56 protein-coding genes (1 of these 56 running past the window's edge) are annotated in these 56,335 nt (G+C 69.5%); 43 read left to right on the forward strand and 13 right to left on the reverse strand.

From position 1 onward, the window contains the following. From rpsM to EV141_RS09675, 5 genes are all read left to right on the forward strand, one after another. On the forward strand, positions 1-88 hold the final stretch of the coding sequence (gene rpsM, locus EV141_RS09655) for a 30S ribosomal protein S13 (RefSeq protein ID WP_130485726.1). The gene continues 287 nt to the left of window position 1, outside the view; only the last 88 of its 375 coding nucleotides appear in the window; its start codon lies off the left edge, out of view; the stop codon is at positions 86-88. A gap of 51 nt (positions 89-139) precedes the next feature. Then, positions 140-538, forward strand: coding sequence for a 30S ribosomal protein S11 (rpsK, locus tag EV141_RS09660; protein WP_096420569.1), 399 nt, complete (start codon positions 140-142; stop codon positions 536-538). A gap of 171 nt (positions 539-709) precedes the next feature. Then, positions 710-1,696 carry a DNA-directed RNA polymerase subunit alpha gene (locus EV141_RS09665; RefSeq protein WP_130485727.1) on the forward strand — a complete coding sequence of 329 codons (987 nt, stop codon included), beginning with the start codon at positions 710-712 and terminating at the stop codon, positions 1,694-1,696. A gap of 67 nt (positions 1,697-1,763) precedes the next feature. Continuing rightward, positions 1,764-2,312: a 50S ribosomal protein L17 gene (gene rplQ, locus EV141_RS09670; RefSeq protein WP_130485728.1), complete on the forward strand. Its 549-nt coding sequence runs from the start codon at positions 1,764-1,766 to the stop codon at positions 2,310-2,312. 68 nt (positions 2,313-2,380) lie between these two features. Beyond that, positions 2,381-3,448 (forward strand): GNAT family N-acetyltransferase, encoded by a 1,068-nt coding sequence (locus EV141_RS09675; RefSeq protein ID WP_185740100.1) that lies wholly within the window; start codon positions 2,381-2,383, stop codon positions 3,446-3,448. A gap of 39 nt (positions 3,449-3,487) precedes the next feature. Here EV141_RS09675 and EV141_RS09680 read toward each other — a convergent pair whose 3' ends face one another. Further along, positions 3,488-5,485, reverse strand: coding sequence for an acyltransferase family protein (locus EV141_RS09680; protein ID WP_130485730.1), 1,998 nt, complete (start codon positions 5,483-5,485; stop codon positions 3,488-3,490). Positions 5,486-5,551: 66 nt separating this feature from the next. Between EV141_RS09680 and EV141_RS09685 the strand changes: the two genes are divergently transcribed. From EV141_RS09685 to glmM, 4 genes are all read left to right on the forward strand, one after another. Then, a complete protein-coding gene (locus EV141_RS09685; protein WP_130485731.1) occupies positions 5,552-6,493 on the forward strand; it encodes a tRNA pseudouridine synthase A in 942 nt (313 codons plus the stop codon). Positions 6,494-6,623: 130 nt separating this feature from the next. After that, the gene (gene rplM, locus EV141_RS09690) at positions 6,624-7,070 is read left to right on the forward strand and encodes a 50S ribosomal protein L13 (protein ID WP_130485732.1); all 447 of its coding nucleotides are present in this window, start codon (positions 6,624-6,626) and stop codon (positions 7,068-7,070) included. A 35-nt stretch (positions 7,071-7,105) separates the two neighbouring features. Then, positions 7,106-7,588, forward strand: coding sequence for a 30S ribosomal protein S9 (gene rpsI, locus EV141_RS09695; protein ID WP_130485733.1), 483 nt, complete (start codon positions 7,106-7,108; stop codon positions 7,586-7,588). A 21-nt stretch (positions 7,589-7,609) separates the two neighbouring features. Beyond that, positions 7,610-8,971, forward strand: a complete 1,362-nt coding sequence (gene glmM, locus EV141_RS09700) for a phosphoglucosamine mutase (RefSeq protein ID WP_130485734.1) — start codon at positions 7,610-7,612, stop codon at positions 8,969-8,971. Here the strand turns inward: glmM and EV141_RS09705 are convergent. Both EV141_RS09705 and coaA read right to left on the reverse strand, forming a co-directional pair. After that, positions 8,968-9,780, reverse strand: coding sequence for a class I SAM-dependent methyltransferase (locus EV141_RS09705; protein ID WP_130485735.1), 813 nt, complete (start codon positions 9,778-9,780; stop codon positions 8,968-8,970). The two genes, glmM and EV141_RS09705, sit on opposite strands and share 4 nt — an antisense overlap. Next, on the reverse strand, positions 9,780-10,757 hold the full coding sequence (gene coaA / locus EV141_RS09710; RefSeq protein ID WP_130485736.1) for a type I pantothenate kinase: 978 nt from the start codon (positions 10,755-10,757) through the stop codon (positions 9,780-9,782). Before coaA ends, EV141_RS09705 begins: the two co-directional genes overlap by 1 nt. A gap of 55 nt (positions 10,758-10,812) precedes the next feature. Here coaA and glmS point away from each other — a divergent pair, with 55 nt between their 5' ends. The 9 genes from glmS to EV141_RS09755 are packed head-to-tail and all read left to right on the forward strand — an operon-like array spanning position 10,813 to position 17,481. Further along, entirely contained in the window at positions 10,813-12,663 is a 1,851-nt protein-coding gene (glmS, locus tag EV141_RS09715; RefSeq protein ID WP_130485737.1) for a glutamine--fructose-6-phosphate transaminase (isomerizing), read from the forward strand. Between the two features lie 27 nt (positions 12,664-12,690). Then, the gene (locus tag EV141_RS09720) at positions 12,691-13,047 is read left to right on the forward strand and encodes a holo-ACP synthase (protein WP_130485738.1); all 357 of its coding nucleotides are present in this window, start codon (positions 12,691-12,693) and stop codon (positions 13,045-13,047) included. Further along, positions 13,047-14,141 carry an alanine racemase gene (gene alr, locus EV141_RS09725; RefSeq protein ID WP_130485739.1) on the forward strand — a complete coding sequence of 365 codons (1,095 nt, stop codon included), beginning with the start codon at positions 13,047-13,049 and terminating at the stop codon, positions 14,139-14,141. The genes EV141_RS09720 and alr overlap by 1 nt, the downstream gene beginning before the upstream one ends. Next, positions 14,138-14,656, forward strand: a complete 519-nt coding sequence (gene tsaE / locus EV141_RS09730) for a tRNA (adenosine(37)-N6)-threonylcarbamoyltransferase complex ATPase subunit type 1 TsaE (RefSeq protein ID WP_198675530.1) — start codon at positions 14,138-14,140, stop codon at positions 14,654-14,656. Before alr ends, tsaE begins: the two co-directional genes overlap by 4 nt. A gap of 9 nt (positions 14,657-14,665) precedes the next feature. Continuing rightward, positions 14,666-15,292: a tRNA (adenosine(37)-N6)-threonylcarbamoyltransferase complex dimerization subunit type 1 TsaB gene (gene tsaB / locus EV141_RS09735; RefSeq protein WP_130485740.1), complete on the forward strand. Its 627-nt coding sequence runs from the start codon at positions 14,666-14,668 to the stop codon at positions 15,290-15,292. Next, the gene (gene rimI / locus EV141_RS09740; RefSeq protein ID WP_241969200.1) at positions 15,289-15,771 is read left to right on the forward strand and encodes a ribosomal protein S18-alanine N-acetyltransferase; all 483 of its coding nucleotides are present in this window, start codon (positions 15,289-15,291) and stop codon (positions 15,769-15,771) included. Before tsaB ends, rimI begins: the two co-directional genes overlap by 4 nt. Next, positions 15,768-16,823 (forward strand): tRNA (adenosine(37)-N6)-threonylcarbamoyltransferase complex transferase subunit TsaD, encoded by a 1,056-nt coding sequence (tsaD, locus tag EV141_RS09745; protein ID WP_130485741.1) that lies wholly within the window; start codon positions 15,768-15,770, stop codon positions 16,821-16,823. Before rimI ends, tsaD begins: the two co-directional genes overlap by 4 nt. Positions 16,824-16,837: 14 nt before the next feature. Continuing rightward, a complete protein-coding gene (locus tag EV141_RS09750) occupies positions 16,838-17,188 on the forward strand; it encodes a DUF4190 domain-containing protein (RefSeq protein WP_185740116.1) in 351 nt (116 codons plus the stop codon). 2 nt (positions 17,189-17,190) lie between these two features. Beyond that, a complete protein-coding gene (locus EV141_RS09755; protein WP_130485743.1) occupies positions 17,191-17,481 on the forward strand; it encodes a hypothetical protein in 291 nt (96 codons plus the stop codon). Here EV141_RS09755 and EV141_RS09760 read toward each other — a convergent pair. After that, positions 17,416-18,594, reverse strand: a complete 1,179-nt coding sequence (locus EV141_RS09760) for a class I SAM-dependent methyltransferase (RefSeq protein WP_130485744.1) — start codon at positions 18,592-18,594, stop codon at positions 17,416-17,418. The two genes, EV141_RS09755 and EV141_RS09760, sit on opposite strands and share 66 nt — an antisense overlap. A gap of 159 nt (positions 18,595-18,753) precedes the next feature. On the opposite strand from EV141_RS09760, the gene groES reads away from it, so the two are divergent. Continuing rightward, positions 18,754-19,050 carry a co-chaperone GroES gene (gene groES / locus EV141_RS09765; RefSeq protein WP_130485745.1) on the forward strand — a complete coding sequence of 99 codons (297 nt, stop codon included), beginning with the start codon at positions 18,754-18,756 and terminating at the stop codon, positions 19,048-19,050. A gap of 77 nt (positions 19,051-19,127) precedes the next feature. After that, on the forward strand, positions 19,128-20,078 hold the full coding sequence (rarD, locus tag EV141_RS09770) for an EamA family transporter RarD (RefSeq protein ID WP_130485746.1): 951 nt from the start codon (positions 19,128-19,130) through the stop codon (positions 20,076-20,078). 50 nt (positions 20,079-20,128) lie between these two features. On the opposite strand, the gene EV141_RS09775 is transcribed toward rarD, so the two are convergent. Both EV141_RS09775 and EV141_RS09780 read right to left on the reverse strand, forming a co-directional pair. Beyond that, the gene (locus EV141_RS09775) at positions 20,129-21,439 is read right to left on the reverse strand and encodes an aspartate aminotransferase family protein (protein WP_241969201.1); all 1,311 of its coding nucleotides are present in this window, start codon (positions 21,437-21,439) and stop codon (positions 20,129-20,131) included. After that, positions 21,436-22,536, reverse strand: a complete 1,101-nt coding sequence (locus EV141_RS09780) for a phosphotransferase (protein ID WP_157985541.1) — start codon at positions 22,534-22,536, stop codon at positions 21,436-21,438. The genes EV141_RS09775 and EV141_RS09780 overlap by 4 nt, the downstream gene beginning before the upstream one ends. A gap of 129 nt (positions 22,537-22,665) precedes the next feature. On the opposite strand from EV141_RS09780, the gene EV141_RS09785 reads away from it, so the two are divergent. Then, the gene (locus tag EV141_RS09785; protein WP_130485748.1) at positions 22,666-23,970 is read left to right on the forward strand and encodes an ABC transporter substrate-binding protein; all 1,305 of its coding nucleotides are present in this window, start codon (positions 22,666-22,668) and stop codon (positions 23,968-23,970) included. 234 nt (positions 23,971-24,204) lie between these two features. Next, positions 24,205-25,479, forward strand: coding sequence for an ABC transporter substrate-binding protein (locus tag EV141_RS09790; protein ID WP_130485749.1), 1,275 nt, complete (start codon positions 24,205-24,207; stop codon positions 25,477-25,479). A gap of 207 nt (positions 25,480-25,686) precedes the next feature. Here the strand turns inward: EV141_RS09790 and EV141_RS09795 are convergent, their stop codons facing one another. The 4 genes from EV141_RS09795 to EV141_RS09810 are packed head-to-tail and all read right to left on the reverse strand — an operon-like array spanning position 25,687 to position 29,612. Next, positions 25,687-26,463: an ABC transporter ATP-binding protein gene (locus tag EV141_RS09795; protein WP_130485750.1), complete on the reverse strand. Its 777-nt coding sequence runs from the start codon at positions 26,461-26,463 to the stop codon at positions 25,687-25,689. Next, a complete protein-coding gene (locus EV141_RS09800) occupies positions 26,435-27,349 on the reverse strand; it encodes an ABC transporter ATP-binding protein (protein ID WP_130485751.1) in 915 nt (304 codons plus the stop codon). Before EV141_RS09800 ends, EV141_RS09795 begins: the two co-directional genes overlap by 29 nt. 7 nt (positions 27,350-27,356) lie before the next feature. Continuing rightward, complete coding sequence (locus EV141_RS09805) at positions 27,357-28,337, reverse strand: branched-chain amino acid ABC transporter permease (protein WP_130485824.1); 981 nt, start codon at positions 28,335-28,337, stop codon at positions 27,357-27,359. 12 nt (positions 28,338-28,349) lie between these two features. Continuing rightward, positions 28,350-29,612: a branched-chain amino acid ABC transporter permease gene (locus EV141_RS09810; RefSeq protein ID WP_241969202.1), complete on the reverse strand. Its 1,263-nt coding sequence runs from the start codon at positions 29,610-29,612 to the stop codon at positions 28,350-28,352. 291 nt (positions 29,613-29,903) lie between these two features. Here EV141_RS09810 and guaB point away from each other — a divergent pair, with 291 nt between their 5' ends. The 8 genes from guaB to EV141_RS09850 all read left to right on the forward strand — a co-directional run bounded on the left by guaB (position 29,904) and on the right by EV141_RS09850 (position 38,104). Next, positions 29,904-31,406: an IMP dehydrogenase gene (gene guaB / locus EV141_RS09815; RefSeq protein ID WP_130485753.1), complete on the forward strand. Its 1,503-nt coding sequence runs from the start codon at positions 29,904-29,906 to the stop codon at positions 31,404-31,406. Between the two features lie 717 nt (positions 31,407-32,123). Then, positions 32,124-32,678 (forward strand): hypothetical protein, encoded by a 555-nt coding sequence (locus EV141_RS09820; RefSeq protein WP_130485754.1) that lies wholly within the window; start codon positions 32,124-32,126, stop codon positions 32,676-32,678. 209 nt (positions 32,679-32,887) lie between these two features. Further along, a complete protein-coding gene (locus EV141_RS09825) occupies positions 32,888-33,493 on the forward strand; it encodes a GNAT family N-acetyltransferase (protein WP_130485755.1) in 606 nt (201 codons plus the stop codon). A 51-nt stretch (positions 33,494-33,544) separates the two neighbouring features. Continuing rightward, positions 33,545-34,663: a GuaB3 family IMP dehydrogenase-related protein gene (locus EV141_RS09830; protein ID WP_130485756.1), complete on the forward strand. Its 1,119-nt coding sequence runs from the start codon at positions 33,545-33,547 to the stop codon at positions 34,661-34,663. Between the two features lie 88 nt (positions 34,664-34,751). Next, entirely contained in the window at positions 34,752-35,579 is an 828-nt protein-coding gene (locus EV141_RS09835) for an SURF1 family protein (protein WP_198675531.1), read from the forward strand. A gap of 4 nt (positions 35,580-35,583) precedes the next feature. Next, positions 35,584-36,054, forward strand: coding sequence for a DUF3817 domain-containing protein (locus EV141_RS09840; RefSeq protein ID WP_130485758.1), 471 nt, complete (start codon positions 35,584-35,586; stop codon positions 36,052-36,054). Then, a complete protein-coding gene (guaA, locus tag EV141_RS09845; protein WP_130485759.1) occupies positions 36,051-37,628 on the forward strand; it encodes a glutamine-hydrolyzing GMP synthase in 1,578 nt (525 codons plus the stop codon). The genes EV141_RS09840 and guaA overlap by 4 nt, the downstream gene beginning before the upstream one ends. Then, a complete protein-coding gene (locus EV141_RS09850) occupies positions 37,619-38,104 on the forward strand; it encodes a tetratricopeptide repeat protein (RefSeq protein WP_130485760.1) in 486 nt (161 codons plus the stop codon). Before guaA ends, EV141_RS09850 begins: the two co-directional genes overlap by 10 nt. Before the next feature lie 3 nt (positions 38,105-38,107). Here the strand turns inward: EV141_RS09850 and EV141_RS09855 are convergent, their stop codons facing one another. The 3 genes from EV141_RS09855 to EV141_RS09865 all read right to left on the reverse strand — a co-directional run bounded on the left by EV141_RS09855 (position 38,108) and on the right by EV141_RS09865 (position 39,772). Next, entirely contained in the window at positions 38,108-38,911 is an 804-nt protein-coding gene (locus tag EV141_RS09855) for a Bax inhibitor-1/YccA family protein (RefSeq protein ID WP_130485825.1), read from the reverse strand. A 103-nt stretch (positions 38,912-39,014) separates the two neighbouring features. Then, positions 39,015-39,512, reverse strand: a complete 498-nt coding sequence (locus EV141_RS09860; RefSeq protein WP_130485761.1) for a hypothetical protein — start codon at positions 39,510-39,512, stop codon at positions 39,015-39,017. Then, positions 39,509-39,772, reverse strand: coding sequence for a DUF4190 domain-containing protein (locus EV141_RS09865; protein WP_157985542.1), 264 nt, complete (start codon positions 39,770-39,772; stop codon positions 39,509-39,511). The genes EV141_RS09860 and EV141_RS09865 overlap by 4 nt, the downstream gene beginning before the upstream one ends. A gap of 31 nt (positions 39,773-39,803) precedes the next feature. On the opposite strand from EV141_RS09865, the gene EV141_RS09870 reads away from it, so the two are divergent. The 13 genes from EV141_RS09870 to EV141_RS09930 all read left to right on the forward strand — a co-directional run bounded on the left by EV141_RS09870 (position 39,804) and on the right by EV141_RS09930 (position 55,969). After that, the gene (locus EV141_RS09870) at positions 39,804-40,781 is read left to right on the forward strand and encodes a glycerophosphodiester phosphodiesterase family protein (RefSeq protein WP_241969203.1); all 978 of its coding nucleotides are present in this window, start codon (positions 39,804-39,806) and stop codon (positions 40,779-40,781) included. A gap of 40 nt (positions 40,782-40,821) precedes the next feature. Then, the gene (locus EV141_RS09875) at positions 40,822-43,185 is read left to right on the forward strand and encodes an ATP-dependent helicase (protein WP_130485764.1); all 2,364 of its coding nucleotides are present in this window, start codon (positions 40,822-40,824) and stop codon (positions 43,183-43,185) included. Positions 43,186-43,322: 137 nt separating this feature from the next. Continuing rightward, positions 43,323-43,658 (forward strand): STAS domain-containing protein, encoded by a 336-nt coding sequence (locus tag EV141_RS09880; RefSeq protein ID WP_130485765.1) that lies wholly within the window; start codon positions 43,323-43,325, stop codon positions 43,656-43,658. Between the two features lie 25 nt (positions 43,659-43,683). Beyond that, positions 43,684-45,267, forward strand: coding sequence for a SpoIIE family protein phosphatase (locus EV141_RS09885; protein ID WP_185740099.1), 1,584 nt, complete (start codon positions 43,684-43,686; stop codon positions 45,265-45,267). A gap of 40 nt (positions 45,268-45,307) precedes the next feature. Beyond that, the gene (locus EV141_RS09890; RefSeq protein ID WP_130485826.1) at positions 45,308-47,323 is read left to right on the forward strand and encodes a glycosyltransferase; all 2,016 of its coding nucleotides are present in this window, start codon (positions 45,308-45,310) and stop codon (positions 47,321-47,323) included. A gap of 8 nt (positions 47,324-47,331) precedes the next feature. Then, positions 47,332-47,655 (forward strand): STAS domain-containing protein, encoded by a 324-nt coding sequence (locus EV141_RS09895; RefSeq protein WP_130485827.1) that lies wholly within the window; start codon positions 47,332-47,334, stop codon positions 47,653-47,655. Beyond that, on the forward strand, positions 47,648-48,070 hold the full coding sequence (locus tag EV141_RS09900) for an ATP-binding protein (protein WP_157985543.1): 423 nt from the start codon (positions 47,648-47,650) through the stop codon (positions 48,068-48,070). The genes EV141_RS09895 and EV141_RS09900 overlap by 8 nt, the downstream gene beginning before the upstream one ends. Positions 48,071-48,253: 183 nt before the next feature. Next, entirely contained in the window at positions 48,254-49,417 is a 1,164-nt protein-coding gene (gene sucC, locus EV141_RS09905) for an ADP-forming succinate--CoA ligase subunit beta (RefSeq protein WP_130485768.1), read from the forward strand. A gap of 17 nt (positions 49,418-49,434) precedes the next feature. Continuing rightward, positions 49,435-50,337 carry a succinate--CoA ligase subunit alpha gene (gene sucD / locus EV141_RS09910; protein ID WP_130485769.1) on the forward strand — a complete coding sequence of 301 codons (903 nt, stop codon included), beginning with the start codon at positions 49,435-49,437 and terminating at the stop codon, positions 50,335-50,337. A 197-nt stretch (positions 50,338-50,534) separates the two neighbouring features. Then, positions 50,535-51,533 (forward strand): dihydroxyacetone kinase subunit DhaK, encoded by a 999-nt coding sequence (dhaK, locus tag EV141_RS09915; protein ID WP_130485770.1) that lies wholly within the window; start codon positions 50,535-50,537, stop codon positions 51,531-51,533. A 34-nt stretch (positions 51,534-51,567) separates the two neighbouring features. Continuing rightward, complete coding sequence (gene dhaL / locus EV141_RS09920; RefSeq protein ID WP_130485771.1) at positions 51,568-52,212, forward strand: dihydroxyacetone kinase subunit DhaL; 645 nt, start codon at positions 51,568-51,570, stop codon at positions 52,210-52,212. Further along, positions 52,209-54,710, forward strand: a complete 2,502-nt coding sequence (ptsP, locus tag EV141_RS09925; protein WP_130485772.1) for a phosphoenolpyruvate--protein phosphotransferase — start codon at positions 52,209-52,211, stop codon at positions 54,708-54,710. Before dhaL ends, ptsP begins: the two co-directional genes overlap by 4 nt. Before the next feature lie 29 nt (positions 54,711-54,739). Further along, on the forward strand, positions 54,740-55,969 hold the full coding sequence (locus EV141_RS09930) for a cell division protein PerM (protein WP_130485773.1): 1,230 nt from the start codon (positions 54,740-54,742) through the stop codon (positions 55,967-55,969). Positions 55,970-56,335: the final 366 nt, after the last annotated feature.

Genomic DNA, 56,335 nt, shown 5'->3' on the forward strand with positions numbered 1-56,335 from the left:
GCCCGTGCGCGGTCAGCGCACGAAGACCAACGCTCGTACCCGCAAGGGTCCGAAGCGCACCGTCGCCGGCAAGAAGAAGGCGCGCTAGTCCCGGGCTCCGCCCGCGAAGCGCATCCAGAACAGGTTCAGGAGAAAACTCATGGCAGCACCCAAGTCGGCCGCGCGTAAGCCCCGCCGCAAGGACAAGAAGAACATCGCCGTCGGCCAGGCTCACATCAAGTCGACGTTCAACAACACGATCGTGTCGATCACCGACCCGAGCGGCGCCGTCATCAGCTGGGCGTCGTCCGGCCAGGTCGGCTTCAAGGGCTCGCGTAAGTCGACCCCGTTCGCCGCGCAGCTTGCCGCCGAGTCGGCCGCCCGCCAGGCGCAGGAGCACGGCATGAAGAAGGTCGACGTCTTCGTGAAGGGCCCGGGTTCGGGCCGCGAGACCGCGATCCGTTCGCTTCAGGCAGCCGGCCTCGAGGTGGGTTCGATCAGCGACGTGACGCCCCAGGCGCACAACGGCTGCCGCCCGCCCAAGCGCCGCCGCGTCTAGTCAGCGTTCCGCGCGCATCCCGTGAATTTATGGATGCGCGCGGTGCGCTGTGAGCGCCCGCGCGCGTCCGCACGGCCCCAGCTTTCGAGAAAACTCAACACACTCGACGAGATCCGCCCTCGTCGCGCAACAAGTGTCATATAGCGGACACTTCGCCGAAAGGAACCCATAGTGCTCATCGCACAGCGTCCCACTCTGACCGAGGAGAGCGTCTCCGAATTCCGGTCGCGGTTCATCATCGAACCGCTCGAGCCCGGCTTCGGCTACACGCTCGGCAACTCCATGCGTCGCACCCTGCTGTCGTCGATCCCCGGCGCGGCCGTGACGAGCATCCGCATTGACGGCGTGCTCCACGAGTTCAGCACGATCGACGGTGTGAAGGAAGACGTCACCGAGATCATCCTGAACATCAAGCAGCTGGTCGTCTCGAGCGAGCATGACGAGCCGATCACCGCTTACCTGCGCAAGACGGGTGCGGGCGAGGTCACCGCTGCCGACATCTCAGCCCCCGCCGGCGTTGAGATTCACAACCCCGAGCTCGTGATCGCGACGCTGAACGACAGCGCGAAGTTCGAGCTTGAGCTCACCATCGAGCGTGGCCGTGGCTACGTGTCGGCGACCCAGAACCGCAGCGAGTTCAGCGAGGCCGGTCAGATTCCGGTCGACTCGATCTACTCGCCCGTGCTGAAGGTCACCTACCGTGTCGAGGCCACCCGTGCCGGCGAGCGCACCGACTTCGACCGCCTCGTGGTTGACGTCGAGACGAAGCCCGCCATCAGCCCTCGCGATGCCATCGCCTCGGCTGGCCGCACCCTGGTCGAGCTGTTCGGTCTCGCCCGTGAGCTGAACACGCAGGCCGAGGGCATCGAGATCGGCCCCGCGCCGGTCGACGCCGTGCTCTCGAACGAGCTCTCGATGCCGATCGAAGACCTCGACCTCTCGGTGCGCAGCTACAACTGCCTGAAGCGTGAGGGCATCAACACCGTCAGCGAGCTCGTCGCCCTGTCGGAGACCCAGCTCATGAACATCCGCAACTTCGGTCAGAAGTCGGTCGACGAGGTCAAGGACAAGCTCGTCGAGATGGGCCTGTCGCTGAAGGACGCCGTTCCCGGCTTTGATGGCGCCGCGTTCTACAGCTACGACGACGAGACCAACTAACGGGTTCGTCTTTTCGCCGCACCCCTCAACACCTCACTGACGAACCCCACACAGGAGAACCACGATCATGCCTAAGCCCACCAAGGGTCCCCGCCTCGGAGGCGGTCCGGCGCACGAGCGTCTGCTGCTCGCGAACCTCGCGACCGCGCTGTTCACGCACAAGCGCATCACCACCACCGAGACGAAGGCGAAGCGTCTGCGCCCCCTCGCCGAGCGTCTGGTCACCTTCGCCAAGCGCGGCGACCTGCACGCCCGTCGTCGCGTCATGACGGTTGTGCGCGACAAGACCGCCGTGCACGAGCTCTTCACCGAGATCGCGCCGCTCGTTGCCGAGCGCGAGGGTGGCTACACCCGCATCACGAAGATCGGCAACCGTAAGGGCGACAACGCCCCCATGGCGGTCATCGAGCTCGTTCTCGAGCCCGTGAACCCGAAGCCGAAGTCGGCGAAGAAGACGGCTGCGGCTGCGGCAGCGGCCCCTGCCGCCGATGAGGCCCCGGCCGAGGAGACCGTCGAGGAGCCCACGGCTGACGAGACCGTCGCCGACGGCGCCGCCGACGAGTCGACCGAAGCCGCCTCGACCGACGAGGCCGCGGAGAGCGACGAGACCAAGTAGTTCTCGCTCACTCGCGAACACGTGAGAGCCCCGCCCGGATGTCCGGGCGGGGCTCTACTGTTGTCGGCGTGAGTGAGCCCCTGATCGATAGCGGCGCGAACGCCGTTGACACGTCCCGCCCGCTCCGGGCGCGCATCCCCGCCACCGAATTGCCCGCCCTCGGCGACGGCAACGGCGTCACGGTGACGTGGCGCGAGGCGCGCCTCGACGATGCCGAAGCCATCGCCGAGCTGTTCGCCGCGATGGCAGAGCGCGATCACCCCGAATGGAGTGAAACGGTCGACGAGATCCGCGGCGAGTTCGAGCACTCGTACGTTGATCCGGCCCGCGACGGCGTGGTCGCCGTCGACGCAGACGGCCGCATGGTCGCCCACGGCCTCTGCATTCGCACTCCCGACCCCGTCGACTATGCCCGGGTCATTCTGATGGGCGGCGTACACCCGGCGGTGCGCGGCCGCGGTGTCGGGCGCCAGCTGCTTGCCTGGCAGCAGGCGCGCGCCGAACAGCTGCTCGGCGAGCTTGAGCTGACCATGCCGGGCTGGGTCATGTCCTATGCGGCCGAGGTCGCGCCCGAACACGGTCGACTGCTCGAACACGCCGGCTTCAGCGCCGTGCGGTACTTCACGACGCTTCACGCCGAGCTCGCCGACGCGCCGATTGACGACCGTCCGGTGCCCGACGGCATTCGTGTTGAGGCCTGGTCGAGCGAATACAGCGAGGTGGCGCGAGCCGCCAAGAACGCCGCGTTCGCCGACCACTGGGGGTCGCAGCCCTCGAGCCGAGAAACCTGGGATGCCTGGCAGCAGCTCGACACCTTCCGGCCCGAGCTGTCGCGTCTGGCGTTCGACGGCGGCCGCGTGGTCGGCTTCGTGACCACCGACGTCAACGAGGAGGACTGGCAGCGCCTCGGCCGCTCGAGCGGCTACATCGGACTCGTCGGGACGGTTCGCGACTGGCGCGGCAAAGGCCTGGCCAGCGCACTCCTCGCCGAGGTCATGACGGCGCACCGCCGTGCGGGCTTCGAGCTGTCGGTGCTCGACGTCGACACGGCGAACCCCACGGGCGCGCTCGGGGTATACGAGCGCCTCGGCTTCACCGCCGTCTCGCGCGACGTGGCCTACCGGCGCCTGTACTAGCGGCTGCGCAAACGGTGCCGCAGGCGCCCGCGGCGCCGGTCACACGGGCCGGTTGGGATGCTCGGGCTGGTTGAAGGGGCTGCGCACCACCGGCGGCAGATCGGCGAGACGCTGCAGCGCGGCGCGCACCTCGGCCGCATAGATCTCCCCACCCGTGGGCCCCGGGTGAATCTGGTCGCCGGCCAGCAGTTCGAGGCGCGGCTGAATACCGGTGCGCCAGTCGGCCAGTTCGATGGCGCGATGCGCGTCGGCGAAGGCGACGAGCTGGGTGTTAACGCCATCCGTCCAGCCGCGGGGGGCCTGTGCCGAGACGACGACAAGCTGCCGCCCCTCGATGGCCGCTCGCACCTCATCGAGCACGGCGGCGTCAAACGGTCCGTTGGTGCCGAGCGCCAGGATGACCGTGTCCCGCAGGGCTCCCGCGTCGCGCAGGGCGGTCAGGATGCCCGGTGCGGCCGACATCTGTCGACCCACCTGCGCGTCAATCGCGATGCCCGGAAACGCCGCCTGCAGTGCGGGCGCGGCGGCGAGCATCACGGAGTCGCCAATCGCCGTGATCGCGTCACCGGCGGGTAGCGGCTTCGGCGCGTTCGGGTCGGCAGGAGGCTCGGCGTCCACTGCCGGTGTCTGCGCGGTCTCGGACTCCGCCGCGACATCAGGCTCGCTCGCCTCGCTCGCCTCGCTCGGGGGGTCCTCCGCGCCCTCCGTGAGGGAATCGGCGGTGGCCGAACCCGGTGACGTCGACTCGGCCCGACGCTCGGAATCGGCGTCGAGGGCCTCTTGCCCTGCCGCGATGTAGGCGGCAGCCTGCGAGTCCCCGGGAGAGCGCTGGACCGCCGCGCCGGTGCCGCCCACGAGAAGCGCGAGCACGACCGTCGCGCTGCCCGCGAGCGCCGCTTGCCGTCGCGCGCTGCCGCGCCGCAGCGGCGCCAGCGTTTCCCGGCGACGAGCCGGCAGCTCGAGCAGTCGGTACGTCAGCGCGGCCAACGCGACCGAGATGGCCAGCACGGCGAGGCCGATCGACCAGGCGTCTTCGCCGGTGCGGTCGACCTCGGGCGCCAGCGCGAGCGCCATGATCCACAGGGGCCAGTGCCACAGGTACAAGCTGTACGAGTGCTCGCCGATCCAGCGTACGGTCGCAGCCTCTGCCCATCGCGAGGCGCGAGCGTCTCGCCGTTCGAACGCGAGGATCGCCACCGCCGTCGCGATGACCGCGAGCGCCATACCGCCCTGGTAGGCGAGGGCGCCGTCGATGCTCGTGGAGGCCGCCACGAGCACGATCACTCCGAGCGCCCCTGCCGCGATCGGGGTGGATGCGCGACCAAACAGTGCGGCGGGCTGCGTCAGCGGCTCGCGCCACAGCGCGACCGCTGCCCCGACGAGCAATCCGAAGCCGTGGGTCAGCGTCGACAGGTACGCGGCCGATGCGGCCTGGCCGCCGTCGGCCGCCGGGTCGCCGGCCGCGATCGCCATGGTGACCGCGGACGCGACGGCCAGGGCGCTGACTGCCGCGACGAGCATCCGTCGTCGAAGGGGGAGCGCGAGCAAGGCCAGCAGAAGCAGCGGCCACAGCAGGTAGAACTGTTCCTCGACGGCGAGCGACCAGAGGTGCCGGAACAGCTCGGGACTCGTCTGGTCGAGGTAGCTGGCGCCGGCGCCGATCGCCACCCAGTTGCTCATAAACGTGGCGGCGCCCAGCAACTGCCAGCCGATGCCGACCAGCACGTCGCCTCCGATGAGGGCAGCGACGGTGGCCGACGACATGACGACGAGTGCGAGGGCGGGAAGTAGGCGGCGAGCGCGGCGCGACCAGAAGTTGCGCAGGGCGATCCGCCCGGTGCGGCGGTGCTCGTGCAGCAGGAGGGCGGTGATGAGGTATCCGCTGACGACGAAGAAGACGTCGACGCCGACGAAGCCGCCCGGGATCAGGCCGGGAAACAGGTGGTACCCCAGCACGAGCACGATGGCCAACGCCCGCAGACCGTCGAGCCCGGGCAGGCGGTCGCGCAGCACGAGGGGCGGGGCGCTGGACGACATGGTGCGTCAAGGGTCGCGCGCGGCGGGAAGGGTCGTCAAACTCGACGCGCCGTAGAATCGCGGGCTGTGGATACGGTCGACGCTCAGCACCCCGCAGGCGCGGGCACCAACGCCTCCGTTCGGGTGCGCATCGATCTCGCGTACGACGGCACAGACTTCGCCGGGTGGGCCACTCAGCCCGGTCTGCGCACCGTGCAGGGAGAGATCGAAGCGGCGCTCGCCACCCTGTTCGGAGGGCTCGAGGGCGCTGCGGGCCCCCGTGTTGTCGTCGCCGGGCGTACCGACGCGGGTGTGCACGCGACCGGCCAGGTGATGCACGTCGACCTCGACGCTGAGCGCCTCGCGGGCCTGTCCCGCGCCGATCGGGGTCGGCCAGGCGGCCAGGAGGCGCTCGCGCCCACCGACGTGCTCGCCCGTCGACTCGGCGGCATCGTCGGGAGGGCGGGAGACATCGTGATCCAGCAGGCACGCATCGCCCCCGACGGCTTCGACGCCCGCTTCTCGCCCCTGTGGCGGCGCTACGAGTATCGGGTGGCCGACGGTGCCCGAGCGGCCGACCCGCGATCGCGACGGCACACGCTTGCGGTGCGCGACGTCCTCGATGTCGACGCCATGAACACCGCGGCGGATGCGCTCATCGGGCTGCGCGATTTCGGCGCGTTCTGCAAGCCCCGCGACGGCGCGACCACGATCCGAACGCTGGAGCAGTACGCCTGGCGTCGCGAGAACGACGGGGTGCTCATCGCCACGGTGCGGGCTGACGCGTTCTGCCACTCGATGGTGCGCTCGCTCGTGGGCGCGGCGATCGCCGTGGGGCGGGGCGCCCTGGCGATCGACGACCTGGTGGCGGCGCGGGATGCCGCGGCGCGGACCAGCGTGTTCCCGGTCGTTGCCGCCCACGGCCTCACGCTCGTGGAGGTCGGCTATCCGGCCGACGACGAGCTGGCCCTGCGGGCCCAGCAAACCCGCGCGCGCCGCGAAATTGCCGGAACGCCGCCGGTCGCGTAGGCTAACCCCTTGGTGTCCGTCGCCGACGGGCATCCAGTTGAGCCCTCCACCGCGGGCGTTCCCCGGCCATCGGCCCGAGAACCCCCACCGGAGCGGGATTCACGAACACCTCGACGAGAAAGTACGCACTGTGACGCGCACATTCAGCCCCACCCCCGCTGACGTTCAGCGGAACTGGGTCGTCATCGACGCCACCGATGTGGTGCTCGGACGACTCGCCAGCCACGCCGCCACGCTTCTGCGCGGCAAGCACAAGCCCACCTTCGCCCCGCACATGGACATGGGTGACTTCGTCATCATCGTCAACGCCGGCAAGGTGGCCCTGACCGGTTCGAAGCTCGAGCAGAAGAAGGCATACCGCCACTCTGGCTACCCGGGCGGCCTCAAGGCCGTCGGTTACGCCGAGCTGCTCGAGAAGAACCCCGTCCGCGCCGTCGAGAAGGCGATCCGCGGCATGCTGCCGAAGAACTCGCTCGGCCGCGCCCAGATCACGAAGCTGAAGGTCTACGCCGGCGCAGAGCACCCGCACGCCGCGCAGCAGCCCACGCCGTACACCCTCGACCAGGTCGCTCAGTAGCGCGGCCCCGCAGCGAACAAGGATTGCAAGCAACCATGGCGAACGACACCACTACTGACGTGGCTCCCGAGAGCTACTCCACCGAGTCGGCGGCCCCCGTGGCCGAAGCGGCTCCCCGTCGCGTCCTGTCCGTCTCGGGCCAGGCCGTCGGTCGACGCAAGCAGGCCATCGCCCGCGTGCGCCTCGTCCCCGGCTCGGGCGCCTTCACGGTCAACGGCCGCACCCTCGAGGACTACTTCCCGAACAAGCTGCACCAGCAGCTGATCAACGACCCCTTCACGCTGCTCGAGCTTGCTGGTTCGTACGACGTGACGGCTCGCATCACCGGTGGCGGCCCCTCGGGCCAGGCGGGCGCCCTGCGCCTCGCTATCTCGCGCGCTCTCAACGAGATCGACCGCGAGAACAACCGCGCTGCGCTGAAGAAGGCCGGCTTCCTCACTCGTGACGCCCGCGTCATCGAGCGCAAGAAGGCCGGTCTCAAGAAGGCCCGCAAGGCGCCTCAGTACTCGAAGCGTTAACGCGAGACGAGCATCCCGATCATGGGCCGTTTATTCGGTACCGACGGGGTCCGAGGGCTGGCCAACGGCGATCTCACCGCCGGGCTGGCCCTCGGCCTGTCTCAGGCCGCTGCGTGGGTTCTCACGCGCGGCCGCCACGCCGACGAGTTGCGCGCTGCGGGCAAGCGACCGACGGCGATCGTCGCCCGTGACCCGCGGGTCTCGGGTGAGTTCTTGACCGCGGCCGTGTCTGCCGGCCTCGCGTCGAGCGGTATCGACGTGCTCGACGCCGGCGTGATCCCCACGCCCGCCGCCGCCTTCCTCGTCGGCGACGCCGGGGCAGACTTCGGGGTGATGGTGTCGGCGTCGCACAACGCCATGCCCGATAACGGCATCAAGTTCTTTTCGTTCGGCGGCACCAAGCTGCCCGACGAGGTCGAAGACCGCATCGAGCACGCGCTCGACGAGCAGCGTCTTGCGCCCGTCGGCGGAGACGTTGGCCGCATCCGGCGCTTTGCCGACGCGGAAGACCGCTACCTGCTGCACCTGCTGTCGACCGTCGACGTGTCGCTCGCGGGTCTGCACGTCGTGCTCGACTGCGCCCACGGCGCCGCCTCCGCGATCTCGCCGCAGGCCTTCACCGACGCGGGTGCGCGGGTCACGGTGATCGGCGCCGACCCCAACGGCCTGAACATCAACGACGGCGTCGGGTCGACCTACCTCGACCCTCTGCAGCGCGCCGTCGTCGCGGCGGGCGCCGACCTCGGCATCGCACACGACGGCGATGCCGATCGCTGCCTCGCCGTTGACGCTTCCGGCCGGGTCGTTGACGGCGACCAGATCATGGCAATTCTTGCGCTCTCAATGAAGCGGCGCGGGATGCTCGCGAAAGACTCCCTCGCGGTGACCGTCATGAGCAACCTCGGTCTCAAGCGCGCCATGCAGGAGCACGGCATCGAACTGGTCGAGACGAAGGTCGGCGACCGATACGTGCTCGAGGCGCTCGCGGAGCACGGGCTCTCGCTCGGCGGCGAGCAGTCGGGCCACGTCATCATGAGCGAGCACGCCACGACGGGTGACGGCATTTTGACCGGCCTGCAGCTCGCGGCCGAGATGGCGCGCACCGGCAAGACGATCGCCGAGTTGGCGTCCGTGATGACGGTCTTTCCCCAGGTCCTCGAAAATGTGCGCGGCGTCGACCGTGCTCGACTTGACGGTCACGCCGGTGTCGCCGCGGCCGTCGCCGCGGTCGAGGCCGAACTCGGCGACAGCGGTCGCGTGTTGTTGCGCGCGAGCGGAACCGAGCCCATGGTGCGCGTGATGGTCGAGGCCGCTGACGACGCGACGGCTCGGGCCATGGCCGATCGCCTCGCCGCGGTCGTGAAGGCCGAACTCGCCGTCTAGCCGGGCGGGGGCGCGGCGAGCAATTCGCCGTGCGTCATGCTGAACCAGCCGTCGTCATGACGCGTCCACTCGCGCCACGCGTCGCTGATCGCCCGCAGCTCGGAGATCTGAGCGTGACCTCCGTCGACCGCCTGCCGCGCAAAGTCTGATTCGAGTGCGCGTTCGGCCCATGCCTCGCCCCACCAGTTGCGCTCGGCCGGGGTGGCAAAGACCCAGGCGCTCGCGCTGAGGTGCAGTTCGTGCAGTTGAGCGGCGCGCGCCCACGAGACGAGTCGGCGAGCGGCATCGGGTTCCCCGCTCGTCGCGCGGTGCACCCGCCGATACAGCTCGAGCCATTGTGCTAGCCCGGGAAGCTCGGGAAACCATGTCGTCGCGGCGTAGTCGACCTCACGGGCGGCAACCACACCGCCGGGCCGGGCGACGCGGCCCATCTCGCGCAGCATGGCGACGGGATCGGGCACGTGCTGCAGGGTTTGGTGCGTGTGGACGATGTCGAACGAGTTGTCGTCGAAGGGCAACCCCGTTGCGTTGGCCCGCTCGAACCGCACGGTAGACCCGACATCGGCGGCGTGCGTTCGCGCGGCCGCGATCGCCGCTTCGGCCATGTCGACGCCAACGACATTGGCGTCACCCACTCGGGCTCCGAATTCGATCGTGATCGTTCCGGGGCCGCAGCCAACGTCGAGCAGGGTGCGCCCCATCGTCAGCTGCGGTTCGAGGTACTGCGCCGAGTTCGCAATGGTGCGTCGACGGTGGGTGGCCAGCACGCTCTCGTGGTGCCCGGAGGTGTACGCGTTCGGGGCGTCCATCAGATTTTGCGCAGGAGCACCGTCGAGACGGTGTGGTTGCGCTCTTTGCGCAGCACGAGGGATGCGCGGGCTCGCGTCGGCAGGATGTTCTGCACGAGGTTCGGTTCGTTGATGTCGCCCCAGATGCGGCGCGCCGTCACGCGCGCCTCGTCCTCGCTGAGCGACGCGTAGCGGTGGAAGTAGCTGCGCGGGTCGCTGAACGCGCCCCGCTGCAGCTTCAGGAAGCGCTGCTCGTACCAGTCGGCAATGTCGCTCGTGCGGGCGTCGACGTAGATGGTGAAGTCGAACAGGTCGCTCACCGCGAGCGATGCGCCCGGCCCGGGGGGCTGCAGCACGTTCAGCCCCTCGACAATGAGAATGTCGGGTCGGCGGACGATGATTTCGGCGCCGGGGATGATGTCGTACGACAGGTGCGAGTACACCGGCGCGCGCACCTCTTCGGCACCGGCCTTGATGCGCGACACGAAGCGCAGCAGCGCTCGCCGGTCGTAGCTCTCGGGGAAGCCCTTGCGGTGCAGGATGCCGCGGCGCGACAGTTCGGCCGTCGGCAGCAAGAACCCGTCGGTGGTCACACGTTCGACGCGGGGCGTGTCGTCCCATCGCGAGAGCAATTCGCGCAGCAGACGCGCGATGGTCGACTTACCGACCGCGACGGAGCCGGCCACACCGATCACGAAGGGGGTGCGGGGCCCGCGGTCGCCGAGGAACTGGCGGGTGGCCGTGTGGAGGTCGCGCGCGCCCGCGGCGTACAGATTGAGCAGCCGGCTCAGTGGCTGATACACCTCGGCGACTTCGCGCACGTCGAGCTGGTCGCCGAGACCGCGCAGCCCGATGAGTTCGGGCTCGGTGAGAGGCTGCGGGGTCGCCGGGGCGAGCGCCGACCACCTGGCCCGGTCAAGCTCGACGAACGGGCTCTGATCACGGGGGGATGCGCCGGCGCCGTACTCGCGCCCGTGGGCGGGATGCGCCTCGACCATTCGCCCCACAGTACCGGGACGAGCCGCGTGACCCTCGCGCCCTAGAATCGAGCGCATGTGTGGAATCGTAGGATACGTTGGCCAGCGCGGCAGCCTGGAGGTCTTGCTGGGTGGCCTGAAGCGCCTCGAGTACCGGGGCTATGACTCGGCCGGAGTGGCGGTACTGGCGCCGAGCGGTGAGCTCGGCACGGCCAAGAAGGCCGGCAAGCTCGGCAACCTGACCGACGAGCTCCGGGCGCACCCGGTGACCGACGGTCACACCGGAATCGGCCACACCCGCTGGGCGACGCACGGTGGCCCCACCGATGAGAACGCGCACCCGCACCTCGGTGACGGCGGCAAGCTGGCCCTCATTCATAACGGCATCATCGAAAACTTCAGCGAGCTGAAGGCCGAGCTCATCGAGCGCGGCCACAGCTTCTCGAGCGAGACCGACACCGAAATCGCCGCCCTGCTCGTGGGCGATGCGTATCGCGAGACGCACGACCTGACGGCCGCGATGCTCGCCGTCGTGAACCGCCTCGAGGGTGCGTTCACCCTGCTCGCGGTGCACGCGAACGAGCCCGACGTCGTGGTGGGCGCTCGCCGCAACTCGCCCCTTGTCGTGGGTCTGGGCGAGGGCGAGAACTTCCTGGGCTCCGACGTCGCCGCCTTCGTGGCGTACACAAAGCAGGCGATGGAGATCGGCCAAGACCAGCTCGTCACGATCCGCCCCGGCAGTGTTGACGTCGTCGACTTCGCCGGCAGCCCAGTCGAGTCACGCCGCTTCGAGGTCGACTGGGATGCCTCGGCCGCCGACAAGGGCGGCTGGTCGAGCTTCATGGCGAAAGAGATCAGTGAAGAGCCCGACGCGGTCGCCAACACGATCCGCGGCCGCGTGGTCGATGGCCTCGTGCAGATTCCCGAGATGGAGGGGCTCGATGACGAGACCCTGCGCTCCATCGACCGCATCCTGATCATCGCGTGCGGCACCGCCGCGTACGCGGGCATGGTGGGCAAGTACGCGATCGAGCAGTGGGCGCGCATCCCCGTCGATGTCGAGCTCGCTCACGAGTTCCGCTACCGCGAGCCCGTGCTCTCGCCGAACACCCTGGTCGTGTCGATCAGCCAGTCGGGCGAGACGATGGACACGTTGATGGCCGTCAAGTATGCCCGCGAGCGAGGCGCGCGCACCCTGTCGATTTGCAACACGCAGGGGGCGACGATTCCGCGCGAGTCCGACGCGATCGTCTACACCCACGCCGGCCCCGAGGTTGCGGTCGCCTCAACGAAGGCGTTCGTCGCGCAGATCACCGCCTGCTATCTGTTCGGTCTGCAGCTCGCGCAGGCGCGTGAGACGCTCTCGACGGATGCGGTACGCGCGCTCGTCGCGGACCTCCAGAAGGTTCCCGATCAGCTGCGTGAGGTGCTGAAAAGCGGCGACCGCATCGCCGAGCTCGCGCACTGGATGGCGGACACCCGCTCGGTGCTCTTCCTCGGCCGCCACGTTGGGTACCCGATCGCGCTGGAAGGCGCGCTGAAGCTGAAAGAGCTGGCGTACATCCACGCCGAGGGGTTCGCCGCCGGCGAGCTTAAGCACGGCCCGATCGCCCTGATCGAGCCGGGGCAGATCGTCTTCGTGATCGTGCCGAGCCCGCGCGACGAGCGCTCGCTGCACGCAAAGGTCGTGTCGAACATCCAAGAGATCCGCGCCCGTGGGGCCCGCGTGATCGCGATCGCCGAAGCGGGGGATGTCGCCGTGCTGCCGCACGCCGACGAGGTCATCCGCATTCCGCTCGCCTCGCCGTTCTTCGAGCCGCTGCTCGCCGTCGTGCCCCTGCACTTCTTCGGTATGGAGCTCGCCGCGGCGAAGGGTCTCGACGTCGACCAGCCGCGCAACCTGGCCAAGTCGGTCACGGTCGAGTAGCGCGTCGAGGGAAAGCGGAGGGCCGCCGTGATCGTGGGAGTCGGGGTCGACATCGTCGACCTCGCCCGCTTCGATCGCGCGCTCACCCGCACGACGGGGCTGCGTGAGCGGCTCTTTGCCGAGTCGGAGCGCGATCGACCTCTCCGCTCGCTCGCCGGGCGCTTCGCGGCGAAGGAGGCGGTCATGAAGGCGCTGGGCGCAACCGACGGCATCCGCTGGCACGACATGCAGATCACCTCTGACGACGAGGGCAACCCCGACGTTGAACTGAGCGGGCGCGCCGCTGAGATCGCGGCCGCGCGCGGCATTGGCCGGCTGCACGTGTCGATGTCGCACGACGCGGGTGCGGCCATCGCGTTCGTCGTCGCGGAGGCGGCGGCGTGATGGGCAGGCCGTTCCGCGAGGCGCGCATCTCGCGCGACGCAATCGCCCGCAATGTCGAGACGATGCGCCGTCTGGCGCCATCGCCGCGCATGATGGCCGTCGTCAAGGCCGACGGCTATGGGCACGGCGCAATCACGGCGGCCCGCGCCGCCCTCGAGGCGGGGGCCGACATGCTCGGTGTCGCCGACCTCGACGAGGCGTTCGAGCTGCGCGCCGCCGGCATTGACGCGCCCGTGCTCGCGTGGCTGCACCCGTCGCGTGCCGAGCTCGCCGCCGCCGCCGAGGCCGGCATCACCGTCGGCATCAACTCGCTCGCCCAGCTGCGGCTCGCCGCCGACGCCGGTCATCGCGGCACGGTGCACGTGAAGGTCGACACCGGGCTGTCGCGCAACGGCGTTGCCCGCGACGAGTGGGCCCCGTTCATCGACGAGCTCCGGCACGCCGTCGACCACGACGGACTCCGCCTCGGTGGCGTCTTCAGTCACCTGTCGAATACCTCGCCGAACGAGGATCGCGCCCAGATCGTGGCGTACGAAGAATTTCTGGATGCGGTGCGCGCGGCGAATCTCGACCCGGGCATCCGCCATCTGGCCGCGTCGGCGGCCGCGATCGACCATCCGGCGGCCCGCTACGACATGGTGCGCCTCGGCATCTCGATCTACGGGATCGCGCCCGAGGATCACCACCGCGAGCTGCCGCTGGTGCCGGCCATGGAACTGAGCGCCGAGGTGGTGCACGTGAAGCGGGTGCCGGCCGGCAGCGGCGTCTCGTACGGGTTCCGCTATCGCACGACGCAGCCGACGACGCTCGCACTCGTGCCGCTCGGCTACGCCGACGGCATTCCCCGGCACACCGACGGCGCATCCGTCTTCGTTAACGACACCCGGATGCCCGTGGTCGGCCGCGTCGCCATGGACCAGTTCGTCGTCGACGCGGGTGACCACGCCGTCGCTGTGGGCGACCGCGCCATTCTGTTCGGCGACCCCGCGGCAACGGGGGCGCCGTCGGCAGTCGAGTGGGCGGACGCCGCCGGAACCATCGGCTACGAGATCGTCACGCGCCTCGGACGGCGCGTCGTCCGGACCCGCGCATGACCGCCGACGCCGCCGCGGAGTCGCTGACCGTCGCCGACCCGGACGCCATGCACGCCCTCGCCGCCCGCGTCGCGACCCAGCTGCGCGCCGGTGACCTGCTGGTGCTGACCGGCGAACTGGGGGCGGGCAAGACCACCTTCACGCGCGGGCTCGGCGAGGCGCTCGGCGTGCGCGGAGCCGTGACGAGCCCCACGTTCGTGCTCGCGAGAACGCACCCCCGCGCATCCGGTGCGCCGCTGGTGCACGTCGACGCCTATCGCCTCACCGACGCCGCCGAGCTCGACGACCTCGACCTCGATCTCGCGGCGTCGATCACCGTGATCGAGTGGGGCGCCGGCCTCGTCGACGCGATTGCCGACGACTGGCTCGAGATCGTCATCACCCGGCCGCCGAGCGCCGCCGACGTCGACGACCCCGACGAGGAGCTCGCCGAGCCGCGCACGCTGCGGTTTCGCGCCGTCGGCGCCCGCGGTACCGAGCTGCTCGCCGCGATCGCGCCCAGCGCCACCTTCTAGGCTCGAGGCATGCTGCTCGCGATCGACACCTCCGCCGGCACGGCGGTCGCCGCCGTCGCCGCTGACGGGCGGGTGCTGTCGCGCCGCGCGACGCCCGACACCCGCCGGCACGCCGAGGTGATCGGGCCCTTTCTTGACGAGGTGCTCGCTGAGGCGACGGATGCCGCGCCCGACGAGGGGCTCGACGGCGTCGTCGCCGGCATCGGCCCCGGCCCGTTCACGGGGCTGCGCGTCGGCATTGCGGCCGCCCGCGCCGTCGCCATCGCCCGCTCCGTGCCCCTGCTGCCCGTGCCGAGCCACGATGCCGTCGCGCTCGAGCTGGTCGAGGGGGGCGTCGCCGCGGGCCGTTTCTGCGTCGTGACCGACGCCCGCCGCCGCGAGGTCGCCGTGACCGAGTACGCGGCCGCCCTGCCGGTGCCGACGGTCGTGGTGCCCGCTCGGCTCGAGCTGCGTGTGGGTTTTGCGCCCGACGCGGGCGTCGCGCTCTACGAGGTGGCCGAGATTCCCGCCGTGCACCTCGCCCACGTGGCCGCGGCGCGGCTCGCCGCCGGCATCGCTTTCCCCACCCCGCAGCCGCTCTACCTGCGGGCGCCCGATGTGACCATGCCGACCGGCGCGAAGCGGGTGACGTCGTGAGCGCGGCCCCGAGCATCCGATTGCGGGATGCCGAGACGAGCGACCTCGACGCGATCATGGCGCTCGAGACGGCAACCTTCCCGAGCGATGCGTGGAGCCGCGACGGCATGCTCGCCGAACTCGCCTCGCCGCACACCGTCTACCTGCTGGTCACCTCCGACGACGAGCCGGTGGCATACGGCGGCGTCAGCGCGCCCCTCGGCAGCGGCCAGGCCGACATTCAGACGATCGCCGTCGACGCGACGCACCGCCGGCTCGGCATCGGCACCCTGCTCGTCGAGCAGCTGCTCGCCGTCGCCCGTGACCGCGGAGCCACCGAAATCTTCCTCGAGGTGCGCGCCGACAACCCCGGCGCCCGGGCGCTCTACGAACGGCACGGCTTCGTCGAGATCGCCGTGCGCCCGCGCTACTACCAACCCGACGACGTGGATGCGGTGGTCATGCGGGCGCCGATTGACCGCCCAGAGGGGGTCGCGTGAACACCGACAAGCCACTGGTACTCGGCATCGAGACCAGCTGCGACGAGACGGGCGTCGGGATCGTGCGCGGCACCGAGCTGCTCGCGAACACGATCGCGAGTTCGATGGACGAGCACGCCCGCTTCGGCGGAGTCGTGCCCGAAGTCGCGGCGCGTGCACACCTCGAGGCGCTCACCCCCACGATCGAGCAGGCCCTCGAGACGGCCGGCATCGCCCTGGCCGACGTCGACGCGATCGCCGTGACCAGCGGGCCGGGTCTCGCGGGGGCGCTCATGGTCGGTGTGGGCGCGGCGAAGGCGCTCGCCGTCGCACTCGACAAGCCCTTCTACGCGGTCAACCACCTCGTCGGCCACGTGGGCGCCGACCTGCTGCGCGACGACGAGGGCGACCTCGAGCTACCCACGATCGCGCTGCTCGTGTCGGGCGGCCACACCAGCCTGCTGCACGTGCGCAGCCTCACCGACGACGTCGAACTGCTCGGTGAGACGATCGACGACGCCGCCGGCGAGGCATTCGACAAGGTCGCCCGTCTGCTCGGCCTGCCGTACCCCGGCGGCCCCCACATCGACCGGGCCGCGGCGTCGGGCGACCCCGCCGCCGTGCGCTTCCCGCGCGGGCTGACGCTGCCCAAAGACCTCGAGAAGCACCGCTACGACTTCTCATTCTCGGGCCTCAAGACGGCCGTCGCTCGGCACGTCGAACGGATGCGCGATGACGGCATCGAGGTTCCGGTCGCCGATATCGCGGCCTCCTTCCGCGAGGCCGTCGCCGACGTGTTGACGAAGAAGGCGATCGCCGCGTGTGTCGACCTGGGTGTGCCCCGACTGCTGCTCGGCGGGGGAGTGGTCGCCAACGCGCGGGTTCGCGAGCTCGCCGCGGAGCGCGCCGCGGCCGCGGGCGTGAGCCTGCGCATCCCGCCCCTGTCGCTGTGCACCGACAACGGAGCGATGATCGCCGCCATCGCCGCCCAGCGCATCATGGCGGGCCACGGGCCGTCGCCGCTCGACGTCGCCGCCGATTCAACCCTTCCCGTCACCACCGTTCAGGTCTAGCCCGAGGAGACGCCGTGTCTGACACCACCCCGCCCGCGACGCCCGACGCGCCGTCTTCTGCCGCGCCTCCTGCTGAGCCGCGCCCGAAGCAGACCCTCGCCATCGTCTCGCTGGTGACCGGCATCGTCGGCGTCGTCTTCTCGTTCGTCGCGGGCCTCGGCATCCTGCCCGCCATCGCGGGCGTCGTGACCGGCCACATGGCGCTGAAGCGTGAGCCCCACGCCCGTGGCTTCGCCATCGCGGGCCTCATCACGGGTTATGTGGGTCTCGCCCTGTCGATCGTGTTCGCGGTCGTGATTCTGGCCCCGCTGATTCTGGCCTGGCTGTTCATCGCGAGCTTCGGCGCGATCGGCGCCGGCCTCTGACCATGCTGGCGCCGACAACCGCCGGGCTCGCGATCTCGTTTGGCGCGATCGCCGGGTACGTCGTGTATGGCGTCGTCGCCGTCATGGTTGTCACGATCATCGTGCGGGTGGTCGTGCGGCTGGTGCGCCGCAAGCCGGTTCGCGACGTGCTGCGCCCGATTGCCGAGGCGGGTGCCGTGCAGTCCCGCGCCTACGGCTTCGACCCGGTCTCGCAGATCGCGTCTGAGTCAGACGCGCTCGGCGAGCAGCGCGACCCGCTCGGCCCCGACCCGGGTGAGGAACAGCGTCGCTGACCCGCTGCCCGACAGCTTCAGGGTCTTCCGAAACTCCGCCGGGTCGATATCGACCCCGCGCTTCTTGATTTCCAGCGTGCCGATGCCGCGGTCGGCGAGGCCGCGCACGATTGTCTTCTTCGTGAGCGGCCAGCGCTCGACGATGCGAAAGGCCGTCGCAAACGGCGTCGCGGTGAGCGTGTCGTTCGTGAGGTAGGCGATGGTCGGATGCACGGGGTGCGCATCCATTCGCCTCGCGAGATCGCCGATCAGGCGCGCGCGAATCACGGCGCCGTCGGGTTCGTAGAGGTAGTTGCCGAGGGGCCCGGTCTCGACGTCGGCGCTGTCGGCGGGCGCCGTCATTTCGTGCGCGCGGCCGTCGGCGCTGAGCACGAGGGCGGCGCGGCGCACGTTCTCGCGCGCGAGTGCGCCCGACCACAGCACGACTTCGACCACGTCGCCGCTGTCGCTCACCCACTGGGCCTCGTGGCTGTCGGGGATGAGCCCGCGATCCATCGCGGGGGCCAGCTTGATGCCCGCCGGGCGCTCGCGCGACAGCTCGAGGGCGACGTCGAGCGACGGTGACCAGTCGTCGGGGCGGCTGAGCTTACGGGCCCCTGCCCGGCGGGCGGGGTCGAGCCAGAGCGCGTCGACGTCGTCGAGCGACACATCGGCAAGCTCGGCGTTGACAACGCGTGCCGCCTCGAAGGGGGCCAGGTTGTAGCCGGCGATCGCGGCGGTCGCCTCATCACGCTCGACCGCCGTCACCGTGAGCTCAAGCGAGGCGAGCGCCAGCGCGTCCCCGCCGATGCCGCAGCCGAGGTCCGCCACCCGCGTGAGCCCAGCGCGGGCGTAGCGGCCGGCGTGCTGGGCGGCGACGCGCAACCGCGACGCCTGCTCGAGCCCCGCCTCGGTGAACAGCATGCGCTGGGCGAACGGACCGAACTTAGCCTGAGCCTTGCGGCGCAGACGGTACTGCGTGAGAACGGCCGCCACGCGCCCGGGCGGGTGGCCCTCTTTGCGCAGTCGCGTCACGAGGGCGACCGCGTCGGCGGGCACCTCGCTGAGCGGGAGCGTGTCGAGGAGGCGCAACGCCTCGGGCGTCAGCAGCTCACGCAGCTCGGCGGTGTCCATGGGTCGATCCTGCCAGTCACCGCCTCGAACGCCGCCCCGTGCCCATCGCTGGCACTCGGATTGCGTGAGTGCTAACCGCTTGGGTACAGTTGTCTCTGGCACTCGAGCATCGAGTGTGCCAATTCTTCCCTCATCGTCGTAAGAAAGAAGAGGTCAACCGTGTCGGTCTCCATCAAGCCGCTCGAAGATCGCATCGTCATCAAGCAGGTCGAGGCAGAGCAGACCACCGCGTCGGGTCTCGTGATCCCCGACACCGCGAAGGAAAAGCCCCAGGAGGGCGAAGTTGTCGCCGTCGGCCCCGGCCGCATTGACGACAACGGCAACCGTGTTCCGCTCGACGTCGCCGTCGGCGACCGCGTGCTGTACTCGAAGTACGGCGGCACCGAGGTCAAGTACGACGGCCAGGAATTCCTGGTGCTGTCGGCCCGCGACGTGCTGGCGGTTGTCGTCCGCTAATCGCGCCTCGCGCATCCTCGTAACGACCCCCAGCCCTCGTGGCTGGGGGTCGTTTGTTTCCGAACTAGAGTGACGAGGTGAGCGAGCAGCGCGAGACGAGCAGGGGCTACATCGCCGCCGTCGGTGCGTACGGCCTGTGGGGCCTGCTGCCGGTCTACTTCATCCTGCTGCAGCCCTCGGGCGCGGTCGAGATCGTCGCCTGGCGCATCCTGCTGTCGCTGATCTTCTGCCTCATCCTGCTCGCGGCAACGCGCACCTTCGCGCTACTCACCACGCTGCTGCGCAGCCGGCGGGTGATGGCCCTGAGCATGCTGACGGCCTTCCTCATCGGCATCAACTGGCACGTGTACCTCTGGGCGTCGCTCAACGGCTACATCGTCGAGGCGGCCCTCGGCTACTTCATCAACCCGCTCGTCTCGATTGCGCTGGGCGTGATCTTCCTCCGCGAGAAGCTGCGCCCCGCGCAGTGGGTCGCCGTCGGCATCAGCCTCGCCGCGGTGATCGTGCTCACCGTCGGCTACGGCCGCCTGCCGTGGATCGCGCTGCTGCTCGCCTTCTCGTTCGGCTTCTACGGCTACGTCAAGAACCGCATGGGCAAGCAGGTCACGGCCGTTGCGGGGCTGACGCTCGAGTCGGCCTGGCTTGTTCCGCTCGCCATCGCCGAGCTGGTCGTGGTCGGCCTGTTCTTCGGCGGGCTCACCATGGGGCGTGAGGGTGTGCCGCACGCGATCCTGCTCGGGCTCGCCGGGGTCGTCACGGCCGTGCCGCTGCTGTTCTTTGCGGCGGCGGCCCGCCGACTGCCGCTCAGCGTGCTCGGCTTTTTCCAGTACTTTGCGCCGATCCTGCAGTTCCTGTTCGGCGTGTTCATCATGCTCGAGCCGATGCCGCTCGAGCGCTGGATCGGCTTCGCCCTCGTTTGGCTCGCGCTTGTCGTGCTGAGCGCCGACGCCGTGCGGCAGCGCCGCCGCACGCGCTCGCGCCCGACGGGCGACGAGTCTTCGCTCACGGGCCCGGTCCAGACGGTCTGACCGCCAGCGCATCCGAACGGATGCTCGCGCGGCGCCCGCGTATCGCGTCGCTACCGCGCGAGCTCCGTCAGCGCCGCATCCAGCTCGGTCAGGAATCGATCGCGGTCGCCGACCGAGAACGGCAGCGGCGGCCGGATCTTGAGAGCCGTGTTGTGCGGCCCGGAGGCGCTGATCAGCACCCGCCGCGCGCGCAGGGCGTTGACCAGGCGGATGGTCGTCGTCTCGTCGGGTGCTCCCGTCTCGGGGTCGACGATGTCGAGCGCCGCGTAGAGGCCCCGGCCTCGGGCGCCTGCGGCGTGCGGGTGCCGGGTCGCGAGCTCGTCGAGCCCGGTAAGCAGGCTTGCCCCGAGTATTTCGGCGTGCGCCGGCAGTTGCTCGTCGTGCAGCACCTCCCAGGTGGCGCGCGCCGCGGCGACGGCGACGGGGGTGCCGGCGAAGGTGTTGAAGTAGCGCACCTCGCGGCCGAACGGCTCCATGACCGAGCGTCGCGCGGCGAGACCCGCGACGGGGTACCCGTTGCCCATCGGCTTGCCCATCGTGAGCAGCTCGGGCTCGAGGCCGTGCAGCGCACTGCCCCAGAGCGCCGGCCCGAGGCGCCCGAACCCGGGCTGCACCTCGTCGGCGATCACGAGTCCACCGGCGGCGCGCACGAGGCGCGCGAGCTCCGCGAGAGCGGTCTTTACCCCAGGGCTCGGGGCGACGAAGCCGTCGCTCGCGAACGCCGTGTCGATGAGCAGCGCGGCGACGCCGTCGCCCGAGGCGACGAGCGCGTCAATCGCCCGCCGCGCATCCTGAACCATGGCGGAGCCGTCGCCGACCGGCGGCGCGATCAGCTGCACGTGCGCGCCGAGCGCATCGATGCCGCCGAGGGAGGGCGACACCTCCGCGACGGCCGCCGTCACCCCGTGATAGGCGTGCCGCGTGACGAGCACGCCCCGGTTTCCGGTTGCGTGCCGCGCCACGCGCAGGGCGAGGTCATTCGCCTCGCTGCCGGTACAGGTCAGGCTCAGGGTGTCGAGGCCGGCGGGAAGGGCGGCGAGCAGGGTCTCGGCGTAGTCGATGAGTGAGGCGTCGAGGTAGCGCGTGTGCGTATTGACGCGCGCCGACTGCTCGGCGATTGCCGCCGTGACGCGGGGGTGCGCGTGCCCGACGCTCGGCACGTTGTTGTAGACGTCGAGGTAGTCGTCGCCGTCGCGGGTGTAGAGCTTCGTGCCGGCGCCGCGCACAAACTCGAGAGGCTGGGCGTAGAACAGGCGGTAACTGGGTGCCAGCACGGCTTCGCGCCGGTCGACGAGCTCGCCGGTGTGCGCGTCGAGTGCGGCGCGGTGCTCGGGGCGGTAGTAGGTCGATGGTCCGATCACGGGGCGGCTCCGAGCTCGTCGGGGGCGGGATGCGCGGTCAGCGTCTCGAGCTCGACGCGCAGCCGGGCGAGGTTGCGGCTCGCGTACGCGGCCCGCTCGGCGTTCGCCGCCGCGACCGCCGAATTGAGGGCGGCGCGCTGCGCGAGGCGGAGCAGCACGAGCGGGGCGATCAGGGCGCGCTCGGTGTCACTGAGTGGCTCGCCGAGCGTGGCCCAGTGCGCGGCGGCTCCGCCCACGAGCGCTGCGGCGGGAGCCCACGCGCTGTGATTGCCGGCGAACTCGGGGTCGGCCGGGTTGGCGACGCCGCCCGCGTACGACGCGGCAACTGCGAGGTCGGCGACCCGCGGGGTGAGGGTCATGTCGCCGAAGTCGAGCAGCCCCGTGACGCGGAGGCCCGGGCCCGCGCCCGGCGGCGCGACCAGCACGTTTTCGCCGTGTGCATCGTTGTGAGCCAGCACGCGGGGGAGGGCGGCGAGCCGGGAATGGATGCGCGTGCGCGCGTCCGCGAGCACGGCGCGCGCCAGCGTGCGCAACGCGGCATCGTCGATCGCCCCGCTCGCGCTCTCGGCGGAATCGATCTCCAGCAGGTTCCAGGGCGTCGGCGCGGGCGCGAGCGCGGCCGGGAGTCGCGTGCCGGCCGCGGCGACGGCGTGCGCCAGCGTGGCCTGCGTCGTGCCGAACGTGCGCAGCTCGGCGGCCGATCGCGGGCGGGTGTTCCATGGCTCGCCCTCGAGCCAGCTCAGCATGCGGGCGAGTCGTGGCCCATCGGGCGAGTCGACGATTGCCCGTGCGGCGCCGTCCCGGGTCGGCAGCACGCGGCTGACGGGAAGGGCGGGGGAGTGGGCCGCGAGATCCGCGAGCACCGTGAGCTGCGCATCCACCGCGGCGGCGGGGTCGGCGGGGTGCGCGATCTTCAGCACCGCGCGTGCCCCGTCGCCAATGTCGAGCCGGAAGCTGTCGTCGCGCTCGGTGGCCAGCCGTGTCACCGAGCGAGGAGTGAGCGACCAGTGCTGACGCACGATGGCGGCCGCCGCGTCGACCGACAGCGCGGTCGAGCGAGCGGTCAGCGTCGAGGCGAACGCGGCGGGGTTGGCCACGATCGTCAGCCTAGACCGGCGGGCGCCCGAACCTGTGGCGGGATGCGCGGGGCGCCCCGCGCGGGATGGCCGCTGCCCGCGGTCGCGCGGGTAGTCTTCCGGCGCTGACACGTTCACGGAAGGACCCCGATGCGCCGCACCGCCCCCGCTCGACCCGTCATGACGCGTGCGCGCGCCGTGCCCGCCGCCCTTGTCGCGGCGGCCCTCGTGTTGGCCGGCTGCACCGGTGAGCCGGAGCCCATGCCGACGCCGACCGCCTCGCCCGAACCGTCGCCGACGCCGTTCCGCACCGCGGCGCCGAGCGGTGACGGCGTGCTGGTCGTCGGCACGCTGCTGCCGACGGCTGGTGACACGGCCGGTGTGGCCGCCGCGCAAATTGCGGCCGTTGAGACGGCCGTGCGGGAACTTAACGAGGCGGGAGGCGTGCTCGAGCAGCCGGTGACCGTCGTGCACCGTGACTCAGGCGCCGAGCCCGGCGACCAGCTGGCCGCCGCGGTTGCCGACCTCGTCGCGCGCGGCGTCGACGTCGTCATCGGCCCGAACACCGGCCCGCTCGTCGAACAGGCGCTGCCCCTGCTGGCCGAGGCCGGCGTTGCGCTGGTGTCGACCGGCGCGACCGGTTCAGCCGAGCGCGCCGCCGACGCGGCCGGGCTCTTCGCCCGCGTGGTGCCGGGTGACGCCGTGCAGGGTCGCGCCCTCGCGGCCACCGCCGTCGCCGCCGGCGCCGAAACGGTCGCCGTCGTCGCCAGCGACGACCCGTACGGGGCCGACATGACCGCCGGGGTCGACGCGGCGCTTGCCGACGCCGGGCTCGAGCCCGCCACCGTCATCACCGTCGCGGGCACGAGTGCGCCGGCCGGCCTGGCCGATGCCGCTGAGGCCGACGCCGTGATCGTCGCGACGAGCGCTGCGGTTGCCGCGCTCACCGGCGGGATGCTCAGCACCCTTCTCGACGCTGGTCTCGCTCCCGACGCCCTCTTCCTCGGCAGTGCCGCAGCCGTCGATTACTCGGCGGGCCTCGACGCCGGGGCGCTAGAAGGAGCGCGCGGTGTCGTCGTCGGCGCTGCGGTCGACGACGAGTTCGCGGCGCGGCTCGCGCTCGCCGATCCCTTCCTCGACTCGTACCCCTACGCCGCCGAGGCCTACGACGCAGTGCTGTTGGCGGCGCTCGCCGCGACGGTCCTCGCCGACGAGGGGGGCGCATCCCTCATCGCCGGTCTTCCGCAGGTGGCGAGCGAGGGGGCGCCCTGCTCGAGCTACGGCGAGTGCCTGCAGTTCCTCGTCGATGAGCCCGACGCGGGCCTCAACTACGAGGGTCTCGCCGGGCCGCTCGACATGACCGTCGACGGCGACCTCGACATCGACGGCGTCGTCATCGGTCTGTACACCGCGGAGAATCGCGTGGTGCGCGGCGGTGTCTCGAGCGACGAGTAGGGATGCGCGCTCGGCGACGCCAGAATCGTCGTCGCGATCGATGCGGAATTCGTAGCGTGAACCGGTCGTTCCGCGCGAAAACCGTGTGTGCATCCCGCCTTTGATAACGATTCTGGCCGTTACAGGGATGTAACCCGTGCGTATTGTGTGACAGCGTTTCGCCCCGTACGTTGGGCAAACGGCAATGAATCCATTGCTGTGTCCTGAATGCACGAACGAAACCCAAGGAGCACCATGGGCGTTTTCACCACGGCCCGCCGCTCGCGGTTCCGCACTGTCCTCGGAGGCGCTGGCCTCCTCGCCGCTAGCGCGCTTGTGCTGGCGGGCTGCGCGGCAGAAGCAGGAGAACCCGCGACCGACGACAACACCTCGGCCCCCACGACCCCCGGCGAAGACCTGGCACTGAAGGTCGGCACGATCCTTCCGCAGTCCGGTGCCCTCGCCTTCCTCGGCCCGCCGGAAGAAGCGGGTGTCAACCTCGCCGTCCAGGAGGTCAACGAGGCCGGTCTCGGCATCTCGGTTGAGGCCATCCTCCGCGACTCGGGTGACACCACGACAGACATCGCCACCGTTTCGGTGACCGACCTGCTCTCGCAGGACGTCTCGGCCATCATCGGTGCCGCGTCGTCGGCCGTGTCGCTGACCGTGATCGACCAGATCACGGGCGCGGGCGTCATCCAGTTCTCGCCGGCCAACACCTCGGCCGCCTTCACTGACTACGACGACAACGGTCTGTACTTCCGTACGGCTCCGTCTGACGTTCTGCAGGGTGAGGTGCTCGGTAATCTCATCGCCACCGATGGCATCGCGACCCTCGGTCTGCTCGTCCTGAACGACGCCTACGGCACCGGCCTTGCCGAGTTCACCTCTGGCGCGTTCGAGGCCGCGGGTGGCACGGTCGTCGCCGAAGAGCTCTTCAATGAGGGCGACACGAGCGTCGACGCTCAGGTCTCGGCGCTCGCCGCTGCTGACCCCGAGGCCGTCGCTGTCATCACCTTCGACCAGGCGAACTTCGCTCTGCCGGCCCTCGTCAACGCGGGCTTCACGGGCGAGCAGCTCTACCTCGTCGACGGCAACCTCGCCGACTTCAGCGGTGTCTTCGAAGACGGCCTCATTGAGGGCGCCAAGGGCACGCTGCCGGGTCTGGATGTTGCGACGCTCGGTGATTTCCAGGACCGCCTCCTCGAGGTGGACCCTGCGCTCACCGACTACAGCTACGCAGCCGAGTCGTACGACGCTGTGATCCTGCTCGCGCTCGCCGCTCTGCAGGCTGGCTCGACTGACGCAGCCGCGATTGCTGCCGAGCTCCAGGCGGTTTCGGGTGGCGCCGGCGACGGTGAGAAGTGCAACAGCTTCGCTGAGTGTGCTGAGCTGATTGCTGCCGGTACGGCGATCGACTACGACGGCCCCTCGGGCCCCATCACCTTCGACGAGAACGGTGACCCCACGGAGGCGACGATTGGCATCTACCAGTACGGCGCTGACAACAACTACACCCGCATCAACTAAGTGACTCGTCACTCAGTCTGATCGGCTGAGGAAGGCCCCGGGAGCATCCGCTCCCGGGGCCTTTCCCGTTGTCAGCCCGCCTGCTGTCAGCGCGCAGAGCGACGCCGCGGCTCGCCCCGCTGAGGGCGGCTGACGCAACGCGAAGGGCCCGGGAGGATCTGATTCCTCCCGGGCCCTTTCAGCGGCGCTGTACGGCCGCCTGTGGCGTTATTCCTGCCCGAGCGTGCCCAGGTAGAGCCCGATGACCTTGGGGTCATTGAGCAGCTCACGGCCGGTGCCCTCGTAGGCGTCGGTGCCCTGGTCGAGCACGTAGCCGCGGTCGCAGATCTGCAGGCAGCGGCGCGCGTTCTGCTCGACCATGATGGTCGTCACGCCCGCCTTGTTGATCTCCTTCACCCGCAGGAACGCCTCGTCCTGACGCACGGGCGAGAGCCCCGCGCTGGGCTCATCGAGCAGAATCACCTCGGGGCTCATCATGAGCGCCCGGCTCATGGCCACCATCTGACGCTCACCGCCCGAGAGCGACCCGGCGCGCTGGCCGAGACGCTTGCCAAGCTCAGGGAAAATGCTCACCACGAAGTCACGACGGTGCGCGAACTCCTTCGGGCGCAAGAAGATGCCCATCTGCAGGTTCTCTTCGATCGTCAGCGTCGGGAAGACGTTGTTCGTCTGCGGCACGAAGCCAACACCCTTCGCCACGAGTTTGTTGGCCTTGAAGTTGGTGATCTCGTCGCCGTACAGCGAGATCTTTCCCGAGCGCACCTTCACCAAACCGAAGATCGACTTCAGCAGCGTCGACTTTCCGGCGCCGTTCGGGCCGATGATGCCAATCAGCTCGCCATCGCGGGCGGTCAACGAGCAATCGGTAAGGATGTTGACCCCGGGCAGATACCCAGCGGTGATGTTGTCGACGTGGACGACAACCTTGCGGTTGTCGACGGCTCCGCCGGTCGCCTCAGTGCTTGACGTCGTCGGCGTCGTCATCGGCCAGCTCCTTCACTGCTTCGGTGATGCTCGGGTCGAGTTCGCCCAAGTCTTCGTCGTGGTGCGAGCCCAGGTAGGCGTCAATCACGGCGGGGTCCTTCATGACCTCGTGCGGGTCGCCTTCGGCCACCACCTTGCCCTCAGCCATCACCACGACCCAGTCGGCAATGTGCCGCACCATGTGCATGTCGTGCTCGACGAAGAGCACGGTCATGCCCTCCTTCTTCAGGTCAAGAATGTGGTCGAGCAGTGACTGCGTCAGAGCCGGGTTCACCCCGGCCATGGGCTCGTCGAGCATGACCAGCTGCGGCTGGCTCATGAGGGCACGCGCCATCTCAAGCAGCTTGCGCTGACCACCCGACAGGCTCGCCGCGTAGTCGTCCTTCTTGGCATCCAGCTTGAAGCGCTGCAGCAGATCGAGCGCGCGCGCTTCGATCTCCTGCTCTTCCTTCCGCCAGATCCAGGGGAAGAGCGCCTTCGCGAGGCTTTCGCCGCTCTGACCCTTCGCGCCGAGCTTCATGTTGTCGAGCACGGTCAGAAGCCCAAGAGCCTTCGTCAGCTGGAATGTGCGCACCTGGCCACCGCGGGCGACCTTGAAGGCGGGAACGCCGGCGATCTTCTTGCCATCGAAGGCCCAGTCACCGGTGTCGGGCTTGTCGAAGCCCGTCAGCAGGTTGAACAGCGTGGTCTTGCCCGCGCCGTTCGGCCCGATGAGTGCGGTGATCGCGCCGCGAGGAATCTCGAGGTGCGCGACGTCGACCGCCGTGAGGCCGCCGAACGAGCGCTTGATGTGGTCGGCGACGATGATGGGGTCGACCTTCTTGACACCGGGAGCAGGCTCGCCGACGTGGAGGCCGGTCGTCTTCTGGGGCGTGCTCGAGGGCATCGCGTCACTACTTGACAAAAGCCAGCTCCTTCTTGTTTCCGAAGATGCCCTGTGGCCTGAATATGACCAAGAGCATGATCACGACACCGACGAGAATGAACTGCAGCTGACCAGCCTGAACGGTCGACATGAACGGCAACCAGCCCACCTCGACCGCGCGGGCGACGAAGCCCGAGAAGAAGCTCAGCGACACCCAGAACACGATCGCGCCGATGATCGGGCCAAGCACCGTCGCCGCACCACCGAGCAGCAGGATCGCGTAGATGAAGAACGTCAGCGTCGGCTGGAAGTTCGACGGCACGACCGCGCGGGGCAGCACGAATACCATGCCAGCGAGCGAGCCGAAAACGCCACCGAGAATCAGGGCCTGCATCTTGTAGAAGTAGACGTTCTTGCCCAACGCGCGAACAGCATCCTCGTCTTCACGGATGCCCTTGATGACGCGGCCCCACGGAGACTTCATCAGGCGCCACGTGATGAGCGCCGCGACAATCACGAGGCCCCAGCCGAAGATGCGCACCCACCAGTCGTACTCGTTGTAGGTGAAGGGTCCGACGCCGTATGTGCCCGCGGGAATCGGGTTGACGTCTTCAAATGAGCCCTTGTAACCCTGCAGGCCGTTCGCCGAGCCGGTGTACTCCACGAACGTGTTCGTCGTGAACATCAACCTCGCGATCTCTGCCGCCGCGATCGTCACGATCGCGAGATAGTCAGCCCGCAGTCGCAGGGTGGGCACACCCAGAATCAGCGCGAAGATGATCGAGACGCCGATGCCGACAAGGATCGCCGCCCACCAGGGGAACCCGAAGGTCAGTGTTGAGATGGCGTAGCCGTAGGCGCCGAGCGCCATGAAGCCCGCCTGGCCGAAGTTCAGCAGGCCGGTGTAGCCGAAGTGAATCGCCAGGCCAAGCGCCGCGAGGGCGTAGGCGGCGGTGACGGGGCTCAGGATCTGCTGAGCCGCGTTTCCGAGGAGTTGAATCCAGTCGATCATCGCGTGTCCCTAACCGATCCGTTCCTTGCGGCCCAACAAGCCCTGCGGGCGCAACAGCAGCACCACGATCAGGACCACGAGGGCTCCGACGTACTTCATGTCCGCGGCGATCACCAGGGTCGACATCTCGACGAAGAGACCCACGATGATCGAACCGATGAGGGCTCCGAACGCGGTGCCGAGACCGCCCAGCACCACGGCGGCGAAGGTGAGCAGCAGGATTTGGAAGCCCATGTCCCAGCTGACGCCGGGGCGGAAGTAGCCCCAGAGAATCCCACCCAGGCCCGCGAGACCGCCCGCCATGACCCACACGATGCGAATCACGCGGTCGACGTCGATTCCGGATGCGGCGGCCAGCGCAGGGTTGTCGCTGACGGCGCGGGTCGCCTTCCCGAGGCGCGTGCGCAGCAGGAAGTACGCGACGGCGAGCAAAACCACGATCGAGATGAGCATCGAGGCGATGTCGATCCAGCTGAGACCGAAGAAGTCGGTCGAGAACTGCGTGCTCGTGGCGAACGGCAGCTGGCGCGTCTCACCGCCGATGAAGAACTGGTAGATGTATCGGCCGGCGAGCGAGAGGCCGATGGACACGATCATCATCGGAATCAAACCCACGCCACGTTTGCGCAAAGGCTTCCAGAGGGCCGCGTCGTTCGCCCAACCCATCGCCATGCTGAGGATTAGCGCGATCAGAATGGCGAGCGGCAGCGGGAACTCGAGGAACACGCCGAAGACCAGCACCATGATCGCGCCGAAGGCGACGAGCTCGGCGTGCGCAAAGTTGCTGAGGCCTGTGGTGCCGAAGACCAGGGAGAGGCCGATCGCGACCAGCGCGAGCAGCAGACCGAAGTTCAGGCCCAGGAAGAAGCGGTCAACGATCTGGCCGCCAACACTGGTCGTGTTGCGCTGCCCCTCGCCGATAAAGAAGTTCGACGGCACGTTGCCGCTGGGGCCGACGGTCGCTTCACGAATGTTGGGGGTGGGGTTCTCGCCCGACTCGTCGATGACCGCGATGCCCTCGGGCAGCGTCGACTCGTCGAGGGTGACGGTGTAGGTCTCGCGCTCGGGGACACCGATGGCCCATCGGCCCTCAGCGTTCGTGATCGCCTCGGCCGACTGGCCGGGGCCCTCGACGGTGATGCGAACGCCCTCGAGGGGCTCGCCGTCGAGTCGCACGATTCCGCTCACTTGGAACTCGTTGTCGTCGAGACCGACTTGCGATGTTGCGTGTGCCGGCGAGGCAGACAAGAGCGCGACGGCGGCGAACAGCACCGCCAGCAGGGTCGCGACAAGTCGTGGCCATCGCCGGCTCGTCGGTGTGGTTGCAGCGTGTGCCACGAAACCTCCAGGTCGTTTCGGGTCGAGGCGCGCAGCCCCGCGGGCCAGGTGGCCCGGTCCGTCAGCGTTGACGATAGGACTCACACGTTGCCGCCGTGTTTCGCGACGAAATGCGAATCCGCGTAGTCATTATGGCCACGGAATACGTTCCGGCCTAACCCGCTTAAGCTGGAGTACCGGATTCCAGCGTCGCATCCGGCCCATTCCACGCGACCAAGGGGACTCATGGACCAGCCCGACCCGTTCGGCTTCGTCGGCCTTACCTACGACGACGTCATGCTGCTGCCGGCCCACACCGACGTGATTCCGTCGGAAGCCGACACGACTTCGCGACTGACGAAGCGCATCCGCGTCTTTGCGCCGCTTATTTCTTCCGCGATGGACACCGTGACAGAGTCGCGGATGGCGATCGCGATGGCCCGCCAGGGCGGGCTCGGGGTGCTGCACCGCAACCTCTCGATCGACGACCAGGCCGAACAGGTCGACAAGGTCAAGCGCAGCGAATCGGGCATGATTACCAATCCGGTAACGACCACGCCGGATGCGACGGTCGCCGAGGTTGACGAGCTGTGTGGGCGCTTCCGCGTCTCGGGGCTGCCGGTCGTCGAGGGCGACGGAAAGCTCGTCGGCATCATCACCAACCGCGACATGCGCTTCGTCTCGCGCTTCGAGGCGGCGACGACGCTCGTCCGCGACGTCATGACGCCGACGCCCCTCATCACCGGCCCGGTCGGCATCAGCCAGAACGAGGTCGTCGCGCTGTTCGCGCAGCACAAGATTGAGAAGCTGCCCCTCGTCGACGAGTCGGGCCGACTCAAAGGCCTCATCACGGTCAAAGACTTCGACAAGTCAGAGCAGTACCCGAACGCCACCAAAGACGACGAGGGTCGCCTGCGCGTGGGTGCCGCCATCGGCTTCTTCGGCGACGCGTGGGACCGCGCCGGTCAGCTGCGCGACGCGGGTGTCGACGTCATCGTGGTCGACACCGCGAACGGCGACAGCCGCGGAGTGCTCGAGGTCATCGCGCGCCTGAAGGGCGACCCGGCCTTCGCCCACATCGACGTCATCGGCGGCAACGTCGCCACCCGCTCGGGCGCGCAGGCGCTCGTGGGTGCTGGCGCTGACGCCGTCAAGGTCGGTGTCGGTCCCGGCTCCATCTGCACGACCCGCGTCGTCGCGGGCGTCGGTGTGCCGCAGGTGACGGCCGTCTACGAGGCGTCACTCGCGGCCCGCACGGCCGGGGTGCCGGTCATCGCAGACGGCGGCCTGCAGTACTCGGGCGACATCGCGAAGGCGCTCGTGGCGGGTGCCGACACGGTGATGCTCGGCTCGCTGCTCGCCGGCACCGACGAAAGCCCCGGCGACCTGATCTTCGTCAACGGCAAGCAGTTCAAGTCGTACCGCGGCATGGGCTCGCTCGGCGCCCTGCAGACCCGTGGCACGAAGACCTCGTACTCGCGCGACCGCTACTTCCAGGCCGATGTGCCGAGCGACGAGCAGCTCATCGCTGAGGGCATCGAGGGCCAGGTGCCGTACCGCGGCCCGGTGGGCTCGGTCGTGTACCAGCTGCTCGGCGGCCTGCGGCAGTCGATGTTCTACACGGGCGCCCGGACGGTCGACGAGCTCAAGGTGCGCGGCAAGTTCGTACGCATCACGGCCGCCGGCCTGAAGGAGTCGCACCCGCACGACATCCAGATGGTGGTCGAAGCGCCGAACTACCGGCGTTAGCGGGGCGCGGCGCCGCCCGCGCGGTCGTCGCGGAGGCCGTGCCGCGCCCGCCCGAAGCCACGCCGCGGCCGCGCGGGCCCGCCCGCGCAGCCCCCGCTGTCGTCCCTGCGCGGCGTCCACCCGCGCGTCCGCTTAAACGTCGGGCGCGAACGAAACCTCTGTGAGGAATGCGCGTTTGAGGCCGTGCGAATGCGACGACCACGGGCGCGGATTCCCCCATGGTTGTCGGCTTCGCACGTCCTCCCCATCAGATCGCGCGCGGCAGGCATCCGCAGAACCTCGGGTCGCGGCGCGTCACGTCGGTCGGCTCGCCATCGTGCCGGGATGCACATCGATCCGGCTCTCAACGCTGACGGACTCTTAGTTGCTCGCGACTCTGTGCTTGCGGGTGCAGACACACGGTCGCTGCAGCGCGCTGCCGCACGGGGAGACCTCCTCAGACTTGCGCGCGGCGTCTACACGACACCCGAATTCTGGGCGCACTGCGATCGTCGGGAGCGGCACGTGTTGCGCTGTCGCGCCGCGGCAGAGCGACTCGGTTCCCGCCTCACGCTTGCCGGGCCATCGGCGGCAGCAGTACTCGGGCTCGACCTGGCTGCGCAGTGGCCGGATGCGGTGTGTGCATTGACGACGCCCGCGGACGGTACTCGGCGGCGGGGAAACATCATGTGGTGGGCGAGCCCGCAGCACGATCGTCATGTGCAGGATCTGGGGTGGGTGAGAACGACCGATCCACTGCGAACCGCGACCGAAATTGCGGCGCGGACACCGTTTGTGGCCGGGCTCATTACTGCCGACTCGGCGCTCCGTCACGAGCGATACCGGGGTCCAGGCGTCGGTGGCGAACGCTTCATGGAGGTTGCCCGGGCGATCGCCATTCGGCGAGGCACGCGACGCGTTCGCCGGGTAGCGGAGTTCGCCGATGGCAACGCGGAGTCGGCGGGGGAGACGTGGACCCGTGCGGCCCTTGAGCACCTCGGCGCCCCGCCTCCCGAGCTTCAGGTCGACGTGTTGGACGGGCGTGTGTGGGTTGCGCGCGTCGACTTCTGCTGGCCAGCTCGCAAAATCATCGTCGAGTTCGATGGCGAGAAGAAGTATCGTGCCGCGCTCCGGGCCCCGGAGCGGACGGTCGAGGATGTCGTCATCGAGGAAAAGAAGCGCGAAGACCGACTCCGCGAGGCCGGTTGGGCGATCGTTCGTGTCGTGTGGGGCGACCTTCGGGAGCCAGATCGTTTGCGACGGAAGCTGCGACGAGTGTGCCTCATCGCCTAGTCCGAGTATTGGCTCGTGTGCGCAGGCGACGCGCCATCCGGGTGGGAGCGTGCGGTTGCGACAACACCGTGCGCGTCTGCGCCCGTGTTTGTCGTTGGCGCACGTCTTTAGTCGCAGGGAGTCGAATGCGGCGCGGGCGGCACCGCACGCGGGGTTCGCCGTGGGGATGACCGTGCGACGGCGGGGCGCGCGCGGGCTACCGTCGTCACGTGAGCGACACCCAGATTCTTCGGCAGGATGACCCGCGCGTGCCCGAGCTGCTGGCGCAGGGTTATCGGCTGGTCGGCGAGAGCTGGGGTGCGACGCTGCGCCTTCCGGCCGACGTCGATCTCTCGAGCTACACAGCCCGCGTCGACGCGCTGCGCGCCCGCGGCATCGGGGTGCGAGAGCTCGACGACGCGTTCGCCGTTGCGCTCTACGAGCTCGAGGTGGCAACCAACCCCGACTACCCGTTCACGCCGGCGACGCACCAGGCGCTGCCGACTCGCGCGAGCATCCGCGCACTGTGGGCAGACGGTAAGCGCGTGTTTGGCGCGATCGACGACGGGATGCTCGTGGGCGCGATCGTCTGGACTCCGGCGGGCGATCTGGTCGACAACGACTTCGCCTCGGTACGGGCGTCGCATCGCGGCAGCGGCGTCGCCTCGGCGATCGCCGCGCTGTCGATCGTCACGCTCGCGGAGGATGGTGCCCGCACCTTCACGGCGGGCGGGGCGGCCGTGAACGCGGCCAGCCTCGCCCTCGTGCGCGCCGCCGGCTTCGAGGTCGACGAGCGGTGGGGCAGCTACGTTCGCGCGCGAGCGGGGCGGCACTGACGCCCAGGCCGCCCACGCCAGTCCTTACCCGCCCGATAGGCTGGGCAAGTGATGGAGATCGAGATCGGGCGGGCCAAGCGGGCGCGGAGGGCGTATTCCTTCGACGACATCGCGGTGGTGCCGAGCCGCCGCACCCGCGACCCCGAAGTGGTGTCAATCAGCTGGACGATCGACGCCTACTCTTTCGATACGCCGGTCATTGCGGCCCCGATGGATTCCGTCGTGAGCCCCGCCACCGCCATCACGATCGGCCGCCTCGGTGGCCTGGGCGTGCTCGACCTCGAGGGCCTCTGGACGCGCTACGAGGACGCCGACGCCGAGCTCGACCGCATCCGTCAGCTCGACCCCGCCGCGGCGACGGCCGAGATGCAGCGCATCTACGCCGAGCCCATCAAGCCCGAACTGATCCGCCAACGGCTCGCCGAGATCCGTGAGGCCGGGGTGCCGGTCGCCGGTGCCCTCAGCCCGCAGCGTACGCAGGAGCACTTCCAAGACGTGGTCGACGCCGGTGTCGATCTGTTTGTGATCCGCGGCACCACGGTGAGCGCCGAGCACGTCGCCCGCGATCGCGAGCCCCTGAACCTCAAGAAGTTCATCTACGAGCTCGACGTGCCCGTCATCGTGGGTGGGGCCGCGACCTACACCGCGGCGCTACACCTCATGCGCACCGGCGCTGCTGGCGTGCTCGTCGGCTTTGGCGGCGGTGCGGCCAGCACCACGCGTCTGAGCCTCGGCATCCACGCGCCGATGGCCACGGCCGTCAGCGACGTCGCCGCGGCGCGCCGCGACTACATGGACGAGTCGGGCGGCCGCTACGTGCACGTCATCGCCGACGGTGGCCTCGGAACGAGCGGCGACATCGTCAAGGCCGTCGCGATGGGTGCCGACGCCGTCATGCTCGGCTCGGCCCTCGCCAAGGCGACCGACGCCCCCGGCCGCGGCTGGCACTGGGGCGCCGAGGCGCACCACCCCGAACTGCCGCGCGGCAACCGCGTCGCGGTCGACCAGCTGGCGCCGCTCGAGCAGCTCATGTTCGGCCCGTCGAGCCACGCCGATGGTCAGGTGAACCTCATGGGGGCGCTGCGCCGCTCGATGGCGACGACCGGCTACTCCGACTTGAAAGAGTTCCAGCGGGTCGAGGTCGTCGTCGCGCCCTACGAGTCGCGCTAGGCGCAGCTCCCGCGCCGGCGCCGGCGGCAGAGCGCGCGTGCGCACCGGCTTCAGCGCCGCCACAGTCGCCCCCGGCAGAATGGGGGTCGTGTGGAAGCTCGCGCGTCGCCCCAAGTGGATCGCCCTGCTCGCCCTCGCCCTCGGCATCGCCGCGGCGTTCGCGGCGATGGGGCAGTGGCAGCTTGAGCGCGCCACCGAGGAGGCGATCGTCGACGAGCGCGACACCGAAACCCCCGAGCCGCTGACCGCGTTGGCCGAACCTCAGCAGGTCATGACCTCCGAGGCGAGCGGCCGCATCGTGACCGTCGACGGCCAGTGGGTTGCCGGTGATGACCTCGTCGTCACGGGTCGCCAAACCGTCACCGAGGTCGACGGGTCCCGCGAGGGGGACTGGGTCGTGCGGCACCTGCGCACCGCTGACGGGGCGAGCCTCGCGGTCGCGATCGGAATCCTGCCACCCGGGGCGAGCATCCCGAATCTGGATGCGGGCCCCGCGTCGCTCACGGGGCGGTACGTTCCGAGCGAGTCGCCCCAGACATCAGATTTCGAGGCGGGCGAGCGCACCGCGATCGCCGTCGCCGACCTCGTCAACGTGTGGCCGGAGCCCGGCCCGATCTATTCGGGCTACCTGGTGCTGAGCGAGGCGCCCGACGGTCTGGCCACGATTCCTGCCCCGCCGCCCGAGTTCGAGGGCCAGCTCAACCTGCTGAACGTGTTCTACGCGATCGAATGGGTCATCTTCGGCGGCTTCGCGCTGTACCTCTGGTGGCGCCTGATGCGCGACGAGTACGAGAAGGAGCAGGCGGAGGCCGAGGAGGCGGCCGCGGCCGCTGCGAGTGGTGGCGACGGTGGCGACGGCAGCGGCGGCACCGCGCTCGACCCCGCACCGGCGCCTCAGCCAGCGACCCTAAACTGAGACCATGGCGTTCGGCCCCAGCCCCCAAGACATCCCGTCGATTCGGCGCACCCTCGCCGTCTACAAGGTCAGTTCGGTGCTCACCGGCACCTTCCTGCTCGGTCTCGTGGTGATGATGGTCACCCGCTACGGCTTCGGCAGCGACATTGAGCTGAACGGCCCCGACGGCTTCATCGCGCTGACCCCGGTTGACACCCTTCAGGGCTTCAACCTGTCGATCTTCTTGCTCGCCGTGCACGGCTGGCTGTATGTGCTCTACCTCGGCTGCGACTTCGTGCTGTGGCGCCTGTTGCGCTGGCCGTTCTGGAAGTTCCTCTGGATCGCGATGGGCGGCATCGTCCCGCTCTTGTCGTTCTTCTTCGAGCGCCAGGTTCCGCGCGAGGTCGAGGCGCTGATCGACTCGCTCGAGTCGCGGCAGGAAACGACGACCCCCGATCAGGATGCGCGCCCCGCCGCGGAAGGCTCGGTCGCGTGAGCGCCGGCACCGACCACCGCCCCGTTCTCGTTGTCGACTTCGGCGCCCAGTACGCGCAGCTGATCGCTCGCCGCGTGCGCGAGGCGAGCGTGTATTCCGAGATCGTGCCGCACACGATCACCGCCGACGAGGTGGCCGCGAAGAACCCGGCCGCGATCGTCTTGAGCGGCGGACCGTCGAGCGTCTATGAGCCGGGGTCCCCTGATCTCGACCCGGGCATCCTGCAATTGGGCATCCCCGTCATGGGCATTTGCTACGGCTTCCAGGTGATGGCAAAGCAGCTCGGCGGCGAGGTCGCGAAGACCGGCCGCCGCGAGTACGGCGCCACGACCGCCCGCATCGTCGGTGACGGCGGCAGCCTGCTCACCCAGCAGCCCGAAACCCAGGTCACGTGGATGAGCCACGGCGACTCGGTCGCGAAGGCGCCTGAGGGCTTCGACGTGCTTGCGAGCACCGACGACACGCCCGTGGCCGCGTTCGCGAGCGACGAGCGGAAGCTCTACGGCGTGCAGTGGCACCCCGAGGTCAAGCACTCAGAGTTCGGGCAGCGCGTGCTCGAGAACTTCTTGCACCGTGCGGCCGGCATCGCCCCCGACTGGAACAGCGGCAGCGTCATCGCCGAGCAGGTCGAGCGCATCCGCGAGCAGGTGGGCAGCGCGCGCGTCATCTGCGGCCTGTCGGGCGGCGTCGACAGCGCGGTCGCCGCGGCGATCGTGCACGAGGCGGTCGGCGACCAGCTCGTCTGCGTTTTCGTCGACCACGGCCTGCTGCGGGCCGATGAGCGTCGCCAGGTCGAGGAGGACTACGTGGCCGCCACGGGCATCCGCCTCGTGACGGTGGATGCGCGTCAGCAGTTCCTCGATGCGCTCGCGGGCGTCACCGACCCCGAAATGAAGCGCAAGATCATCGGCCGCGAGTTCATCCGCACCTTCGAGAACGCAGCCGAGGCGCTCGTGCTCGAGGCGCAGGGCGAGGGCGAGGCCGTGAAGTTTCTCGTGCAGGGCACCCTGTACCCCGACGTCGTCGAGTCGGGCGGCGGCACGGGCACGGCGAACATCAAGAGCCACCACAACGTGGGCGGCCTGCCCGACGACCTCGAGTTCGAACTCGTCGAGCCGCTGCGCACCCTGTTCAAAGACGAGGTGCGCGCGATCGGCCGCGAGCTGGGCCTGCCCGAGCCGATTGTGGCGCGCCAGCCGTTCCCCGGCCCGGGCCTCGGCATTCGCATCATCGGCGAGGTGACGGAAGAGCGGCTCGAGCTGCTGCGCCAGGCCGACGCGATCGTGCGGCACGAATTGACGGCGGCAGGCCTCGACGCCGAGATCTGGCAGTGCCCGGTCGTGCTGCTCGCCGACGTGCGCTCGGTGGGCGTGCAGGGCGATGGCCGCACCTACGGCCACCCGATCGTGCTGCGCCCCGTCTCGAGCGAAGACGCGATGACCGCCGACTGGACGCGCCTGCCCTACGACGTGCTCGCCCGCATCTCGAACCGCATCACGAACGAGGTCGAGGGCGTCAACCGGGTCGTGCTCGACGTCACGTCGAAGCCCCCGGGCACCATCGAGTGGGAATAGATCCCGAGAGTGAGCGCCGCTTAGCCGCGTTCTGGGAGTCGCTCGACGACGACGCTGAGCTCGCGGAGGCGGATGCCCGCCTGCTCGCGATCATCGACGGATTTCCGGTGGCGCGCATCCTGTTCGAGCGGGCGTCGCTGCGCGACGCGCTCGGATTCGAGGCGGATGCTGTTCCGCTGTACGAGGCCGCCATCGCCGCCGGCCTCGCATCGCCCGACCGCGAGCGCGCCGTCATTCAGCTCGCGTCGTCCCTGCGCAATCTCAGCCGCGCCGAGGAGGGCCTCGCGCAGCTTCTGCCGCTCGTCGAGGACGCGGCCGTGGGCGCCCAGGCCTCGGCCTTCGCCGCGCTGTGCCTCATCGATCTCGGCAGAAACGCGGAAGCCGCGAGGCTCGCGCTTGGTGCGCTGGCCCCGCGGCTTCCGGAGTATGGCCGGGCGGTCGCGTCGTACGTCGGCGAGCTGCCCGACCTCGAGTAGTCGCTACTCGCCGCCTCGCAGGATGGCGAGGATGCGCAGGATCTCGATGTAGAGCCACACGACGGTCAGCACGATGCCGAAGACGGCGCGCCAGGCGAAGGTGCGGGGGGCACCATTCTCGACGCCCTGCTTGACCGCGTCGAAGTCGAGTACCAGCGAGTACGCCGCGAGGAGGACGACGAGAACACCGAGAATCAGGCCGAGCGGCATGCCCAAGAACGTCATGTCGCGCAAGCCGAACTGGGAGTCGGTGACGCCAAAGACCATCAGGCCGAGGTTGACGAGGCCGAACAGCGCGTACCCGACCATCGCGATCAGGAAGATCTTCGTCGCCTTCTTCGACGCGCGAATCTTGCCGCTGCGGAACAGCAGCAGCGTCGCGATGAAGACGGCAGCCGTGCCGATCAGCGCCTGCGTAGCGATGCCCTGGTAGTTGGTCTGCTCGAAGATCTGGGAGATGCCGCCCACAAAAACGCCCTGCACGGCCGAGTAGGCGAGCACGAGCGCGGGCACGGTCTTCTTCTTGAAGATGTTGACGAGCGCGAGCACGAAGCCGACGATCGCGGCGGGGATCGCCAGCGCCGGAACGAACCAGCCGATCGCGGCGCCGACGGCGAGGATCGCGAAGGCGCCCACGGCCTTCTGGATCGTGTCTTCGTACGTCATGCGGTCGGTCTGCTCGGGTGTCGCCGAGGGGCGGCCGTAGAGCTCGTCGAGCTGCTCAGCGCTCGGGGCGTTCATCTTGTTGAGCGCCGCGGAGCTCTGGTTGAGCTGGAAGGCGGGGGAGTTGAACGCGGGGTTCGACATCGCTGCCATGGGGTCCTCTTTCAGGGGGTGTCGGCCAGTCGGAGTTGTCGCCGGTCGGCTCGCCCATTCTAGGGAGAGGCCGCCCCAAAACGCCTGGTTATCGCTATGCAGGTGCTGGATGGGCGGTGCGCGACCGCGCGGAGACGTCGCGATCGAGCGCTGCCGCCCACCACGCGCATCCGATGCTTGCCGCGCCGGTGAGCATGAGTGCGAAGAGCATGCCGTCGTACTCCTGCCAGATGAGGCCGCCAAGAACGGCGGCGAGCAGTACGGGGCCGACGGTGAGCAGGCTGATCCAGGGGCGACGGCGGGCGAGCAGCCAGCCGAGGTAGGTGACGGCGATGGTCCACGTCGACTGGGGGCCGGTGAGCAGCAGCCACAGCGTGCCGAGGCTCGGCAGTACGGGCAGCAGGCGCCGCCACGCGCGGGCGGGCAGCACGAGCCAGCCGAGGGCGTGGGCTGACGAGCCGACCGCGAGCGGCCAGAGGTTGGTGGTGCTGGCGGCCTGTAGGTGCACGAGGCCGCCGATGATCAGCGTTATGCCGAGGGCGACACGGCCGGCCTGCGTGCCCCAGCGCAGGGGCAGTTCGCGGGTGCTCACGGGGCGAGTGGCGCCGTGAACGCCTGATAGAGCACTGCGCCGGCGACAATGTAGCCCGCGAGCCACAGGTAGCCGAGGGCGACGGCCGTCCAGGCAAGACCGGCACCCCGTTCGGTTCCGTTGGAGCGTCCGATCTGCGCGGCCGCGACGTGCCCAAAGACGACGGCGAGGGGGCTGAGCAGGAGGGCGAGGACGAACGATGCGACCGCGAGGGCGTTCGTGCGTCGGCGGGTGGGTGCCGTCACCGCCTGCTCGGTCATGGCTCGGAGGCTACCGCGTACGCTCGGTGACGTGCCAAAGGAAACGCGGCCAGAGCATCCCCTCGTCATTGCGCACCGGGGGGCGAGCGGTTACCGCCCCGAACACACGCGCGCCGCCTACGAACTGGCGATCGCCCTCGGTGCTGACGCGGTCGAGCCCGACATTGTTCCCACCCGCGACGGGGTGCTCGTCGTGCGGCACGAGAACGAGATCGGCGGCACGACCGACGTCGCCGACCGCCCCGAGTTCGCCGAGCGGCGCACGACGCGCGTCGTCGACGGGCAGAAGCTGAGCGGCTGGTTCACCGAAGACTTCACGTGGGCGGAGCTTGCGACGCTGCGGGCACGCGAACGACTTCCCCGCGTGCGCCCGGCCTCGACGCGGTTCGACGGCCGGTACCCGGTGTTGCGGCTCGAGGATGTGCTCGGCATCATCGACGCTGCACCGCGCCCCGTAACCGTGGTGGTCGAGGTCAAGCACGCGACGTACTTCGCCGCGGCCGGATTCGACATGGCGCGGCTGCTCGAGCGCGAGGTAATCCGCTGGCGGGCGAGGGGCGGCACGGCGCCGCTGGTCGTCGAGTCGTTCGAGCAGGGCGTGCTGAACGACCTTCGACAGCGCGCTCTTCGGGCCCGCTTTGTGTACCTGCACGAGAAGTCGGGCGCGGCGGCCGATCTCGTCGCGGCACTCGGGCGAGGGGCGCCGAGTTGGGAATCCCAACGCAGCGACGAGGGTCTCGACGCGTTGCGGGCGGCCGGGATGCACGGGCTGAGTGTCGAAACGGCCGCCCTGTCGCGCGAGTTGGTCACGCGGGCGCACCAGCGCGGGCTCGAGGTCTACACCTGGACCCTCCGCCCCGAGAACCGCTTCCTGCCTGAGCGGCATCGACTCGGCGCCTCGGCCGCGGCGCACGGCGACTGGCACGCCTGGTTCGCGGCGGTGTGCGCGACCGGAGTCGACGGGGTCTTCGCCGACCACCCCGACCTGGTGCGCGAGGCCCTCGCGTAGCCCGAGCGGTGTCGGCGCGGCGACCTAGACTGGGGCGGTCATGACGCTGCTTCCTCCCGACGCCGACACCGTGCCCGACCCCTGGCAGGCCGAGCCAGCCGCCGACCCCCTGCTGGCCGGGCTTAACGAGCGTCAGCTCGCTGCCGTGCAGTCGCGGGCCGAGGCGCTCTTGATTGTCGCCGGTGCCGGCTCGGGCAAGACGAGCGTGCTGACCCGCCGCATCGCCCGCCTGTTGCGCGACCGCGAGCTGTGGCCGAGCCAGATTCTCGCCATCACGTTCACGAACAAGGCGGCCGCCGAGATGCGGGAACGCGTCGGGCACCTGATCGGTCACGAGGCCGCGCAGGGCATGTGGATCTCGACCTTCCACTCGGCGTGCGTGCGCATCCTGCGCCGCGAGGCGCAGCAGTTCGGCATGACCCAGGCGTTCACCATTTACGACTCGGCCGACTCGCGCGCTCTGATCAAGCGCATCGTGAAAGAACTGCAGGCCGATACCCTCGGGCTCACCGTTTCGGCCGTCGCCGGCAAGATCTCGCGCCTCAAGAACGAACTCATCGACGCCGACGCGTTTGCCCGCCAGTACAACCAGAACGACCCGACCGAGGTCATGTTCCTCGAGATCTTCCGGCGGTACACGGCTGAGCTCACGCGCGCGAACGCGCTCGACTTCGACGACCTCATCGGTCAGACGGTGTACCTGTTTCGGGCGTTCCCGCAGGTGGCGGCGCTCTACCAGCGGCGCTTCCGCCACGTGCTCGTCGACGAATACCAAGACACCAACCACGCCCAGTACGCGCTGATCCGCGAGCTGACGCGCGGCGTGCGGCCCGAGCACGTGCCCGCCGACACCCGCATTGAAACGGATGCGACGGGGGCGATTCCGCCCGCGAAGCTCACGGTGGTGGGCGACTCCGACCAGTCGATCTACGCCTTCCGCGGCGCCGACATTCGCAACATCGTCGAGTTCGAACGCGACTTCCCGGGCGCCGAGGTGATCCTGCTCGAACAGAACTATCGCTCGACGCAGACGATCCTCGACGCGGCGAACGCCGTCATCGCTAACAACTTCGACCGCATTGCCAAGAACCTCTTCACCGCGGTCGGTGCGGGCGACAAGATCACCGGCTTCACCGGCTACAGCCAGCACGACGAGGCGCAGTTTGTCGCCGACGAGATCACGACCCTGCACGACGGCGGCATGCCGTACAACCAGATGGCCGTGTTCTACCGCACGAACGCGCAGACCCGAGCGCTCGAAGAAATTCTGATCCGCTCGGCGATCCCGTACCGGGTGCTGGGCGGCACGAAGTTCTACGAGCGCGCCGAGATCAAAGACGTGATGGCGTACCTCGTGGCGATCGCGAACCCCGCAGATGCGCTCGCGGTGCGGCGCATCCTGAACACCCCGAAGCGGGGCATCGGGCCGGCAACCGAGACGGCACTCGCGATGCACGCCGACGAACTCGGCGGCACGCTGCGCGACGCCCTGAGCGACGCTGCCGCGCTGAAACTCGGGCCCAAGGTGACGGGTGCGATGCTCGAGCTCGCGCGCATCCTCGACGAGGCGAGCGCGACGATCGAGACGGCCCTCGTGCCCGACATCGTTACCGCGATCCTCGAGAAGACCAAGTACCTCGAGCTGCTGCGCGCCAGCCGCGACCCGCAAGACGAGGCGCGCGCCGAGAACGTCGAAGAGCTCGTCGCGGTGACGCGTGAGTTTCAGAAGAACAACCCCGAGGGGCGGCTCGTCGACTTCCTCACGGAGGTGGCGCTCGTCGCCGCGGCCGACGACCTCGACGACTCGTCGGGCACCGTGTCGCTCATGACGCTGCACACCGCGAAGGGGCTCGAGTACGACGCGGTCTTCATCACCGGCGTCGAAGAGAATCTGCTTCCCCACCAGATGAGCGCCTCCGAGCCGGGCGGGCCCGCCGAAGAGCGGCGCCTGTTCTACGTGGGCATCACGCGCGCCCGCAAGAAGCTGCACCTGAGCCTCGCCATGACGCGCTCGACCTTCGGCGACACGCAGGTCGCTGCCCCGAGCCGTTACCTGCAAGAGATTCCCGCCGAGCTCATCGACTGGCGCGATTCACCCGGCATGGGAATGCGCGGTGGAAGCGGCCAGCGTCAGCTCGGCTCGTCGAAGCCCTCCTTCTCGTACGGCACGTCGCTGCCGCCCGGTAAGCCGAAGACCGAGTGGGCAAACCGGGTGACGAACACGGTGCGCGACAACGGCGACCTGACGCTGGAGGTCGGCGACCGCATCCGCCACGACGACTTCGGCGAGGGCCGCGTCACGGGCGTGACGCAGAACGGGGCAAAGTCGATCGCCGAAGTGCAGTTCGACTCGGCGGGGCGCAAGCGACTGCTCATCAAGATCAGTCCGATCGTGAAGCTCTGACGAGCTCGTCGGGCACCTCTGCCCTGCTCGACGGTCGTTCGGGTCGAAACAGAACCCCCAGTTCTGGGCGGTTCGTCCCATGGCTCCGGTCGTTAGCGACAGAATGGGCACACGGCGACCGCGGAAGGATCACCCCCATGGACATCTCGACAACGCAGCACGGCAACGGTGTGACCGAGATCGGCGTGACGGGTCGACTCAACATGGTGACCGCCGCCCGCGTACGCGACGCCATTCAGACCGCCGTCGAATCCAACCACCCGCGGGTCGCCGTCGACCTGTCCGGCGTGCTCTTTCTCGACTCGTCGGGCCTCGGGGCTTTGATCGCCGGGCTCAAGACAGCCAGGGAGGCGGGCGGTGACGTGCGCCTGGTGCGCCCGACCGAGCAGGTCGAGCTGGTGCTCGACCTCACCAATATGGGAACGGTGTTGAAGTCGTTCGACAGCGTGGAGAGCGCCTACCCGCATGGGTGAGATGGTCACTCGCACGCTGCGGTTGATGTCGCCACCCGACACCGTCGACACCGTCCATGACCTGCTCGACTCGACGTGGGAGGCCGTACCCGACCTCCACATGCGTGACCGGATGGCGCTCGATACGGCCATCATCGAGCTGGCCGCCAATGTCATCCAGCACGCCAACCGCGGCCGCCCGATTACTGCCACGCTCACGATCATCGCTTTCACCGACCGCATCGAGGCGACCCTGAGTGACTCGGGCGAGATCGGTGAGGTCGACATCGAAGGTCGCACGATGCCCGAGGCCGACGAGCTCGCCGAGTCGGGGCGGGGCATCGCGCTCATGAAGGCCCTCGTCGACACGGTCGAGCACCGCCGCGTCGATGGCTTCAATCATTGGACTCTCGTCCGCGCCCGCGAGCAAGTTCGTATTCCGGATGCGCCCCCGAAGCACATGCCCTCCGTCTCGATAAGCGGCATCATCGACGAGATGGCGCGCCAGCGCGCTCTCGAGGAGATGGGCATTCTCGACACCCCGCCCGAAGACCGATTCGACCGGGTGACGCGGCTCGCGAAGCAGTTGTTCGGTGTCGACGGGGCGATGATCAACCTCATCGACGGCGATCGTCAGTGGGCCAAATCGGTGGCCGGAAACGGCCCGGAGGAGATGCCGCGGAGCGCGTCAGTCTGTGCCGTCACGATCGAGGACGAACGCACGCTCGTCGTTCCCAATCTGTTTGAAAACCCCGAGCTCCGCGACAAGGCTGTCGCTGACGAACTGGTGTTTTACGCGGGACACCCCCTCCACGCTCCGGGCGGCGAGCGCATCGGCGCGCTGTGCGTGTACGACGGCAGCCCCCGAACTTTCAGCGAGCGGGAGCAGGAGATGCTGCGTGACCTCGCAGACTGGGTGCAGCAAGAGCTCACCGCGAGCCACGAGCTGAGCCGCGCTGCCGAGGTGCAGCAGGGCCTGCTGCCGCAGTCGCTCATCAGCATGCCCGGGTGGGACATTGCGGGCATGTGCTTGCCGGCCCGCGCTGTCGGTGGCGACTTCTACGACTGGTACCCGGTCGGCGAGGGCGCCGCGATCACGCTCGCCGACACCATGGGCAAGGGCATCGGGTCGGCCATCATCGCGGCGACCGTGCGCGCCGTGCTGCGCTCGGCCGCCCGTTTCGGTGACGTAGCGGGCGCCGTCGACCTGGCCGCCGCATCCCTGAATGCCGACCTCGACACGACGGGCCTTTTTGTCACGCTGCTGCACGGCCGTCTCGATATGGACACCGGAGAGTTCACCTACGTCGACGCCGGTCACGGACTCACCGTCGTCGCCCGGCGTGACGGCACGATTGAGCGTCTGCGCTCGTCGACACCGCCGCTCGGCGTCGATCTTGACACCGAGTGGCAGTCGAGCAGCGTGACCCTGAACCCCGGCGACGTGCTGATCACGGCGAGCGACGGCCTGCTCGACCTGTACGACGGCACCCTCGACGCCCTCGACAAAATCGGTGCGCTCGCGTTGCTCGCCTCCACCTCGTCTGAGGTGACGGATGCCGTGCGAACGCGGGCCCGGGGGGTGGCTCCCGACGACGTGACCGTGGTGGTGGTGAGGCGTGACGGCTGACGACATGCGGGTAATGCCGGGCGGCGACGTCGACGACTCGATGATCGACGGCCTGCCGCAGCCCGTTGATCAGGCGGGCAGTGAGCGAGGGGCGACGGCGCGGTTCATTGCCGTCCGCATCCTCGTGATCCTGACGCTGCTGACCGGCACGATCTACATCGTGTGGCGCTGGGGCTTCTCGCTGAACTTCGATGCCTGGTGGATCGCGATCCCGCTCGTCATGGCTGAAACCTATGCGCTCATCGACGTGTTCTTCTTCGGCTTTACGCTGTGGCGGGCCCGATCGCGCCCCGCGCCGACTACGCCTCCCGCGGGGCTGACGGTCGACGTGTTCATCACGACGTACAACGAGGACGTCGAATTGGTACGCGAGACCGCGAAAGCGGCCACGCGCATCCGCTACCCCCACCGCACCTACGTGCTCGACGACGGCGACCGCGCCGAGATGCGGGCTATGGCCGACGAGCTCGGCATCGGGTACATCACCCGCGGGCCCGGCTGGCAGAACCGACCCCTGCACGCCAAGGCGGGCAACCTCAACAACGCCCTGCTGCAGACCGACGGCGAGTTCCTGCTGATTCTCGACGCCGACCAGAATCCGCGGCCGCAGATTCTCGACCGCACGCTTGGCTACTTCTCAAAGCGCACCGTCGCCCTCGTGCAGACTCCGCAAGAGTTCGTCAATGTGCCGGATCACGACCCGTTGGGTTCGCAGGCTCCGCTGTTCTACGGCCCCATTCAGCAGGGTAAAGACGGCTGGAACGCCGCCTTCTTCTGCGGCTCGAACGCGATCCTGCGTCGTGAGGCGCTCATGCAGCTCGGCATCTCGCGCTACGTGGTCGAACTCGAGCAGGCCGTGTCGGCGGCGCTCGCCGGGGCGACGCGCGTTTTGCGCCAGGCGCGTCGGCGGCCCGAGGCGAAGGATCCCCGGGTCGCTGCCGCCCTCGACGAGATCCGCATCGCCGTTCTCGAGGCCCGCCGCGCCGTGCGTGAGCACAGCGAGTCGCTCGGCACCGTCACCTATCGCCTGCAGCAAACCATCACGCGGGTATCAGAGGAGCTGGTCGGAGCCGACATGGCCCTGATCGCCCAAGACCTGGAGGCGATCGGCGAACTGCACACCGAGTCGGGCCCCGACTTCGACGTGCTGACCGACGTGGGTGCCAACGTCGACGCGCTCACCGCGCGCGAACTGAGCCCGCTGGGCGCTCTCAGTTCGGTGCAGAAACTGCTGCGCTCAATCGACGTTGATCGCGACGACGAAGCGCAACCCCTCATGCCACTCGCCACCATCTCGGTGACGGAAGACATGGCGACGTCGATGCGCCTGCACGGCATGGGCTGGGGCAGTGTGTACCACCACGAGACGCTCGCCGACGGGCTCGCTCCCGAAGACCTCGGCACGATGATGAAGCAGCGTCTGCGCTGGGCGCAGGGCACGATCCAGGTCATGCTGCGCGAGAACCCGCTGGCGCAGCGCGGGCTCTCGGTGCCCCAACGCATCCTGTATTTCGCCACGATGTGGAGCTACCTGAGCGGTTTTGCCGCGCTCGCGTTCTTCGCCGCTCCGATCATCTTCCTGGTCGGAGGCGTGCTGCCCGTCTCGTCGACGGCCTTCGAGTTTTTCCTGCGCTTCCTGCCGTACCTCATCATCAGTCAGCTGCTCTTCCTGGTGGCGAGCCGTGGGCTGTCAACCTGGCGCGGCCAGCAATACAGCCTGGCGCTGTTCCCGATCTGGATTCGCTCGGTCACCTCGGCGGTCGCAAACGTCTGGTTCGGCAAGCCGCTGGGCTTCGTCGTCACCGACAAGTCAGGCCCGAGCGGCCGGGCGCCGTTGCGCCTCGTGTGGCCGCAGATCGTCGTCGCCGTGCTGCTCGTCATCGCCACGATTGTCGGCATCGTGCGCCTCGCGCTGGGTGTCGGTGAGCCGATCGGCACCGCCATCAATCTCGGATGGGTTGTTTTCGACCTCATCATTTTGAGTGTCCTCGTGCACGCGGTGCGCTACCGCGGGTACGGTGCCGATAGTGAGTCAGACGAGAGGGTTACCGCGTGAACATTGAGATGGTCGACGGCCCGGGAGGCGTCGTCGTTCTGCGCCCGGCGGGGAGGCTGAACATGGTCGCCGCGCCCGCCGTGCGCGAGGCGGTCAACTCGATTGTCGACAGTGGCCGCTCGCGCATCGCGGTCGACCTTTCGGGCGTCGACTTCATCGACTCGTCGGGGCTCGGCGCCCTGATCAGCGGGCTGAAGTCGACCCGCCAGGCCGGCGGTGACCTGCGCATTGCCGGGGCAAACGACCAGGTGAAGTTGGTGCTTTCGCTGACCAACCTTGAGCGCGTGCTCACGCCGTATGACACGGTCGAGAATGCCTACGGTGATGCCTGAGTCAGTCTCGCGCACAGTGCGGCTGACGACGCCGCCGGGTGACGTGAACACCGTCCACGACTTCCTCGTGGACGTGTGGCACGAGGCAAGCACGGTCTCAGAGATCGATCGCATGAGTATCGAGACGGCCCTCATCGAGCTGGCCGCGAATGTCATGCAGCACGCCGACAGCGATGGGGCTGGCCTCGCCTGTGAGTTCGCGATCGTCATCGACGACGAGGCGATCGCCATCACGGTGCGCGACACCGGCGAGCCCGGTGAGATTCAGCTTGTGGGCGCGGAAATGCCCGAACTCGACGCCGAGTCGGGGCGCGGCCTCGCCCTCATCACGGCCCTGGTTGACGATGTGGCGTATTCGCAGGAAGACGGCAACAACGTGTGGCGCTTACGTCGTTCGCGGGTGGCGACCGCCTGAATGGCCGCCGCATGAGGCGGATGCGCGGGGCGAGCATCCGCTGAACGGGAGCGGTGATCGCGTGGTCACCGAAGGGGAGTACCCTGGCATAGGCCGATTTGTCTCGACATCGAGAAATCTCTCGGGGCAGCGTTCGCGGCCACTGACCCCCTGTCACTCGCACGCGGATGGGATGAAAAAAGCGTGGATCTTTTCGAGTATCAAGCCCGCGACATGTTCGAGAAGCACGGTGTTCCCGTGCTGGCCGGCATCGTCGCCGACACCCCGGCGGAGGTGCGCGCCGCGGCCGAGAAGCTCGGCGGCGTGACCGTCGTCAAGGCCCAGGTCAAGACCGGAGGCCGCGGCAAGGCTGGCGGCGTCAAGGTCGCCAAGACCCCCGACGACGCTGAGGCGGCGGGTAACGCCATCCTCGGCCTCGACATCAAGGGCCACGTGGTGCACCGCGTCATGGTGGCCGCCGGTGCCGACATCGCCCAGGAGTTCTACTTCTCGGTGCTGCTCGACCGCGCGAACCGCTCGTACCTGGCACTGTGCAGCTACGAGGGCGGCATGGAGATCGAGCAGCTCGCCGAAGAGCGCCCCGACGCCCTCGCCCGCGTTGAGGTTGACCCGATCGCCGGCATCGACCTCGACAAGGCGCGCGAGATCGCCGTGGCCGCGAAGTTCCCTGACGAGCTGATCGAGAAGGTCGCCCCCGTGTTCGTCACCCTCTACGAGGTGTTCGACAAGGAAGACGCGACGCTCGTCGAGGTGAACCCGCTCGTGCTGACCGGCGCCGGCGACATCATCGCGCTCGACGGCAAGGTCACGCTCGACGAGAACGCCGCCTTCCGCCAGGCGCACCACGCCGAGCTCGAAGACGCGGCCGCGACCGACCCGCTCGAGGCGAAGGCGAAGCAGCACGACCTCAACTACGTGAAGCTCGACGGCGAGGTCGGCGTCATCGGCAACGGTGCGGGTCTCGTCATGTCGACGCTTGACGTCGTCGCGTACGCTGGCGAGAACCACGGCGGCGTGAAGCCCGCCAACTTCCTCGACATCGGCGGCGGCGCCTCGGCCGAGGTCATGGCCGCCGGTCTCGACGTGATCCTCGGCGACCCGCAGGTCAAGAGCGTGTTCGTCAACGTCTTCGGCGGCATCACCGCGTGCGACGCAGTCGCCAACGGCATCGTGAAGGCCCTCGAGATTCTCGGCGACGCGGCCACCAAGCCGCTCGTCGTGCGCCTCGACGGCAACAACGTCGAGGAGGGGCGCCGCATCCTTGCTGACGCCAATCACCCGCTCGTGACGATCGCGAGCTCCATGGACGAAGGCGCCGACAAGGCCGCCGAGCTGGCTGCGAAGTAAGGACGGGGCGAAGAGATATGTCGATCTTCCTCAATAAGGATTCCAAGGTCATCGTCCAGGGCATCACCGGCGGCGAGGGCACCAAGCACACCGCACTCATGCTGAAGGCGGGCACCCAGGTCGTCGGTGGTGTGAACGCCCGCAAGGCCGGCACGACCGTCACCCACACGGCCGCCGACGGCAGCGCGGTTGAATTGCCCGTGTTCGGCTCGGTCGCCGAGGCGATGGAGAAGACCGGCGCCGACGTGTCGATCGCGTTCGTGCCCCCGGCATTCGCGAAGGACGCGGCGATCGAGGCCATCGAGGCGAAGATTCCGCTGCTCGTCATCATCACCGAGGGCATCCCGGTGCAAGACTCTGCCGACCTGTGGTCGACCGCGAAGGCGCACGGCAACGCGACCCGCATCATCGGGCCCAACTGCCCCGGCATCATCACGCCGGGCGAGGCGCTTGTCGGCATCACGCCGGCGACCATCACGGGCAAGGGCCCGATCGGCCTCGTGTCGAAGTCGGGCACCCTGACCTACCAGATGATGTACGAGCTGCGTGACCTCGGCTTCTCGACCGCCATCGGCATCGGCGGCGACCCGATCATTGGCACCACCCACATCGACGCTCTCGCCGCGTTCGAGGCCGACCCCGAGACGAAGGCGATCGTCATGATCGGCGAGATCGGGGGCGACGCCGAAGAGCGTGCCGCCGACTTCATCAAGGCGAACGTGACGAAGCCGGTCGTCGGCTACGTCGCCGGCTTCACCGCTCCCGAGGGCAAGACCATGGGCCACGCCGGCGCCATCGTCTCCGGCTCGGCGGGCACCGCCCAGGCGAAGAAGGAGGCCCTCGAGGCCGCCGGCGTCAAGGTCGGCAAGACGCCGAGCGAGGCGGCCGCCCTCATGCGCGAAATCATCCAGGGGTTGTAGAACAGCATCCTGACATCGACGGCCCCGGTTGCGCTCAGCGCGCCGGGGCCGTCGTCATCTCTGCCACCGGCGAGCCGCACGCGCGAACCCCTGGAGCTTGCCGAGCATCCCTACCGTTCGTGGCGGGGGAGGGCCAGGATGGAGGGACGAGGCGCCGGGCGCCCGGCGCGACCCCGATACGTGTCAGGAGAGATTCAATGAAGAAGCTCATCAACGCCCCCGAGAATGTGCTCGCCGACGCCCTGCGCGGCATCGAGCTCGCCCACCCCGAGCTGCGCGTCGACCACACGAACCGCGTCATCTACCGCGCGACGCCGAAAGACCATGGCACCGTCGGCCTCATCAGCGGCGGCGGCTCGGGGCACGAGCCCCTGCACGGTGGCTTTGTCGGCTTCGGCATGCTCGACGCGGCCTGCGCAGGCGAGGTCTTCACCTCGCCGACGCCCGACCAGATGCAGGCCGCCACAACCGAGGTCGACCGCGGCGCCGGCGTGTTGCACATCGTGAAGAACTACACGGGCGACGTCATGAACTTTGAGATGGCCGCCGAGCTCGCCGCCATGGAGGGCGGCATCGAGGTGCGCAGCATCGTCGTCAACGACGACGTCGCGGTCGAAGACTCGCTGTACACCGCTGGGCGCCGCGGCGTCGGCCTGACCGTGCTGCTCGAGAAGATCGTCGGCGCCGCCGCCGAGCAGGGCCGAAGCCTCGACGAGGTGGCCGCCGTCGCCGACCTGGTCAACGAGGCGGGCCGCTCGATGGGCATGGCACTCACCAGCTGCACGGTGCCGAGCGCCGGCAAGCCCACCTTCGACCTGCCCGACGACGAGATGGAGATCGGCATCGGCATTCACGGCGAGCCAGGCCGCCGCCGCGTGCCGTTGGCGAGCGCGAAAGAGATCGCCGAGCAGCTCGTCGAGCCGATCCTCGCCGACCTCGACCTCGGCAGCGCCCCCGGCATCGTCATGCTGAACGGCATGGGTGGCACCCCGCTCATCGAGCTGTACGTCATGTACGGCGAGGTCGCGGCGATCCTCGAGAAGCACGGCATCACGGTCGCGCGTAGCCTGGTCGGCAACTACATCACGTCGCTCGACATGGCCGGCTGCTCAGTCACCGTGCTGCGCGCCAACGACGAGCTGCTCTCGCTGTGGGACGCGCCCGTCGAGACGCCCGGCCTGCGCTGGGGGCAGTGACGCGAGCGGCGGGAAAGACGCGAGGAGAGCATCCATGGCAACGATCACCATCGACCACCTCGTTTCCTGGTTGGAGGCGTTCCGCGGGAAGGTCGCCGATCAGGCGAGCTACCTGACCGAGCTCGACTCGGCGATCGGCGACGCCGACCACGGCACCAATATGGCGCGCGGCATGACCGCGGTCATGGGCAAGCTCTCTGACAAGCCCGAGGCGGTCGACGCCTACGGCAAGACGGTGGGCATGACGCTCGTCAGCTCGGTGGGAGGCACGAGCGGGCCGCTCTATGGCACCTTCTTCCTGCGGCTCGGAGCGGCCGCGGGGGCCGTCGCCGAGCTGGAGGCCGGCGAGTTCGCAGCGGCGCTGCGGGCGGGCTTCGAGGGGCTACTCGCGCGCGGCAAGGCGGAGCCCGGCGACAAGACCATGGTCGACGCGATGGGTCCCGCCCTCGATGCGCTGGATGCGGCGCTCGCCGACGGCGCGGATCTCGCGCACGCCGCCGCATCCGCCCGCGACGCCGCGGCAGCCGGTCGCGATGCGACCGAGCCGCTCGTCGCCCGGAAGGGCCGCGCGAGCTACCTGGGTGAGCGCAGCGCCGGGCACATCGACCCCGGCGCCGCCTCAACCGCGATGCTGTTCGAGGCGCTCGCCGAGGTGCTTGAGGGGGCGCTCGGGGCATGACCTCGGTCGGAATCGTCGCCGTCTCGCACAGCGCTCCGCTCGCGAAGGCGGCGCTCGCGCTCGCCGGCGAGATGGTGCGCGAGGGGACGGGGCCACGCGTGCTCGCCGCGGCGGGCACCGCCGACGGGGGAACGGGAACCGATGCGGCGGTAATTGCCGACGCGATCGCCGAGGCCGACAGCGGCGACGGCGTCGTCGTGCTCACCGACCTGGGCTCGGCCATTATGAGCGCCGAGCTCGCGCTCGAGTTCATCGACCCCGAGCTGGCGGCGCGGGTGCGGGTCGTTCCGGCGCCGTTCGTTGAGGGGCTGCTCGCCGCTGTCGTGCGGGCGGCGGGCGGGGCCGCGCTCGACGAGGTCGCCCGGGAGGCGAGCGGGGCTCTGCGGCCGAAGATCGAGCAGCTCGGCGGCGACGCCGCTGCGGCGACCGCGTCGGCGCCCGCTGCGGGCGATGTCGCCGGTGCCACTGGCCCGTCGACTGGGGGTGCTGGGCCCGCGCCGTCCGCCGACGCGGTGGCGTCGGCGACCGTGCGCAACGTCGCCGGCCTGCACGCCCGCCCGGCCGCCGTCATCGCGGGGGCCGTCGCCAGCTTTGACGCCGAGGTCACTCTTGCCCGCGAAGACAGCCCGCAGCGGGCCCCCGTCTCGGCCGCGAGCCCCATTGGCATTGCGACCCTCGCGGCGGCGCCCGGCGTCTCGGTGCTGATCGCCGCGACCGGCACGCAGGCCACCGAGGCGGTCGAGCACGTGCGCGCCCTCATCGAGGAGGGCTTCGGCGAAGAACTCGTGGGGGAGGCCTCGGCGACGCCGACGAGCGACGCTGCCGCGCCCGCCCCTCGCACCACCGACCCGACCCCCACCGGCCCGATCGGCGTCAGCGCCGGCCGCGTCGTCGGCCCCGCCGTCGTGCTGCGCCGCACCGTGCGCGAACCGTCCGCCGACGAGCGCGTGCCCGACGATGCGCGCGACGGGGCCGTCTCCCTGGTGCGCGAGGCGAGCATCCGCGTGACGGAGCAGTATCGCGAGCGCGCGAGCGCCGTCGAGGGTCAGCGCCGCACCGTGATCGAGGCGACCGCCGACATGGCGGGCGATGCGACCCTCGTCGGGGGCGTCGAGGCCCTGATCCGGGGCGAGGGCCTCACACCCACCCGCGCCGTCTGGCAGACGGCCGCCGAGCTCGTCGAGCAGTACCGGGCGGCGGGCGGCCTCATCGCCGAGCGCGCGACCGACCTCATCGACGTGCGCAATCGCTTGATCGCGGCGCTGCGTGGCGACGAGCCGCCGGGGGTTCCTGCGCGACGCGAGCCGTTCATCCTGGTCGCCGACGACCTGGCGCCCGCCGACACCGTCACGCTCGACCCGGCCGTCTGCCTCGCGCTCGTCACCGAGCAGGGCGGCCCCACCTCGCACACGGCGATCATCGCGCGCGAGCTGGGCCTGCCCGCCGTCGTCGGCTACGCGGATGCTCGCTCGATTCGCGACGGCGACCTCCTGCTCGTCGACGGAGACTCGGGCGAGGTCGTCGTGCGCCCCGACCAGGCGGCGCAAGCGACCGCGACCGGCGTGATCACGCTGCCGCCCTTCGAGGGCCCCGGGCAGACCCGCAACGGGCACCGGGTGCTGCTCGGCGCCAACGTCGGGGCGCCGCGCGACGTGGCGCGCGCCGTCGAACGCGGGGCCGAGGGCGTCGGCCTGTTCCGCACCGAGTTCTGTTTTCTCGACCGCGAGACCGAGCCGAGTCTCGACGAGCAGGTGGCCGCCTACCGCGAGGTGTTCGACGGCTTCCCGGGCCAACGCGTCGTCGTGCGCACGCTGGACGCGGGCAGTGACAAGCCGCTGCCGTTCTTGACGAACGACGACGAGCCGAACCCCGCGCTCGGCGTGCGGGGCCTGCGCACGGCCCGCCGGCACCCCGAGGTGCTTGACCGGCAGCTTGCGGCAATCGCCCGCGCCGCCGAGGGCTCGCGCGCCGAGGTCTGGGTGATGGCGCCCATGGTCGCGACGGCCGAGGAGGCGCGCGACTTCGTGGCCCGCGCCCGAGCCGCGGGGCTGACGACGGTCGGCGTCATGATCGAGACGCCCGCCGCGGGGCTCACCGCGGTCGAGGTGATGCGCGAGGTCGACTTCGTGAGCCTCGGCACCAACGACCTCGCCCAGTACACGATGGCGGCCGACCGTCAGGCGGGCGACCTCGCCGACCTCGCGAACCCGTGGCAGCCGGCCCTGTTGCGCATCATTGGGCTGATCGGCGAGGCGAGCCGCGAGACCGGAGGCACACCCGTTGGCGTCTGCGGCGAGGCGGCGGCCGACCCCGAGCTCGCGTGCGTGCTCGTCGGCCTCGGCGTCACGAGCCTGTCGATGGCGGCCCGGGCGATCACCCGGGTGGGCGGGCGCCTCGCCGACGTCGATCTCGACGCCTGTCGCCGCGCTGCTGATGCGGCGCTCGCGGCAGCCGACCCGACCGAGGCGAAGGCCGCGGCGCGCGCCGCCCTCGGCTGAGGCCCGCCGCGGCTAGGCTCGCGGGCGACATGACCCGCCGCGCGACCGCCTTCTTCTCCGCCCTCGAGGCGCTGCTCGTCGTGGCGGCCGGCGCGGGGATTCCGCTCACGCTGCTGACGGTCATGTGGGCGGTGCAGTTCGAGTTTCAGGTCGACTTGATCGACCTCTGGAAGGCCGGGGCCATCATCTGGATGCTCGGCCACGGCGTCGCCGTCACCATTCAGCTAGACCCAGAAACGGTCGCCCAACTCGGCATCGAGGCGGCGGCCGAGCCGTTCACGCTGACCCTCGCCCTGACCGGATTCCTGGTGATCACGACTCTGCTCGGCGTGCGACTCGGGCGGCGTCTGCGTACGCACCCGCACCGCATCCTCGGCGAGGTGGTCGCCGTCACCGGGGTGGTGGCGCTCTCGGCGCTGATCCAGTGGCTCGTCTCGTCGCCGGGGGCGGCCCTCGACCCGGTGCAGGCGACGCTTTTCCCCGGCCTCGTGTACGGGCTGGGGCTCGCGATCGGCTCGATCGGGGCGACGAACGCGGCACGCGAGCGGTTGCGCACCGAGTGGGCGCGCATCCCCGCCCTCGCCCGGGGTATCGCTGGCGTCGTGCTGCGCGCCGGAGTTGCGACAGCCGCGACTATCGTTGCGGTCGCCGCCGTGCTGACGACCATCGCGCTGTTCGCCGGCTTCGCCGACGTCATCGCGCTCTACCAGGCGACGCAGTCGGGAATCCTCGGCGGGCTCGCCCTCACGCTCGGCCAGCTCGCGCTCTTGCCGACGTTCGTCATCTGGACGGCCAGCTGGCTCGTCGGCCCCGGCTTCGCGATCGGCGCCGGTTCGTCGGTGAGCCCGCTCGGGGTGAGCCTCGGGCCGCTGCCGGCGATTCCGGCCCTCGGCGCCCTGCCCGAGCCCGGCTTCGCGCCCGGCCTCATCGTGCTCATCGCGCCCGCCGTGGCGGCCTTCCTTGCCGGGGTGCTGCTGCGCGGGCGCCTGCTCGACGTGCTCGGCGGCGACCGCCGACCCGAAGGCTGGGCGGTGCTGACCGGCGTGCTCGCCGGGCTCGTCGCCGCCCTGGTCATGGCCGCTCTCGCCTTCCTGGCGACGGGCGCGGCCGGCCCCGGCCGCCTCGCCGTCGTCGGCCCCGACCCGCTCGATGTCGGTCTCTGGATGCTCGTCACCGCGGCCATCACGACGCCCCTTGGTCTGTTGGCCGGCAGCGCGACGACGGCCGTGGCCGAGAGGCTCTTGGCCAGCCGCTCGTAACGTTGTGGTCCGGACGCGACCGGCGTAGCCTTCGATCTGAGTGAAGGTCACTCTCTTGATCGGAGCGCCATGAAGTCACTGCGTATCGAACGCTCAGTGCCGCTGCTTGTCAGCGTCGTCATCGCAGTGACGCTCTCTGCTTGTGTTCCTTCACCGTCGAGCGAACCAGTTCCGAGCGGCGGGCCGACGGTGACCCCCGACGCGAACGCCTCCCTCGACGATGAGTGTGGCGTCATTGCTCCAGCCGAACTTCCGAGTGGCGAACCTGCGGGAGTGGAGTCCCGCATAGTGGTGTAACGCTCGGTGGTCGCCGGCGTCGTTGCTGACGTAAACGCGGTCACCGTGTGATCCTTCGAGAAGCCTCTT

This window comes from Microcella putealis, assembly GCF_004216575.1.
In the GTDB taxonomy this organism is placed as follows: domain Bacteria; phylum Actinomycetota; class Actinomycetes; order Actinomycetales; family Microbacteriaceae; genus Microcella; species Microcella putealis.

Coding starts and splice junctions, on each gene's coding strand:
- rpsK (WP_096420569.1), top strand. CDS start 140: ATGGCAGCACCCAAGTCGGCCGCGCGTAAGCCCCGCCGCAAGGACAAG.
- rplQ (WP_130485728.1), top strand. CDS start 1,764: ATGCCTAAGCCCACCAAGGGTCCCCGCCTCGGAGGCGGTCCGGCGCAC.
- EV141_RS09680 (WP_130485730.1), bottom strand. CDS start 5,485: ATGTCGTCCAGCGCCCCGCCCCTCGTGCTGCGCGACCGCCTGCCCGGG.
- rpsI (WP_130485733.1), top strand. CDS start 7,106: ATGGCGAACGACACCACTACTGACGTGGCTCCCGAGAGCTACTCCACC.
- glmM (WP_130485734.1), top strand. CDS start 7,610: ATGGGCCGTTTATTCGGTACCGACGGGGTCCGAGGGCTGGCCAACGGC.
- EV141_RS09705 (WP_130485735.1), bottom strand. CDS start 9,780: ATGGACGCCCCGAACGCGTACACCTCCGGGCACCACGAGAGCGTGCTG.
- coaA (WP_130485736.1), bottom strand. CDS start 10,757: ATGGTCGAGGCGCATCCCGCCCACGGGCGCGAGTACGGCGCCGGCGCA.
- glmS (WP_130485737.1), top strand. CDS start 10,813: ATGTGTGGAATCGTAGGATACGTTGGCCAGCGCGGCAGCCTGGAGGTC.
- alr (WP_130485739.1), top strand. CDS start 13,047: ATGGGCAGGCCGTTCCGCGAGGCGCGCATCTCGCGCGACGCAATCGCC.
- tsaE (WP_198675530.1), top strand. CDS start 14,138: ATGACCGCCGACGCCGCCGCGGAGTCGCTGACCGTCGCCGACCCGGAC.
- tsaB (WP_130485740.1), top strand. CDS start 14,666: ATGCTGCTCGCGATCGACACCTCCGCCGGCACGGCGGTCGCCGCCGTC.
- EV141_RS09755 (WP_130485743.1), top strand. CDS start 17,191: ATGCTGGCGCCGACAACCGCCGGGCTCGCGATCTCGTTTGGCGCGATC.
- EV141_RS09760 (WP_130485744.1), bottom strand. CDS start 18,594: ATGGACACCGCCGAGCTGCGTGAGCTGCTGACGCCCGAGGCGTTGCGC.
- EV141_RS09785 (WP_130485748.1), top strand. CDS start 22,666: ATGCGCCGCACCGCCCCCGCTCGACCCGTCATGACGCGTGCGCGCGCC.
- EV141_RS09790 (WP_130485749.1), top strand. CDS start 24,205: ATGGGCGTTTTCACCACGGCCCGCCGCTCGCGGTTCCGCACTGTCCTC.
- EV141_RS09795 (WP_130485750.1), bottom strand. CDS start 26,463: ATGACGACGCCGACGACGTCAAGCACTGAGGCGACCGGCGGAGCCGTC.
- EV141_RS09800 (WP_130485751.1), bottom strand. CDS start 27,349: ATGCCCTCGAGCACGCCCCAGAAGACGACCGGCCTCCACGTCGGCGAG.
- guaB (WP_130485753.1), top strand. CDS start 29,904: ATGGACCAGCCCGACCCGTTCGGCTTCGTCGGCCTTACCTACGACGAC.
- EV141_RS09830 (WP_130485756.1), top strand. CDS start 33,545: ATGGAGATCGAGATCGGGCGGGCCAAGCGGGCGCGGAGGGCGTATTCC.
- EV141_RS09840 (WP_130485758.1), top strand. CDS start 35,584: ATGGCGTTCGGCCCCAGCCCCCAAGACATCCCGTCGATTCGGCGCACC.
- EV141_RS09855 (WP_130485825.1), bottom strand. CDS start 38,911: ATGTCGAACCCCGCGTTCAACTCCCCCGCCTTCCAGCTCAACCAGAGC.
- EV141_RS09865 (WP_157985542.1), bottom strand. CDS start 39,772: ATGACCGAGCAGGCGGTGACGGCACCCACCCGCCGACGCACGAACGCC.
- EV141_RS09875 (WP_130485764.1), top strand. CDS start 40,822: ATGACGCTGCTTCCTCCCGACGCCGACACCGTGCCCGACCCCTGGCAG.
- EV141_RS09880 (WP_130485765.1), top strand. CDS start 43,323: ATGGACATCTCGACAACGCAGCACGGCAACGGTGTGACCGAGATCGGC.
- EV141_RS09885 (WP_185740099.1), top strand. CDS start 43,684: ATGTCGCCACCCGACACCGTCGACACCGTCCATGACCTGCTCGACTCG.
- EV141_RS09890 (WP_130485826.1), top strand. CDS start 45,308: ATGATCGACGGCCTGCCGCAGCCCGTTGATCAGGCGGGCAGTGAGCGA.
- EV141_RS09895 (WP_130485827.1), top strand. CDS start 47,332: ATGGTCGACGGCCCGGGAGGCGTCGTCGTTCTGCGCCCGGCGGGGAGG.
- EV141_RS09900 (WP_157985543.1), top strand. CDS start 47,648: ATGCCTGAGTCAGTCTCGCGCACAGTGCGGCTGACGACGCCGCCGGGT.
- sucD (WP_130485769.1), top strand. CDS start 49,435: ATGTCGATCTTCCTCAATAAGGATTCCAAGGTCATCGTCCAGGGCATC.
- dhaK (WP_130485770.1), top strand. CDS start 50,535: ATGAAGAAGCTCATCAACGCCCCCGAGAATGTGCTCGCCGACGCCCTG.
- dhaL (WP_130485771.1), top strand. CDS start 51,568: ATGGCAACGATCACCATCGACCACCTCGTTTCCTGGTTGGAGGCGTTC.
- ptsP (WP_130485772.1), top strand. CDS start 52,209: ATGACCTCGGTCGGAATCGTCGCCGTCTCGCACAGCGCTCCGCTCGCG.
- EV141_RS09930 (WP_130485773.1), top strand. CDS start 54,740: ATGACCCGCCGCGCGACCGCCTTCTTCTCCGCCCTCGAGGCGCTGCTC.